The 51,601-nt window shown below is 73.0% G+C and carries 47 protein-coding genes and 2 tRNA genes; 40 read left to right on the forward strand and 9 right to left on the reverse strand.

The features are described 5' to 3' along the window. Positions 1-180: 180 nt before the first annotated feature. On the reverse strand, positions 181-594 hold the full coding sequence (locus AB0E83_RS21425) for an SsgA family sporulation/cell division regulator (RefSeq protein WP_030493555.1): 414 nt from the start codon (positions 592-594) through the stop codon (positions 181-183). A 189-nt stretch (positions 595-783) separates the two neighbouring features. On the opposite strand from AB0E83_RS21425, the gene AB0E83_RS21430 reads away from it, so the two are divergent. Together AB0E83_RS21430 and AB0E83_RS21435 are read left to right on the forward strand one after the other, a co-directional pair. Further along, the gene (locus AB0E83_RS21430; RefSeq protein ID WP_362113981.1) at positions 784-1,206 is read left to right on the forward strand and encodes a TIGR02611 family protein; all 423 of its coding nucleotides are present in this window, start codon (positions 784-786) and stop codon (positions 1,204-1,206) included. 54 nt (positions 1,207-1,260) lie between these two features. Then, a tRNA-Val gene (locus tag AB0E83_RS21435) sits at positions 1,261-1,335 on the forward strand. Between the two features lie 72 nt (positions 1,336-1,407). Here the strand turns inward: AB0E83_RS21435 and AB0E83_RS21440 are convergent. Then, entirely contained in the window at positions 1,408-3,849 is a 2,442-nt protein-coding gene (locus AB0E83_RS21440) for a hypothetical protein (protein ID WP_362113984.1), read from the reverse strand. Between the two features lie 80 nt (positions 3,850-3,929). Between AB0E83_RS21440 and AB0E83_RS21445 the strand changes: the two genes are divergently transcribed. Then, positions 3,930-4,376, forward strand: a complete 447-nt coding sequence (locus AB0E83_RS21445) for an SRPBCC family protein (RefSeq protein WP_362113987.1) — start codon at positions 3,930-3,932, stop codon at positions 4,374-4,376. A gap of 45 nt (positions 4,377-4,421) precedes the next feature. Continuing rightward, positions 4,422-4,493, forward strand: a tRNA-Val gene (locus AB0E83_RS21450). 57 nt (positions 4,494-4,550) lie between these two features. Here the strand turns inward: AB0E83_RS21450 and AB0E83_RS21455 are convergent. Further along, complete coding sequence (locus AB0E83_RS21455) at positions 4,551-5,279, reverse strand: 3'-5' exonuclease (protein ID WP_362113990.1); 729 nt, start codon at positions 5,277-5,279, stop codon at positions 4,551-4,553. Positions 5,280-5,401: 122 nt separating this feature from the next. Here AB0E83_RS21455 and AB0E83_RS21460 point away from each other — a divergent pair, with 122 nt between their 5' ends. The 3 genes from AB0E83_RS21460 to thrS all read left to right on the forward strand — a co-directional run bounded on the left by AB0E83_RS21460 (position 5,402) and on the right by thrS (position 9,361). Further along, entirely contained in the window at positions 5,402-5,968 is a 567-nt protein-coding gene (locus tag AB0E83_RS21460) for a DUF4365 domain-containing protein (protein WP_030493560.1), read from the forward strand. Continuing rightward, positions 5,968-7,272 carry a hypothetical protein gene (locus AB0E83_RS21465; protein WP_362113993.1) on the forward strand — a complete coding sequence of 435 codons (1,305 nt, stop codon included), beginning with the start codon at positions 5,968-5,970 and terminating at the stop codon, positions 7,270-7,272. The genes AB0E83_RS21460 and AB0E83_RS21465 overlap by 1 nt, the downstream gene beginning before the upstream one ends. A 112-nt stretch (positions 7,273-7,384) precedes the next feature. After that, the gene (thrS, locus tag AB0E83_RS21470) at positions 7,385-9,361 is read left to right on the forward strand and encodes a threonine--tRNA ligase (protein WP_362113996.1); all 1,977 of its coding nucleotides are present in this window, start codon (positions 7,385-7,387) and stop codon (positions 9,359-9,361) included. A gap of 56 nt (positions 9,362-9,417) precedes the next feature. Here thrS and AB0E83_RS21475 read toward each other — a convergent pair whose 3' ends face one another. After that, positions 9,418-10,095: a potassium channel family protein gene (locus AB0E83_RS21475; protein ID WP_362113999.1), complete on the reverse strand. Its 678-nt coding sequence runs from the start codon at positions 10,093-10,095 to the stop codon at positions 9,418-9,420. A 65-nt stretch (positions 10,096-10,160) separates the two neighbouring features. Here AB0E83_RS21475 and AB0E83_RS21480 point away from each other — a divergent pair, with 65 nt between their 5' ends. Continuing rightward, positions 10,161-10,724 carry an HIT domain-containing protein gene (locus tag AB0E83_RS21480; RefSeq protein WP_362114002.1) on the forward strand — a complete coding sequence of 188 codons (564 nt, stop codon included), beginning with the start codon at positions 10,161-10,163 and terminating at the stop codon, positions 10,722-10,724. A gap of 47 nt (positions 10,725-10,771) precedes the next feature. Here AB0E83_RS21480 and AB0E83_RS21485 read toward each other — a convergent pair whose 3' ends face one another. Both AB0E83_RS21485 and AB0E83_RS21490 read right to left on the reverse strand, forming a co-directional pair. Continuing rightward, positions 10,772-12,430 carry a hypothetical protein gene (locus AB0E83_RS21485; RefSeq protein ID WP_362114005.1) on the reverse strand — a complete coding sequence of 553 codons (1,659 nt, stop codon included), beginning with the start codon at positions 12,428-12,430 and terminating at the stop codon, positions 10,772-10,774. Positions 12,431-12,605: 175 nt separating this feature from the next. Continuing rightward, positions 12,606-14,813, reverse strand: a complete 2,208-nt coding sequence (locus tag AB0E83_RS21490; RefSeq protein ID WP_362114100.1) for an elongation factor G-like protein EF-G2 — start codon at positions 14,811-14,813, stop codon at positions 12,606-12,608. 263 nt (positions 14,814-15,076) lie between these two features. Between AB0E83_RS21490 and pgsA the strand changes: the two genes are divergently transcribed. The 16 genes from pgsA (at position 15,077) to AB0E83_RS21570 (ending at position 30,884) form a co-directional block, all read left to right on the forward strand. Continuing rightward, positions 15,077-15,742, forward strand: coding sequence for a phosphatidylinositol phosphate synthase (gene pgsA, locus AB0E83_RS21495; protein ID WP_362114008.1), 666 nt, complete (start codon positions 15,077-15,079; stop codon positions 15,740-15,742). Beyond that, a complete protein-coding gene (locus AB0E83_RS21500) occupies positions 15,739-16,644 on the forward strand; it encodes a phosphatidylinositol mannoside acyltransferase (RefSeq protein WP_362114011.1) in 906 nt (301 codons plus the stop codon). The genes pgsA and AB0E83_RS21500 overlap by 4 nt, the downstream gene beginning before the upstream one ends. Beyond that, on the forward strand, positions 16,641-17,795 hold the full coding sequence (locus AB0E83_RS21505; protein ID WP_362114014.1) for a glycosyltransferase family 4 protein: 1,155 nt from the start codon (positions 16,641-16,643) through the stop codon (positions 17,793-17,795). Before AB0E83_RS21500 ends, AB0E83_RS21505 begins: the two co-directional genes overlap by 4 nt. 148 nt (positions 17,796-17,943) lie before the next feature. Continuing rightward, positions 17,944-18,579, forward strand: a complete 636-nt coding sequence (locus tag AB0E83_RS21510; protein WP_362114017.1) for an MBL fold metallo-hydrolase — start codon at positions 17,944-17,946, stop codon at positions 18,577-18,579. An 11-nt stretch (positions 18,580-18,590) separates the two neighbouring features. Next, positions 18,591-19,133 carry a hypothetical protein gene (locus AB0E83_RS21515; protein WP_362114020.1) on the forward strand — a complete coding sequence of 181 codons (543 nt, stop codon included), beginning with the start codon at positions 18,591-18,593 and terminating at the stop codon, positions 19,131-19,133. A gap of 135 nt (positions 19,134-19,268) precedes the next feature. After that, complete coding sequence (gene pdxS / locus AB0E83_RS21520) at positions 19,269-20,177, forward strand: pyridoxal 5'-phosphate synthase lyase subunit PdxS (protein WP_282693586.1); 909 nt, start codon at positions 19,269-19,271, stop codon at positions 20,175-20,177. 6 nt (positions 20,178-20,183) lie between these two features. After that, entirely contained in the window at positions 20,184-20,780 is a 597-nt protein-coding gene (gene pdxT, locus AB0E83_RS21525; RefSeq protein WP_362114023.1) for a pyridoxal 5'-phosphate synthase glutaminase subunit PdxT, read from the forward strand. 63 nt (positions 20,781-20,843) lie between these two features. Then, entirely contained in the window at positions 20,844-21,596 is a 753-nt protein-coding gene (locus AB0E83_RS21530) for a YebC/PmpR family DNA-binding transcriptional regulator (protein WP_362114026.1), read from the forward strand. Positions 21,597-21,707: 111 nt separating this feature from the next. After that, positions 21,708-22,238 carry a crossover junction endodeoxyribonuclease RuvC gene (gene ruvC / locus AB0E83_RS21535; RefSeq protein ID WP_362114029.1) on the forward strand — a complete coding sequence of 177 codons (531 nt, stop codon included), beginning with the start codon at positions 21,708-21,710 and terminating at the stop codon, positions 22,236-22,238. Beyond that, entirely contained in the window at positions 22,235-22,867 is a 633-nt protein-coding gene (gene ruvA / locus AB0E83_RS21540) for a Holliday junction branch migration protein RuvA (protein WP_362114032.1), read from the forward strand. Before ruvC ends, ruvA begins: the two co-directional genes overlap by 4 nt. Before the next feature lie 37 nt (positions 22,868-22,904). Continuing rightward, on the forward strand, positions 22,905-23,996 hold the full coding sequence (gene ruvB, locus AB0E83_RS21545; RefSeq protein ID WP_362114035.1) for a Holliday junction branch migration DNA helicase RuvB: 1,092 nt from the start codon (positions 22,905-22,907) through the stop codon (positions 23,994-23,996). A 201-nt stretch (positions 23,997-24,197) separates the two neighbouring features. Beyond that, entirely contained in the window at positions 24,198-24,635 is a 438-nt protein-coding gene (yajC, locus tag AB0E83_RS21550) for a preprotein translocase subunit YajC (protein ID WP_362114102.1), read from the forward strand. 149 nt (positions 24,636-24,784) lie between these two features. Further along, positions 24,785-26,578 carry a protein translocase subunit SecD gene (gene secD, locus AB0E83_RS21555; protein WP_362114038.1) on the forward strand — a complete coding sequence of 598 codons (1,794 nt, stop codon included), beginning with the start codon at positions 24,785-24,787 and terminating at the stop codon, positions 26,576-26,578. 1 nt (position 26,579) lies between these two features. Further along, the gene (secF, locus tag AB0E83_RS21560) at positions 26,580-27,638 is read left to right on the forward strand and encodes a protein translocase subunit SecF (protein ID WP_362114041.1); all 1,059 of its coding nucleotides are present in this window, start codon (positions 26,580-26,582) and stop codon (positions 27,636-27,638) included. After that, positions 27,635-28,186: an adenine phosphoribosyltransferase gene (locus tag AB0E83_RS21565; RefSeq protein ID WP_362114044.1), complete on the forward strand. Its 552-nt coding sequence runs from the start codon at positions 27,635-27,637 to the stop codon at positions 28,184-28,186. The genes secF and AB0E83_RS21565 overlap by 4 nt, the downstream gene beginning before the upstream one ends. A gap of 247 nt (positions 28,187-28,433) precedes the next feature. Next, positions 28,434-30,884, forward strand: coding sequence for a bifunctional (p)ppGpp synthetase/guanosine-3',5'-bis(diphosphate) 3'-pyrophosphohydrolase (locus tag AB0E83_RS21570; RefSeq protein ID WP_362114047.1), 2,451 nt, complete (start codon positions 28,434-28,436; stop codon positions 30,882-30,884). Between the two features lie 66 nt (positions 30,885-30,950). Here the strand turns inward: AB0E83_RS21570 and AB0E83_RS21575 are convergent, their stop codons facing one another. After that, positions 30,951-32,180: a DUF349 domain-containing protein gene (locus AB0E83_RS21575; RefSeq protein WP_362114050.1), complete on the reverse strand. Its 1,230-nt coding sequence runs from the start codon at positions 32,178-32,180 to the stop codon at positions 30,951-30,953. Positions 32,181-32,406: 226 nt separating this feature from the next. Next, complete coding sequence (locus AB0E83_RS21580; protein WP_362114053.1) at positions 32,407-33,156, reverse strand: peptidylprolyl isomerase; 750 nt, start codon at positions 33,154-33,156, stop codon at positions 32,407-32,409. A gap of 154 nt (positions 33,157-33,310) precedes the next feature. Between AB0E83_RS21580 and AB0E83_RS21585 the strand changes: the two genes are divergently transcribed. The 5 genes from AB0E83_RS21585 to rpsD all read left to right on the forward strand — a co-directional run bounded on the left by AB0E83_RS21585 (position 33,311) and on the right by rpsD (position 38,459). After that, positions 33,311-34,018, forward strand: coding sequence for an MBL fold metallo-hydrolase (locus AB0E83_RS21585; protein ID WP_362114056.1), 708 nt, complete (start codon positions 33,311-33,313; stop codon positions 34,016-34,018). A 10-nt stretch (positions 34,019-34,028) separates the two neighbouring features. Continuing rightward, positions 34,029-35,291: a histidine--tRNA ligase gene (gene hisS, locus AB0E83_RS21590; protein ID WP_362114059.1), complete on the forward strand. Its 1,263-nt coding sequence runs from the start codon at positions 34,029-34,031 to the stop codon at positions 35,289-35,291. Positions 35,292-35,424: 133 nt separating this feature from the next. Further along, a complete protein-coding gene (locus AB0E83_RS21595; protein WP_362114062.1) occupies positions 35,425-36,075 on the forward strand; it encodes a vitamin K epoxide reductase family protein in 651 nt (216 codons plus the stop codon). A gap of 46 nt (positions 36,076-36,121) precedes the next feature. Then, positions 36,122-37,474 carry a replication-associated recombination protein A gene (locus tag AB0E83_RS21600; protein WP_362114105.1) on the forward strand — a complete coding sequence of 451 codons (1,353 nt, stop codon included), beginning with the start codon at positions 36,122-36,124 and terminating at the stop codon, positions 37,472-37,474. Positions 37,475-37,844: 370 nt separating this feature from the next. After that, positions 37,845-38,459, forward strand: a complete 615-nt coding sequence (gene rpsD, locus AB0E83_RS21605) for a 30S ribosomal protein S4 (RefSeq protein ID WP_362114065.1) — start codon at positions 37,845-37,847, stop codon at positions 38,457-38,459. 34 nt (positions 38,460-38,493) lie between these two features. On the opposite strand, the gene AB0E83_RS21610 is transcribed toward rpsD, so the two are convergent. Further along, the gene (locus AB0E83_RS21610) at positions 38,494-40,653 is read right to left on the reverse strand and encodes a regulator (protein ID WP_362114068.1); all 2,160 of its coding nucleotides are present in this window, start codon (positions 40,651-40,653) and stop codon (positions 38,494-38,496) included. A 168-nt stretch (positions 40,654-40,821) separates the two neighbouring features. On the opposite strand from AB0E83_RS21610, the gene AB0E83_RS21615 reads away from it, so the two are divergent. The 11 genes from AB0E83_RS21615 to aroQ all read left to right on the forward strand — a co-directional run bounded on the left by AB0E83_RS21615 (position 40,822) and on the right by aroQ (position 51,084). After that, the gene (locus AB0E83_RS21615) at positions 40,822-41,259 is read left to right on the forward strand and encodes a DUF948 domain-containing protein (RefSeq protein ID WP_362114071.1); all 438 of its coding nucleotides are present in this window, start codon (positions 40,822-40,824) and stop codon (positions 41,257-41,259) included. Between the two features lie 6 nt (positions 41,260-41,265). Next, positions 41,266-41,616 (forward strand): DUF6167 family protein, encoded by a 351-nt coding sequence (locus AB0E83_RS21620; RefSeq protein WP_362114074.1) that lies wholly within the window; start codon positions 41,266-41,268, stop codon positions 41,614-41,616. Then, positions 41,616-44,285 carry an alanine--tRNA ligase gene (gene alaS, locus AB0E83_RS21625; protein WP_362114077.1) on the forward strand — a complete coding sequence of 890 codons (2,670 nt, stop codon included), beginning with the start codon at positions 41,616-41,618 and terminating at the stop codon, positions 44,283-44,285. The genes AB0E83_RS21620 and alaS overlap by 1 nt, the downstream gene beginning before the upstream one ends. Positions 44,286-44,287: 2 nt before the next feature. After that, entirely contained in the window at positions 44,288-44,752 is a 465-nt protein-coding gene (gene ruvX, locus AB0E83_RS21630; RefSeq protein WP_362114108.1) for a Holliday junction resolvase RuvX, read from the forward strand. Between the two features lie 101 nt (positions 44,753-44,853). Next, positions 44,854-46,626: an endolytic transglycosylase MltG gene (gene mltG, locus AB0E83_RS21635; protein ID WP_362114080.1), complete on the forward strand. Its 1,773-nt coding sequence runs from the start codon at positions 44,854-44,856 to the stop codon at positions 46,624-46,626. Then, on the forward strand, positions 46,607-47,449 hold the full coding sequence (locus tag AB0E83_RS21640) for a shikimate dehydrogenase (protein ID WP_362114083.1): 843 nt from the start codon (positions 46,607-46,609) through the stop codon (positions 47,447-47,449). Before mltG ends, AB0E83_RS21640 begins: the two co-directional genes overlap by 20 nt. A 51-nt stretch (positions 47,450-47,500) precedes the next feature. Then, positions 47,501-47,728 (forward strand): hypothetical protein, encoded by a 228-nt coding sequence (locus AB0E83_RS21645; RefSeq protein WP_362114086.1) that lies wholly within the window; start codon positions 47,501-47,503, stop codon positions 47,726-47,728. Between the two features lie 113 nt (positions 47,729-47,841). Further along, entirely contained in the window at positions 47,842-49,026 is a 1,185-nt protein-coding gene (gene aroC / locus AB0E83_RS21650) for a chorismate synthase (protein ID WP_362114089.1), read from the forward strand. Next, a complete protein-coding gene (locus tag AB0E83_RS21655; protein WP_362114092.1) occupies positions 49,023-49,541 on the forward strand; it encodes a shikimate kinase in 519 nt (172 codons plus the stop codon). The genes aroC and AB0E83_RS21655 overlap by 4 nt, the downstream gene beginning before the upstream one ends. Then, positions 49,538-50,635 carry a 3-dehydroquinate synthase gene (gene aroB / locus AB0E83_RS21660; protein ID WP_362114095.1) on the forward strand — a complete coding sequence of 366 codons (1,098 nt, stop codon included), beginning with the start codon at positions 49,538-49,540 and terminating at the stop codon, positions 50,633-50,635. The genes AB0E83_RS21655 and aroB overlap by 4 nt, the downstream gene beginning before the upstream one ends. After that, entirely contained in the window at positions 50,632-51,084 is a 453-nt protein-coding gene (gene aroQ / locus AB0E83_RS21665) for a type II 3-dehydroquinate dehydratase (RefSeq protein WP_362114098.1), read from the forward strand. Before aroB ends, aroQ begins: the two co-directional genes overlap by 4 nt. Positions 51,085-51,601 lie beyond the last annotated feature (517 nt).

Consider the following 51,601-nt stretch of genomic DNA (forward strand, 5'->3'; position numbering starts at 1 on the left):
GACACGGCGCCGGTTCGGCGGGTAGTCCCGCGGTGGCACCGCCCCACCCCCCCACCCCCGCGCCGCCCCCCCCCCCCGCGCGGCCGGGGGGGTGGAGGGCGCCGGAGGTCGTGCCGTGCGACCGCCCGCGCGGCGCCGTCTCCCCGAGTCAAGACGGCGCCGTGCGGCCCATGGCCTGGCTCAGCTGTCGGCCAGGATGTGGGACAGCTCGGTATCGAGGTCGAAGTGCCGGTGCTCGGTGCCCGGCGGCACCGCGGCGTCGGTCCGCTTCAGGAACGACTCCAGGGCCCGCGCCGGGGCCTCGAGCAGGGCCTCGCCCTCGGGCGAGCTCAGCGCGATGCAGACGACGCCCTGGCCATGGCTGCGTGACGGCCAGACCCGGACGTCGCCGGTGCCGGTGGGCCGGTGCAGCCCCTCGGCGAGAAGGTCGCGGGCGAAGACCCACTCGACCGTCTCCTCGGCTCCGGTGTGGAAGGTGGCGTGCACGGCGTACGGATCCGCCGTGTCATACCGCAGGCCCGCGGGTACAGGCAGTGAGGACTCGCTCGACACAACGAGGCGCAGGTGCAGCTCGCAGCTCACCACGGTGTTCATAAGCGCCAGGGCCTTTCGCTCAGTGTGCGCTCGGGGATTCGCACGTCGGCGAAATCGACATGCCACCTCCGGTGCCGTTGTAAACCCCTCTGTCGGTTTTGTGAGCGTTCAGGTAGCTCGGACGGCGGTATGTAACTTTGGGTAATACCGCCATACCGGTGGGGCTGGTGTGTCGGGTAAATTGGCCCCATGAATGCGGAGAGTGACGAGCGCGCCCCCGAGCCCGCCGCCGGCGATCAGTCCGAACTGGGATCGCGCGCGCCGGAGTTCATCAAGTCCCGCCGAGGCCTGCACCTGAGCTGGCAGGTCGGCGTCTTCATCGTCGGACTCGCCGTGATCGTGGCGGGCGTCCTCATGCTCGTCTTCCCCGGTCCCGGCTGGCTCGTCATCTTCGCCGGCATGGCGATCTGGGCCACCGAGTTCGTCTGGGCGCAGATCGTGCTCCGCTGGACCAAGCGCAAGGTCACCGAGGCCGCCCAGCGCGCCCTCGACCCCAAGGTCCGGCGGCGCAACATCACCCTCACCGTCATCGGCCTGGTGATCGTCGCCGCCCTGCTCGGCTGGTACCTGTGGAAGTTCGGCCTCGTCATGCCCTGGAAGATCGACCAATGACCACGAGGTGGTTCGGCAACCCCGCTGACATGCGGTAATGTTTGCGGTGCGCCGGGGCGATTAGCTCAGCGGGAGAGCACTTCGTTCACACCGAAGGGGTCACTGGTTCGATCCCAGTATCGCCCACCACCCGGCCCGAGGGCCCGGAGACGATCACCGTCTCCGGGCCCTCGGCGTCTCCCGGCGCGCCCCGGGCCCGGCTCACCGCATCCGCGCCAGCCGCTCCCGCAGCCGCCGCGCCTCCCGCAGCCGCCGTTCGTACGTGGCCCCCACCGCGAGCAGCAGCAGACCCGCGGCCGCCGGCGGCAGCCACCGGGGCAGCGCCCCCACCAGCCGCACCAGGTACGGCGCCAGCTCGTGCGCCCCCACCAGGACCAGTGCCGCCCCGCCCAGGACCAGCGGCGCCTGGAGCCGGAACCGCGCCCCCAGCAGCGTCACCGCCAGCGCCCCCGCCCCCAGGAGCAGCGGCCGCGTCCCGTACGGGTCCGACCAGACCGCCACCAGGCCCGGCACCAGCGTCACCGCGAGCCCGGGGCCGTACGCGGACCAGGACGAGGCCGCCGGGTCCCGGCGCCGCCGCAGGAACCCCACCACCAGCGCCGGCACCGTCACCGGCAGCGTGTACGCCTCCGGGACCGTCACGCCCCACACCGCCAGCCGCACCCAGGCCGCGCCCAGGAACAGCGCCCCCGCGAGCCACGACGCCGCCCGCCGCTCCGGCCGCAGCGCCGTCGCCGCCGCGATCACCCCGCCCAGCGCCAGCGCCAGGGCGAGCACCGCCGGACGCGGCACCGTCAGCGCCAGGCCCACCGCGCCCACCACCGCCCCCGCCGACTCGGCCGCCGCCGACCGCACGCGGACCGCCAGGACCGCCGTGCCCGCCGGGACGAGCAGCAGGAGCAGCCCGGCCGCGGCCGGCGCGAGCCCCGCCGCCGCGGCCCCCGCGCCCATCAGACCGGCCGCCGCGAGCACCGCCGCCGCGGCCGACGCCTCGCGGACCGCGCCCGCGCCGAACCGGGCCGCCGCCGCGCACAGCCCGAGCAGCACCCCCAGCACCGCGAAGGTCGCCCCCCGCGCGTCCAGGCCCAGGAGCACCGCCGAACCCGCCGCCGCGAGCCCGGCCACCAGCCCCGTCCGGGAGAGCAGGGCCTCCGGAGTCACGGGTGCCACGGGCGCCGCGGCCGCCCCGGCCGTCCAGGACGCGCCCCAGGCGCCCTCCGGGCGCCCCGCCCCGGCCACCGGCGCCGGAACCGGCTCCGGCTCCGGCAGGCCGCGGGTCAGCGCCCCCGGCCGCACCGCGACCGCGAGCGCGCCGGCCGTCGCCACCAGCCGGACGGCGAGCCCCGCCCCGTACGGCAGCCCCAGACAGACCGGCAGCGCCATCAGCAGCGCCCACCCGAGCACCGTCGCGCCCCACCGGCCCCACAGCCGCCCGGCCGTCGCCGCCGCGCCCGCGCCCAGCAGCAGCACCAGGGCGGCCGTCGCCGGGTAGCCGCCGAGTACCGGCTCCGCGTGCGCCCCGGACCACACGCCCGCGCTCCGGACCGCCGGCCCCAGCAGGCCCGTCACGGCCGGCGGCAGCGCCCACACCACGCCGAGCGCCGCGACCCCGCCCCCGGCGAGCCCGAACCCGGCCCGGACCGCCGCCGGGATCCGTGCCGCGGGGACCGGACGCCACAGCGCCGCCAGGGCCAGCCCGCAGACCACGTACACCGGCACCGTCCACCCGGCCGGCAGGGCGTCCCGGGCCGGGCCGCCCACCGCCGCCACCGCCGCCAGGCCCGCCACCGCCGAGAGCGCGGTCGCCGCCGGCCGGACCGTCCGCGCCCCGTACAGGCCCAGCGCGGCGCAGCCCAGCAGCAGCGCGGCCCCGGTCCACGGGTCCGTCAGCGAGAGCAGGCCGCCCGTCAGCAGCGCGCCGGCCGCGAGCACGCCCGCCGACGCCGCCGCCGTGACCCGCACCGCGGCCCCCGCCGGACGCCCCAGCAGCAGCACGTCCGCCGCGGCCGTCAGCACCGCCGCCCACGCCACGACCGCCGGGGAACCCCCGGCCGCCACGGCGCCCAGGGGCAGCGGGAGCTGCGCCGCGGCCACCGCCGCCGGGAACGGCGGCCGCAGTCGCCGCAGCAGCCCCCCGTACCCCGTCCACAGCCCCGCGAGCACCGCCGAGGCGGCCGCCGCGTACCCGACCCCGTCCGTGCCCGGCAGCGCCACCCGGTGCAGGGCGTACGCGTCCAGGACCGTCAGGACCAGACCGAGCGCGCCCACCGCCTCCGCCGTCGACGCCAGCCCCCGGCGCAGCAGCGCCGCCGGCGCGGCCAGCGCCGCCGACGTCACCGCGAACAGCACCGCCGCGCGCCCCGCGATCCCCATGGACCCCCAGCTCACCAGCGTGAACGCGAGCGCCGCGATCGCCAGGAGCGTCCCGCCCAGCGTCAGCAGCGCGTTCTGCGCGCCCCGCGGCGACGTCTCCCGCGCCGGCCCGGCCACCGGGAACGGCGGCGCCTGCGTCCCGCCGGGGGAGCGCAGCACGCCCAGCAGCCACGCCCGCCGGGCCAGCAGTTCGGCGCGCCGTGCGTCGAGCCGGGACAGCTCGAGGTCGACGAGCCGCAGCTCCTCGGCGGGGGGCGGTTTCATGTCCATGACCGGAGTGTCGCGCCGGGGCCCCGCCCGGGGAATGCGCGCTGCTACTCAGATCCGGCCCGAGTACCCACACTGGACCCATGGACTGGTGCCGGTACCGCTTCCGCAGCGTCTGGCGGCTCGCCGCCCCGCCCGACCGGGTCTACGCCGTCCTCGCCCGCGCCGAGGAGTACCCCCTCTGGTGGCCCCAGGTCCGCGCCGTCGTCCCCCGCACCGACACCACCGGGACCGCCCGCTTCCGCTCCGTCCTCCCGTACGACATCGAGGTCACCGCCCGCGCCCTGCGCAGCGACCCCGGGGCGCGCGTCCTGGAGGTCCGGCTCGACGGCGACCTGGAGGGCTGGGCCCGCTGGACCCTCACCGCCGACGGCGCCGGCACCCGCGCCCTGTACGAGCAGGAGGTCGAGGTCCGGGCCCGGCCGCTGCGCCTCCTCGCCGTCCCCGGCCGCCCCTTCTTCCGCGCCAACCACGCCCTGATGATGCGGGGCGGACGCCGGGGGCTCGCCGCCCTCCTGCGCTCCGAATGAATTTTGAACCCGGCCCGGAAGCCCTGTATGGTTCAACCCGTTCCCGGGCGATTAGCTCAGCGGGAGAGCACTTCGTTCACACCGAAGGGGTCACTGGTTCGATCCCAGTATCGCCCACCGGGAGAGGCCGGTCCGTCACCACGACGGACCGGCCTCAGCCGTTTCCGGCCCCGCTCACGCCGCCTTCCGCAGCTCCGGACGGAGCGGCCACGCCGGATCCACCGTCTCCGGCGTCCCCTGCCGGGTGAACCACGCCTGGAGCCCCCGCGCCTGCGCCGCGTGCCACACCGCCTGGAGGGTGTGCAGCTCCGCCGGCGACAGCCGCTCCAGCCGGGACGCGAACCGCCGCCCCACCGCCCGCACCACCTGGAGCGCCGCCGTGGCGTCCGCCGCCGCGTCGTGCGCCTCCGCCAGCTCCACCTCGTAGTGCGCGCACAGGTCCGTCAGCGTCCGGCGGCCCTTGCGGTACCGGTCCAGGTGCTTGTCCAGGACCCGCGGATCGAGCACGCACAGCGAGGTGTGCTCCAGGTACCGGCTCAGCGACGACGCCCGATGGCGCCTCAACTCCCGGTCCAGGATGGTCAGGTCGAACGGCGCGTTCATCACCACCAGCGGCCGGCCGGCCGCGTTCTGCTCCGCCAGGGCGCGCCCCAGCTCCTCCATCACGGGCGACGGCCACCGGCCGTTCCGCTGGAGGTGGTCGTCCGTCAGGCCGTGCACCGCCGTGGCCCCCTCCGGCACCGGGACGCCCGGATTGACCAGCCAGCGGGTCACCCGGGGCCGCGCCCCGGCCGCGTCCTGGACGACGAGCGCGGCGGACACGATCCGATCCTGCTCGACGTCCACTCCGGTGGTCTCCGTGTCGAAAGCGGCCAGGGGCCCTTCGTACCAGTTCGTCGTCATCCCCGAACTCCTCGCACCCGCGCGGCAGATGGCCAACCCCCTGCCCCGATCCGGTGATACCCGCCCTGTTTGCGGCGTACGCGGACCGGTCACAACAGAGGGGACGGGGAAGGACGTTCACCATGGCGCTCGCCCAGCCCGAGTCGGGAGGGCTGCCGCCCCAGCGGGCGGCCCCGGCACGCGGCTCACTCGCCACCACCGCCTGCATGGAGACCCTCCAGGTGGGATACCTGCACGCCGTCGCCGCCGCGGCGGGCTGCTCGCTCGCGCAGCCCTTCCCGGACAACGGCGTCGACTGGCACGTGAGCCACGGCTCGCCCGGACACACCGTCGACGACGAGGTCACCATCAAGGTGCAGCTCAAGTGCACCTACCAGCTGCCGGCCCGCCCCACGGGGAGCACCTTCCCCTTCACCCTCGACAACGACCACCTGGTGAAACTGGCCCGGACGCCCGTGGCCGTCCACAAGATCCTGGTCGTGATGATCGTCCCGAGAGACCCGGAGGACTGGCTGCGCGCGAGCCACGACCGGCTCGACCTGCGGCACTGCTGCTACTGGATCAACCTGGCCGGGCACCCGGTCACCGGACGCCGCCGGACCACCGTGCGCGTCCCCACGGCGCGGATCTTCGACGACCGGGCGCTCTGCGAGATCATGACCCGGGTCGGCCGGGGAGGGAGACCCTGATGCACCGACCGATCGACGGACCCGGACACGGGGCGGGGGGCGGGGCCGGGCGCGGCCCCGCCCCCGTGCCGCCGCCCTACCGGTCCCACCCGCTGCCCGGCGCCGGACCCGCCGGTCCCGCCGGCGCCTGGACCGGCGGCGACGGCGTGCCCGACCCCGGCCGGGTGGACCCGCGCGTCCTCGCCGCCCTCCTCGCCCGGCACGGCTGGCGGCGGCGCGGCGGCGCCGCGGGACGCTACGGCCGCTGGACCCCGCCCGGCGCCGGACCCGGCGGCGGCACCAGCCTCCTCGTCCCCGACAGCCTCGCCTTCCCCGACAGCGAGGAGCTCATCGGCGAGGCCCTCACCGCCCTCGCCCGCAGCGCCACCCCCTCCGCCCGCGAGGTCCTCACCGGCCTCGCCGTCCCCAGCGACGAGGTCCGCTGGTGGCGCGACGGGCCCGTCGGTCCGGCCGGCACCGTCCCCTGGCCCGTGCACGAGCAGCTGCGGTCCGCCGCCCGCAAGGTCCTCCTGGCCGGCGCCCTCGCCGTGCGCGGCCGGGCCGGCTACCACGGCTCCCGGCACCGCGCAGCCGCCCGGGCCGCCCTCGAACCCGTCGTCGTCGCCGCCGACCCCGGCGGACGCGCCCTCACCGCCTTCCTGCCGGTCCCGCCCGGCCGCCCCGTCGCCGTCCGGCTCCACCACGCCCTGCACGCCGCCCGGGAGGCCGTCGACTACCAGCGGGCCACCGGCGGCATGGACGCCTTCGACTCCGCCGTCGAGGCCGGCGTCAGCCGCGAGCTCACCGACGCGCTCATCGCCCTCGTCCGCGGTACGGAAGGCGTCCGCGTCGCCCTCGCCTGGGCACCGGCCGCCGGCGTCCCGGACGGCTGCGCCGCCCGGCCCGAGCCCGTCGAGTTCTCGCCCGGCGACCTGCCCGCGCTGCGCGAGGCGAGCGCCCGCTACCTCACCGACGAGCCCTCCGTCCCGGTCCGGATCACCGGCGCCGTCGTCCGGCTCCGCCGCTCCGGGCCGCGCGGCGAGGGCACGGTCAAGCTCCGGGTCCTCGGCGGCGCCGACGTCGGCCACGTCCGGGCCACCCTCGACGAGGAGGCGTACCGCACCGCCGGCCACGCCCACCTCGTCGGCCTGCCGATCCGGGTCGTCGGACGCCTGGAGAGCCGCGGCGGCTTCCGGCGCCTCTCCGACGCCTCCGGGGTGGTCCCGGTGCAGGTGGACGAGGCGGAGCGGGACCGGCTGATGAAGTCGCTCCACGAGGACCTCGACTTCTTCGAGGAGGCGTGCGGGCCGGAGGAACAGGGGTGAGCGGTCCCCGGCCGGGCCCGTAAGATCGAGGGGACGCGGCACCTCGTCTCTGCCGCGCGCCACCGACGCCGGCACCTCGTGTCTGCCGGCGCCCCGATGCATGGAGTTACCCGTGTCCGAAGTCCGTGTGACCGTCCAGACCGCCTCAGGCCCCGAGGAGAGGACGGTGAGCGCGGGCACCACGGCCGGCGCCCTGTTCGCCGACGACCGCACCGTCATCGCCGCCCGCGTCGCCGGGGAGCTGAAGGACCTCTCGTACGAGCTCGCCGACGGCGACGTCGTCGAGGGCGTCGAGATCTCCTCCCCGGACGGCCTCGACATCCTGCGCCACTCGACCGCGCACGTCATGGCGCAGGCCGTGCAGGAGCTCTTCCCCGAGGCCAAGCTGGGCATCGGCCCGCCGGTCCGGGACGGCTTCTACTACGACTTCGACGTCGAGAAGCCGTTCACGCCCGAGGATCTCAAGGCCATCGAGAAGAAGATGCAGGAGATCCAGAAGCGCGGCCAGCGCTTCGCCCGCCGCGTCGTCACCGACGAGGCCGCCCGCGAGGAGCTCGCCGACGAGCCGTACAAGCTGGAGCTCATCGGCATCAAGGGCTCGGCCGGCTCCGAGGACGGCGCGAACGTCGAGGTGGGCGGCGGCGAGCTGACCATCTACGACAACCTGGACGCCAAGACCGGCGAGCTGTGCTGGAAGGACCTCTGCCGGGGCCCGCACCTGCCGACCACCCGGAACATCCCGGCGTTCAAGCTGATGCGGAACGCGGCCGCCTACTGGCGCGGCAGCGAGAAGAACCCGATGCTCCAGCGCATCTACGGCACCGCGTGGCCGTCGAAGGACGAGCTGAAGGCCCACCTGGACTTCCTCGCCGAGGCCGAGAAGCGCGACCACCGCAAGCTCGGCAACGAGCTCGACCTCTTCTCCATCCCGGACGAGATCGGCTCCGGCCTCGCCGTCTTCCACCCCAAGGGCGGCATCATCCGCCGGGTCATGGAGGACTACTCGCGCAAGCGGCACGAGGAGGAGGGCTACGAGTTCGTCTACTCGCCGCACGCCACCAAGGGCAAGCTCTTCGAGAAGTCCGGTCACCTCGACTGGTACGCCGAGGGCATGTACCCGCCCATGCAGCTCGACGAGGGCGTGGACTACTACCTCAAGCCCATGAACTGCCCGATGCACAACCTGATCTTCGACGCGCGCGGGCGCTCCTACCGTGAGCTGCCGCTGCGCCTGTTCGAGTTCGGCACCGTGTACCGGTACGAGAAGTCGGGCGTCGTGCACGGCCTGACCCGGGCCCGCGGCTTCACCCAGGACGACGCGCACATCTACTGCACCCGCGAGCAGATGGCGGACGAGCTCGACAAGACGCTCACCTTCGTCCTGAACCTGCTGCGCGACTACGGTCTGACCGACTTCTACCTGGAACTGTCGACCAAGGACCCGGAGAAGTACGTCGGCTCCGACGAGGTCTGGGAGGAGGCCACCGCGGTCCTCCAGCAGGTCGCCGAGAAGCAGGGCCTGCCGCTCACCCCCGACCCGGGCGGCGCCGCCTTCTACGGCCCGAAGATCTCGGTGCAGGCGCGGGACGCCATCGGCCGCACCTGGCAGATGTCGACCGTCCAGCTCGACTTCAACCTGCCCGAGCGCTTCGACCTGGAGTACACCGCCCCGGACGGCACCAAGCAGCGCCCCGTCATGATCCACCGCGCGCTCTTCGGTTCGATCGAACGGTTCTTCGCGGTGCTCCTGGAGCACTACGCGGGCGCCATGCCGCCGTGGCTCGCCCCGGTCCAGGCCACCGGCATCCCGATCGGCGACGCGCACGTCGAGTACCTCCAGGAGTTCGCCGCCAAGGCGAAGAAGCAGGGGCTGCGCGTGGAGGTCGACTCCTCCTCGGACCGGATGCAGAAGAAGATCCGCAACGCGCAGAAGCAGAAGGTCCCCTTCATGATCATCGCGGGTGACGAGGACATGGCCGCCGGCGCCGTCTCCTTCCGTTACCGCGACGGTTCGCAGGAGAACGGCATCCCCGTCGACGAGGCCATCGCCAAGCTCGCCAAGATCGTCGAGGACCGCGTCCAGGTCTGACGGCCGGCGCGTTCCGACCAGGCCCCCGGGGGACGCCCCCGGGGGCCTGGCCCGTCCTACGGCCCCTCGTTCCCCGGTCTCTCGTCCTCCCGCGTGAACGCCTGGATCAGCCAGGACGAGAACGAACCCGTCACCGCGCCGAGCAGCGCCAGCCCGCAGGCCATCAGCCCGACCGCCACCGTCCGCCCGATCGGGGTCACCGGGCTCACGTCGCCGTAGCCGACCGTCGCCAGGGTGGCGCAGGCCCACCACACCGCGTCGCCGAAGGTGCGGATGGAGGCGCCGGGGGCGTCGGCCTCGTGGTGGTAGACGGTGAGCGCGGCGGCGAAGCCGAGCAGGGAGACCGAGAGGCCGGCGTAGACCATGACCCGGGCGTAGAGGCTGAGCCGCGGCCTGTCCCGGCGGCGCTGGACCCGGTCGTAGAGGGTCACCATCCGGACCGGTCGCAGCAGCGGCAGCAGCAGGACCACCGTGTCGAGGAGGTGGGTGCGGACGAAGCGGAGCGGGCGCAGGCCGCTGAGCCGGAGCCGCACCGCGTAGTCGGCCGCGAAGACCGCCCAGGCCCCGAGGATCACCCCGAGGCACAGGTCGACGCCGAGCCGGGGCAGGTGGTCGCGGGCGAGGACCCGGACCGCGTACCCCGCCAGATAGGCGACGGAGGCCACGGCGAGCGGCACCTCCATGCGGTGGTCCCAGCGTTCCTGGCGGGTCGGTTCCGGGGGCCTGGCGCTCATCGGATCAGGATCACCCGGGGAGGGTTCCCTCGCCCCGCCGACACGTTCCGAACGGGCGACGCCATATGCTGCACAGCATGACGACTGAGCCGGAGCAGCAGATCGGAGTGGGGGCGCCGGACGCGTTCCAGCGCCTGTGGACGCCTCATCGGATGGCGTACATCCAGGGCGAGAACAAGCCGACCGGGCCGGGGGCCGACGACGGCTGTCCGTTCTGCTCGATCCCGTCGAAGTCGGACGAGGACGGGCTGGTGGTCGCCCGCGGCGAGAGCGTGTACGCGGTCCTCAACCTCTACCCGTACAACGGCGGGCACCTGATGGTCGTCCCGTACCGGCACGTCGCCGACTACACGGACCTGGACGCGGCGGAGACGGCCGAGCTGGCCGACCTCACCAAGCGGGCGATGCTCGCCCTGCGGGCCGCGTCCGGCGCGCACGGCTTCAACATCGGCATGAACCAGGGCGCCGTGGCGGGCGCCGGGATCGCCGCGCACCTGCACCAGCACGTGGTGCCGCGCTGGGGCGGCGACACCAACTTCATGCCGGTCGTCGGCCACACCAAGATCCTTCCGCAGCTGCTCGCCGACACCCGGAAGATGCTGGCCGACGCCTGGCCGGACGCGGTCTGACACCTCTTCCGTACGGCCCCGGGGCGCGCGCCCCGGGGCCGTACGCGTCACGCGTCGTAGACGTCGGCCTTCTTCGGGCCGGGATCCTGCACGCTCCCGCCGAGGACGAGCGACCGGTTCGTGAAGCGCTCGGTGTCCACGTTGTGCTCGTCCAGGAAGCGGATCGTGGCGGTGTGGACGGCGCGGAGCACGGGCGTGGCCATGCGGATGGCGTCGTCGGCCATGAAGCGGTTCTTCCAGAGCGGACCGGCCCACACGTGCCGCAGGCCGAAGGGCTCGGGCAGGGTCATCTTGCCGCCGAGGAAGTCGAGGACCGGCGGGTACCAGGTGAGCGGCGCGCGGACGGCGAGCCGGACGATGTCGTCGGTGCCGAGCAGCGGCTGCGGGATCTCCTTGGTCTCCCAGAAGCGGACGGTCTTGGAGACCTCCTTGGTCTTCGCCTTGGGCTTGGTGGTGAACAGGCCGTGGACGGGACCGAGGGCGTGGCCGGTGACCTCGATGCGCAGGGTGTGGTGGAGCGAGGTGACGGTGACCATCATGGTCAGCACCACGTTGCCGTCCCAGAGGATGAACTGGACGCCCAGGTAGTGGCGGTTGCCGGCGCCGAACTGCTGCTCGTTGCAGATCCGCTGTATCTCGTGCGGCTTGACCTGGTAGTGGACGATGGCGTCGCCCTCGGGGCGGGTGACCTCGTCGGCCCCCTCGCCGACGGGGGAGACGATCCAGTGCTTCACGGTCGGCTTGGGGAAGCCGGTCTTGAGGGCGCCGCGCTCCAGCAGGGTGAGCTGGTCGTGGATCTTGCGGACCAGGTCCCAGGCGCGGAAGTCGTGCATCTCCTTGCCGGGGAGGGGGACCAGCTCCTCGGCGAGGGTCCAGCTGCCCCAGCGGGTGCCCAGGCCGAGGATGCCCTTGGGGCCCGCGTAGAAGACCACGTTGGACTGCTGCTCGGCGGAGAGCTTCTCCAGGTTCAGCCGCAGCTCCTCCGCCGACTTCTCGCCCGGGTCGGTGGGGACGGACTTGGGGACGTGGGCGCCGACGCCGCCGCCGCTGAGCAGCCCGGTCCAGCGCTCGCGGAGGTCCACGGCGGCGTTGAGGCAGATCCGGCTCGCGAGGTACCAGCCGGCGACCGGGGCGACGATCATCGCCCGCAGGTAGGTGGGCAGCAGCCCGTCGAAGGGGAGCCGGAGGAGGGCGAGGACGGCGAGGAGGCCGGCCGCCCAGAGCAGGGCGGTGCCGAGGGCGCTGGTCCGCTTGTTCTCCGAGCCGGCGACGGTGCGGCGCAGGTGGATGACGCCGAGCCAGAGCAGCAGGCCGGGCAGGAAGAGCACGCCGCAGAAGAAGGTGACCAGGGTGAGCTTGACGTCGCGCCGCCGGCGGATGTGGGTGGCGGCGAGGCAGTGCTCGACGACCGGCTGGGGCTCGGCGCCGAAGGACTGGATGAGGGCCTTGCGGCCGCCGCCGAGCATGCGGACCTGCACGGCCCGGGAGAACGCCTCGCCGAGGTCGGGGCGGAAGAGCTTCTCCCACTTCCCCTTCTTCAGCGTGGTCTTGTAGTGCTCGTTGTCGGCCTCCTGGATGGTCTCCAGGGGGCTGTCCCGGTACGCGGCCGAGGCCAGCGCGTTCGTCGCCCCGGTCAGGCCGCTGCCGCCCTGGAGCGGGATCTGTGCCCCCGGTCCGAAACCGTCGATCGCCACTTCCGCCCCCATCACCGCGAGTACCTGTGCGGGCCGTTCCCGACTGCCGTGCCCGGCACGCCTTCCGAGCTGGGCACCACAGCGTAACCGGGCGGCGTGGTATGCGTCACCGGCTGTGGACGACCGCGACCGGAACCCGTCCGCCCGGTGTGGTCCGGACGGACGGGAACCGCTGCCGTTCCGTCAACTATGAACGCTTTCCGGCCTGTTCGCGGAGCCGGTCGGCGAGCTGAGGGGGCATCGGTTCGTGCCGGGCGTAGCTGCGGTCGAAGCGGCCGGTGCCGTGCGAGACCGACCGCAGGTCGATCGCGTACCGCCCGATCTCGATCTCCGGGACCTCGGCCCGGACGACCGTGCGGCCCGGCCCGGCCTGGTCGGTGCCGACGACCCGGCCGCGCCGCCCGGACAGGTCGCTCATCACCGCGCCGACGTACTCGTCGGGGACGAGCACCCGCACCTCGGCGACCGGCTCCAGGAGGTGGACCGGGACCCCGGCGGCCGCCTCGCGCAGGGCGAGCGCCCCGGCGGTCTGGAAGGCGGCGTCGGAGGAGTCCACCGAGTGGGCCTTGCCGTCCTTGAGGGTGACCCGGACGTCCACCAGCGGATGCCCGGCGGCGACGCCGCGCGCGGCCTGGGCCCGTACGCCCTTCTCGACGGAGCCGATGAACGGGCGGGGGACCGCGCCGCCCACCACCTTGTCGACGAACTCGATGCCGCTGCCCGGCGGGAGCGGTTCGACGTCGATCTCGCAGATCGCGAACTGGCCGTGCCCGCCGGACTGTTTGACGTGCCGTCCGCGGCCCGAGGCGGGGGCGCCGAAGGTCTCGCGCAGCGGCACCCGGTACGGGACGGAGTCGACGCGCACCCCGTAGCGGCCGCGCAGCCGCTCCAGGACGACCTCCTGGTGGGCCTCGCCGAGGCACCACAGGACGACCTGCCCGGTGTCCTGGTTCTGTTCGAGGCGGAGGGTCGGGTCCTCGGCGACCAGTTTGGCCAGGCCCTGGGAGAGCCGGTCCTCGTCGGCCTTGCTGTGCGCCTCGACGGCGAGCGGCAGCAGCGGCTCGGGCATGCTCCACGGCTCGATCAGCAGCGGGTCGTCCTTGGCGGAGAGGGTGTCGCCGGTCTCGGCGCGGCTCAGCCGGGCCACACAGGCGAGGTCCCCGGCGACGCAGTGCGACACCGGCCGCTGCTGCTTGCCGAAGGGGGAGGTGAGGGCGCCGACCCGTTCGTCGACGTCGTGGTCCTCGTGGCCCCGGTCGGCCAGGCCGTGCCCGGAGACGTGCACGGTCTCGTCGGGGCGCAGGGTGCCGGAGAAGACCCGGACGAGGGAGATCCGGCCCTGGTAGGGGTCGGCGGCCGTCTTCACGACCTCGGCGACCAGCGGCCCGTCGGGGTCGCAGGCCAGCGGCGGCCGGGGCTCGCCGGAGGGGGTGGTGACGGCCGGCGGCTCGTGCTCCAGCGGGGAGGGGAAGCCGCGGGTGATCAGCTCCAGGAGCTCGACGGTGCCGAGGCCCTGCTCGCCGCCGTCGACGGCCGGCGCGGCGGCGAGCACCGGGTGGAAACCGCCCCGGGCGACCGCCTTCTCCAGGTCGCCGACGAGGGTGGCGACGTCGACCTCCTCGCCGCCGAGGTAACGGTCCATCAGGGTCTCGTCCTCGCTCTCGGCGATGATCCCCTCGATGAGCCGGGCCCGGGCGGCGGCGATCCGCTCCCGCTCGCCGTCCCCCGGCGGCAGCTCGCGCCGCACGCCCGTGGAGTAGTCGAGGACCCGCTCCGGCAGGAGCCCGATCAGACCGGTCGCCGGGGCGTGGCCGTCGGGACCCTCCGGGCCGTGCACCGGCAGGTGGAGGGGGAGGACGGCGTCGGGGTCGTCACGGCCGAAGAGCCCGGCGCAGACCCCGGTCAGCTCCTCGAAGCCGGTCCGGGCCGTGTCGAGGTGGGTGACGACGATGGCCCGGGGCATGCCGACGGCCGCGCACTCCTCCCAGACCATCCGGGTGGAGGCGGCGACCGCGTCGGCCTCCTGGGCGGCCGAGACGACGAAGAGGGCCGCGTCCGCCGCGCGCAGACCGGCCCTCAGCTCTCCGACGAAGTCGGCGTACCCGGGGGTGTCGAGCAGATTGATCTTGAAGCCCTCCCAGCCGATCGGCACGAGGGAGAGCTGGACGGAGCGGTGCTGGCGGTGCTCGATCTCGTCGTGGTCGGAGACGGTCGCGCCGTCCTCGACCCGGCCGGCCCGGCCCAGGGCCCCGGCGGTCTGCGCGAGCGCCTCGACGAGCGTCGTCTTGCCCGATCCGCTGTGGCCGACCAGCACCACGTTCCGTACCTCCGAGGGCCGGTCGGCCGTCGGTGCCCTGCCGGCGGCTCCGGCGGGGGTGTGCGCCTTGTCGCCCATGATTCCTCCCGGCTGCGAGGCGGTGAGGGGTGCGCGGGCGCGGGGGAGTGGCATCGCGGTGCGGCTCCGGCGGTGCCCGCGGGGTGCTCCTTCGAGCTTCGCACCGGTGCCGGGACGCGTCCATCCGTCGTACACCGGCGGGCCCCCACGGGTGGGCCGACGCGGCGGGACGGGTGCGCTCCCGTGCGGCGACGGGCGCGTGGCTACGATGGGTGAGCCGGTGGTCATGGGACCGCGCGGCCCGCCGAAACCTCGGGAAGGCCATGCTGAACAAGTACGCGCGTGCGTTTTTTACGCGTGTCCTCACACCGTTCGCCGCGTTTCTGCTCCGCCGGGGGGTCAGCCCCGACGCCGTCACCCTGATCGGCACGGCGGGAGTGGTCGCCGGCGCTCTGGTCTTCTTCCCCAGGGGCGAGTTCTTCTGGGGCACGATCGTGATCACGCTCTTCGTCTTCTCCGACCTCGTCGACGGCAACATGGCCCGGCAGGCCGGGATCTCCAGCCGCTGGGGCGCCTTCCTGGACTCGACCCTCGACCGGGTCGCCGACGGGGCGATCTTCGGCGGCTTCGCCCTCTGGTACGCGGGCAAGGGCGCCGACGACGTGCTGTGCGCGGTGTCGATCTTCTGCCTGGCGAGCGGCCAGGTCGTCTCGTACACCAAGGCGCGTGGTGAATCGATCGGCCTGCCGGTCGCGGTCAACGGCCTGGTCGAGCGGGCCGAGCGGCTGGTGATCTCGCTGGTCGCCGCCGGTCTCGCCGGGCTGCACGCCTTCGGCGTGCCCGGCGTCGACGTGCTGCTGCCGATCGCGCTGTGGATCGTGGCCGCCGGCTCGGCCGTGACCCTGGGGCAGCGGGTCGTGACGGTACGCAGGGAAGCCGCGGAGGCGGACGCCGCCGCGACGGCGGAGGGGAGCGGAGCGGCATCGTGAGCGGAGCCAGGGAGAAACTGACGGACGGCCTGTACGGGCTCGGGTGGGCGGCGGTCAAGAAGCTCCCGGAGCCGGTGGCCAGGGCACTGGGCCGGAAGATCGCCGACACCGTGTGGAAGCGGCGCGGCAAGGGCGTGCTGCGCCTGGAGGCCAACCTCGCGCGCGTGGTGCCGGACGCCACGCCCGAGCGGCTCGCCGAGCTGTCGAAGGCCGGCATGCGCTCGTACATGCGCTACTGGATGGAGTCCTTCCGGCTGCCCGCCTGGAGCCGCGAGCGGGCCGCGAACGGCTTCGCCCCCAAGGACGTGCACCACCTGAAGGACGCGCTCGCCTCCGGCCGGGGCGTCATCCTCGCCCTGCCCCACATGGGCAACTGGGACCTGGCCGGCGTGTGGGTGACCCGCGCGCTCGGCGTGCCCTTCACCACCGTCGCCGAGCGGCTCAAGCCCGAGTCGCTGTACGACCGCTTCGTCGCCTACCGCGAGTCCCTCGGCATGGAGGTGCTGCCGCACACCGGCGGCGCCGCCTTCGGCACCCTCGCCCGCCGGCTGCGCGCCGGCGGCCTGGTCTGCCTGGTCGCCGACCGGGACCTGTCCGCCTCCGGCGTCGAGGTCTCCTTCTTCGGCGAGCCCGTCCGGATGCCCGCGGGCCCGGCCATGCTCGCGCTGCAGACCGACTCGCTGCTGCTGCCGGTGACCCTCTGGTACGACGACTCCGACGTCATGCGGGGGCAGGTCCACGCGCCTCTCGACGCCCCCGAGTCAGGTACCCGGGCCGAGAAGACGTCCCTCATGACACAGGCCCTCGCCGACGTCTTCGCCGGGGGCATCGCGGACCACCCGGAGGACTGGCACATGCTCCAGCGCCTCTGGCTGGCCGACCTGGAGGAGCGCACGCCGTGAGGATCGGCATCGTCTGCCCGTACTCCTGGGACGTACCGGGCGGCGTCCAGTTCCACATCCGCGACCTCGCGGAGCACCTGATCCGGCTCGGGCACGAGGTCTCCGTCCTCGCCCCCGCCGACGACGAGACCCCGCTGCCGCCGTACGTGGTCTCCGCCGGCCGGGCCGTGCCCGTCTCGTACAACGGCTCGGTGGCCCGGCTCAGCTTCGGCTTCCTGTCGGCCGCGCGGGTCCGCCGCTGGCTGCACGACGGCACCTTCGACGTCGTCCACATCCACGAGCCGACCTCGCCCTCGCTGGGACTGCTCACCTGCTGGGCGGCGCAGGGCCCGATCGTGGCCACCTTCCACACCTCGAACCCGCGCTCGCGGGCGATGATCGCCGCGTACCCGATCCTCCAGCCCGCGCTGGAGAAGATCAGCGCGCGGATCGCGGTCAGCGAGTACGCGCGCCGGACCCTGGTCGAGCACCTCGGCGGGGACGCGGTCGTCATCCCCAACGGCGTCGACGTCGGCTTCTTCGCCGGCGCCGAGCCGAAGGCGGAGTGGCAGGGCGAGACGCTGGGCTTCATCGGGCGGATCGACGAGCCCCGCAAGGGCCTGCCGGTGCTGATGAAGGCGCTGCCCCGGATCCTCACCGAGCGGCCCGGCGCCCGCCTCCTGGTCGCCGGCCGCGGCGACGAGGAGGAGGCGGTGGCCTCGCTGCCGCGCGAGATGCGCTCCCGGGTGGAGTTCCTCGGCATGGTCAGCGACGAGGACAAGGCGCGGCTGCTGCGCAGCGTGGACGTGTACGTGGCCCCCAACACCGGCGGCGAGTCCTTCGGGATCATCCTCGTCGAGGCGATGTCGGCCGGCGCGCCGGTCCTCGCCGCCGACCTGGACGCCTTCGCGCAGGTCCTCGACCAGGGCGCGGCGGGCGAACTCTTCGCCAACGAGGACGCGGACGCGCTCGCGGAGGCGGCGGTCCGGCTGCTCGGCGACCCCGTCCGCCGCGCCGAGCTCAGCGCCCGCGGCTCGGCCCACGTACGCCGCTTCGACTGGTCCACGGTCGGCGCGGACGTCCTGGCCGTCTACGAGACGGTCACGGACGGCGCGGCGGCGGTCGACACGGACGAGAAGACGAGCGGCCTGCGCGCCCGCCTGGGCCTGTAGCCGGGCCGCGTCCCGTGCGTGGCGCACGTGGGGTGCGGGTCCGGGCACCGGCGCGGAGGCACCCGCGGGGGGTGCCGTTCCGTTGTGCCCGTTCCGCTCCCAGCGGAACGACCGCCCGCGACGGGGGCCGGGCGAGGACCCTGCTCGCATGATCGACGTCACGCGACTCGACCTCGGGTCCTTCACCCGCCCCGCCGAGGAGTACGGCGGCACCCACGCGCGCGTGGAACCGGCCCTGGCGTACCTCGTCCGCCACCCCTCCGGCACCCTCCTCTTCGACACGGGCATGGGCGAGGGCTCGCCCGAGACCGACGCCCACTACCGGATCGTCCGCCGTCCCCTCACCGTCCCGCCCGCCGCCGTGGACCTCCTCGTCAACTGCCACCTGCACTTCGACCACATCGGCGGCAACCAGCGCTTCCCCGGCGTCCCCGCCCTCGTCCAGCGCGCCGAACTCGCCACCGCGCGGGCGGGCGGCTACACGATCGACTCCCTCCTCCCCGGGGTCGCCTGGAAGGAGATCGACGGCGAGCACGAGATCGCGCCCGGCGTGCGGATCGTGCCGACGCCCGGGCACGTCGACGGGCACCAGTCGCTCGTCCTCGACCACGGCGACCGCCTGACGGTCCTCGCGGGGCAGGCGTACGACACGGCGGGCGACTTCGGGACGCCGCGCCGGCCCTGGCTCGGCCGGCTCGCCGCGCTCGCGGACGGGCGGCCGGTCCGTGTCCTGTTCGCCCACGACCACCACCTTTGGGAAGGGGTGCTGCCGCCGCCCCGGTAGCCTGTGCGCCCGTGACCGAAACCCTGATCTGGACCGTCGTCGCGCTGGTTTTCATCGGCGTCTACCTCAGCTGGACCGCCGGACGGCTCGACCGGCTGCACACCCGCATCGACGCCGCGCGCGCCGCGCTCGACGCGCAGCTGCTGCGGAGGGCCTCGGTCACCCAGGAACTGGCCACCTCCGGCGTCCTCGACCCGGCCGCCTCGATCGTCCTGTACGAGGCCGCGCACGCGGCCCGGCAGGCCGAGGAGGACCACCGGGAGGTCGCGGAGAGCGAGCTGAGCCAGGCCCTGCGGGCGGTCTTCGGCGAGCCCGAGCAGGTCGAGCTGGTGCGGGCGGCGCCCGGCGGGGAGGAGGCAGCGGGGGAGCTGGCCGCCGCCGTCCGCCGCGTCCCGATGGCCCGCCGCTTCCACAACGACGCCGTACGGGCCGCCCGCGCCCTGCGCCGGCACCGCAAGGTCCGCTGGTTCCGGCTCGCGGGCCACGCGCCCTTCCCGATGGCCTTCGAAATGGATGACGAGCCCCCGGTGGCCCTGGCCGATCGTCCCTCCTGAGCCCCTCCGGCCTCGGATTCCCGCGAAAACGAGCCACCGCCTCTCCATTGGCCCTTGATGTGGACCGTTCGTGGCCTGTTTCCTCGCTCTAGTCGTCAACGTCCCGTTGAACCCGTTGTCACGAGTGAGGTTTCCGTGTCCAGCTCCACCACCCCCCAGACCCCCGAGACCGGCACCGCCCGCGTGAAGCGCGGCATGGCCGAGCAGCTCAAGGGCGGCGTGATCATGGACGTGGTCAACGCCGAGCAGGCGAAGATCGCCGAGGACGCCGGCGCCGTGGCCGTCATGGCCCTGGAGCGGGTCCCCGCGGACATCCGCAAGGACGGCGGCGTGGCCCGCATGTCCGACCCGAACATGATCGAGGAGATCATCGGCGCGGTCTCCATCCCGGTGATGGCCAAGTCCCGCATCGGCCACTTCGTCGAGGCCCAGGTCCTCCAGTCCCTCGGCGTCGACTACATCGACGAGTCCGAGGTCCTCACCCCGGCCGACGAGATCAACCACTCCGACAAGTGGGCCTTCACCACCCCCTTCGTCTGCGGCGCCACCAACCTGGGCGAGGCCCTGCGCCGCATCGCCGAGGGCGCGGCCATGATCCGCTCCAAGGGCGAGGCCGGCACCGGCAACGTCGTCGAGGCCGTCCGCCACCTGCGCCAGATCAAGAACGAGATCGCCAAGCTGCGCGGCTTCGACAACAACGAGCTGTACGCCGCCGCCAAGGAGCTGCGCGCCCCGTACGAGCTCGTCAAGGAGGTCGCCGAGCTCGGCAAGCTGCCCGTCGTCCTCTTCTCCGCCGGTGGCGTCGCCACCCCGGCCGACGCCGCGCTGATGCGCCAGCTCGGCGCCGAGGGCGTCTTCGTCGGCTCCGGCATCTTCAAGTCCGGCGACCCGGCCAAGCGCGCCGCCGCCATCGTGAAGGCCACCACCTTCTACGACGACCCGAAGGTCATCGCGGACGCCTCCCGCAACCTCGGCGAGGCCATGGTCGGCATCAACTGCGACACCCTCCCCGAGGCCGAGCGCTACGCCAACCGGGGCTGGTAAGCACCGATGAGCAGCACCACCCCCGTGATCGGTGTCCTGGCCCTCCAGGGCGACGTCCGGGAGCACCTGATCGCCCTGGCCGCGGCGGACGCCGTGGCCAGGCCGGTCCGGCGCCCCGAAGAGCTCGCCGAGGTCGACGGCCTGGTCCTCCCCGGCGGCGAGTCCACCACCATCTCCAAGCTGGCCGTCCTCTTCGGCCTCATGGAGCCGGTCCGCGAGCGGATCGCCGCGGGCATGCCGGTGTACGGCACCTGCGCCGGCCTGATCATGCTCGCCGACAAGATCCTCGACCCGCGCTCGGGCCAGGAGACCTTCGGCGGCATCGACATGATCGTGCGCCGCAACGCCTTCGGGCGGCAGAACGAGTCCTTCGAGGCGGCCGTCGCCGTCGACGGGATCGAGGACGGCCCGGTCGAGGGCGTCTTCATCCGGGCCCCCTGGGTGGAGTCCGTCGGCGCCCGGACCGAGGTGCTCGCCGAGCACGGCGGCCACATCGTCGCCGTGCGGCAGGGCAACGCCCTGGCCACCTCGTTCCACCCGGAGCTCACCGGTGACCACCGGATCCACCGGCTCTTCGTCGACATGGTGCGCGCCGAGGGGTGAACGAGTCCCGGTAGGATCACTGGGGTTCGTTCAAGAAAATGGTTACGCGAAGGAGACAGGCAGATGTCCGGCCACTCTAAATGGGCTACGACGAAGCACAAGAAGGCCGTGATCGACGCCAAGCGCGGCAAGCTCTTCGCGAAGCTGATCAAGAACATCGAGGTCGCGGCCCGCACCGGCGGCGCCGACCCCGATGGCAACCCCACCCTCTTCGACGCCATCCAGAAGGCCAAGAAGCAGTCGGTGCCGAACAAGAACATCGACTCCGCGGTCAAGCGCGGCGGCGGCCTGGAGGCCGGCGGCGTCGACTACCAGACGATCATGTACGAGGGCTACGGCCCGAACGGCGTCGCGGTGCTCATCGAGTGCCTCACCGACAACCGCAACCGCGCCGCCTCCGACGTGCGCGTGGCCATGACCCGCAACGGCGGCTCGATGGCCGACCCGGGCTCCGTCTCGTACCTGTTCAACCGCAAGGGCGTCGTCGTGCTCCCCAAGGGCGAGCGGTCCGAGGACGACATCCTGGAGATCGTCCTCGACGCGGGCGCCGAGGAGGTCAACGACCTCGGCGAGAGCTTCGAGGTCGTCAGCGAGGCCACCGACCTGGTCGCGGTCCGCACCGCGCTCCAGGAGGCCGGCGTCGAGTACGACTCGGCCGAGTCCAGCTTCGTCCCGACCATGCAGGTCGAGCTCGACGAGGAGGGCGCCCGGAAGATGTTCAAGCTGATCGACGCCCTGGAGGACAGCGACGACGTGCAGAACGTCTTCGCCAACTTCGACGTCAGTGACGAGGTCATGGCCAAGGTCGACGCCTGACCGAGAGCGTTTCCCCGCAGCGGGCCGACGGGACACACCCCGTCGGCCCGCTGCGTTGTCAGTGGCGGCGGATAGCCTGCACAAACAGACTTGCGAGCAGGGGAGAGCGGCGTGCGCGTACTCGGTGTGGACCCGGGACTCACCCGGTGCGGCGTCGGCGTCGTCGAAGGCGTCGCCGGCCGGCCGCTCACCATGCTTGGCGTGGGCGTGGTCCGGACCCCCGCCGACGCCGACATCGGCCTCCGGCTCGTCGGCATCGAGCGCGGCATCGAGGAGTGGCTCGACCGCTACCAGCCCGAACTGGTCGCCGTGGAGCGCGTGTTCAGCCAGCACAACGTACGGACGGTGATGGGCACCGCCCAGGCCAGCGCCGTCGCCATGCTCTGCGCCTCCCGGCGCGGCATCCCCGTCGCCCTGCACACCCCCAGCGAGGTCAAGGCCGCCGTCACCGGCTCCGGCCGCGCCGACAAGGCCCAGGTCGGCGCCATGGTCACCCGGCTGCTGAGGCTCTCCGCCCCGCCCAAGCCGGCCGACGCGGCCGACGCCCTCGCCCTCGCCATCTGCCACATCTGGCGCGCCCCCGCCCAGAACCGCCTCCAGCAGGCCGTCGCCCTGCACGCCTCGAAAGGCCGCCCGTCATGATCGCCTTCGTCAGCGGCCCGGTGGCCGCCCTCGCCCCCACGACCGCCGTCGTCGAGGTCGGCGGCGTCGGCATGGCCGTCCACTGCACGCCGAACACCATCGCCGGCCTGCGCGTCGGCGAGCACGCCCGGCTCGCCACCTCCCTCGTCGTCCGGGAGGACTCCCTCACCCTGTACGGCTTCGCGGACGACGACGAGCGCCAGGTCTTCGAGCTGCTCCAGACCGCCAGCGGCGTCGGACCCCGGCTCGCCCAGGCCATGCTCGGCGTGCACAGCCCCGACGCGCTGCGCCTCGCCGTCTCCACCGGCGACGAGAAGGCGCTCACCGCCGTCCCCGGCATCGGCAAGAAGGGCGCCCAGAAACTGCTCCTGGAGCTGAAGGACAAGCTCGGCAGCCCGCTGGGCAGCAGCGGACTCGTCGGCCAGCAGCGCGCCGTCGCCGCCGGCCCCGCCCCCTGGACCGAGCAGCTGACCGCCGCCCTCGTCGGCCTCGGCTACGCGAGCCGCGAGGCCGAGGAGGCCGTCGCCGCCGTCACCCCGCAGGCCGAGGCCGCGCTCGCGGAGACCGGCTCCGCGCCCGTGCCCCAGCTGCTGCGGGCCGCCCTCCAGACGCTCAACCGCGCCCGCTGACCGCCCGCAGACCCTCCCGTACGAAGGAAGACACCACGTGAACCGGTACGACGAGACGGCGCCCGCCCCCGAGGAGCGGATCGTCGGCGCCGCGGCCGAGGGCGACGACCAGGCCGTCGAGGCCGCCCTGCGTCCCAAGGACCTCGGCGAGTTCATCGGCCAGGAGAAGGTCCGCCAGCAGCTCGACCTCGTCCTCAAGGCCGCCCGCCAGCGCGGCGCCACCGCCGACCACGTGCTGCTCTCCGGCGCCCCCGGCCTCGGCAAGACCACCCTGTCGATGATCATCGCCGCGGAGATGAACGCGCCGATCAGGATCACCTCCGGCCCCGCCATCCAGCACGCCGGCGACCTCGCCGCGATCCTCTCCTCCCTCCAGGAGGGCGAGATCCTCTTCCTCGACGAGATCCACCGGATGTCCCGGCCCGCCGAGGAGATGCTCTACATGGCGATGGAGGACTTCCGCGTCGACGTCATCGTCGGCAAGGGCCCCGGCGCCACCGCCATCCCCCTCGACCTGCCGCCCTTCACCCTGGTCGGCGCCACCACCCGGGCCGGACTGCTGCCGCCGCCGCTCCGCGACCGCTTCGGCTTCACCGCCCACATGGAGTTCTACGAGCCGCACGAGCTGGAGCGGGTCGTGACCCGCTCGGCCGGACTCCTCGACGTGGAGATCGACCCCGCCGGCGCCGCCGAGATCGCCGGCCGCTCCCGCGGCACCCCCCGCATCGCCAACCGGCTGCTGCGCCGCGTCCGCGACTACGCCCAGGTGAAGGCCGACGGAGTGGTCACCCGCGAGATCGCCGCCGCCGCCCTCGGCGTGTACGAGGTGGACGGCCGCGGCCTCGACCGCCTCGACCGGGCCGTCCTCGAAGCCCTGCTGAAGCTCTTCGGCGGCGGCCCCGTCGGCCTGTCCACCCTCGCCGTCGCCGTGGGGGAGGAGCGCGAGACCGTCGAGGAGGTCGCCGAACCCTTCCTCGTACGGGAGGGCCTGCTGGCCCGCACCCCCCGCGGCCGGGTCGCCACGCCCGCCGCGTGGGCCCACCTCGGACTGGTTCCGCCGCAGGCGGCGGGCCCGGCCGGAGCGCCCGGAGCAGCGGGATCGGGACAACCGGGGCTGTTCGGTCCCTGAGACCGCTGTGACGGGTGGTGACGGCGCGGAGTCTCGCCCGACCAGGAACCACGGTGCCATGCTGGGCGTTGTTCCATCGATGCGGACTCGCCTAGACTCCGCCGATGCCGCCCTTTCTGGTCGGCGTACCCACCCCCGAAGATCAGGCCGCGGGTTCTCCGTGACCGTGCGAAGGATTTCCGTCCCGTGAATAACATCGGCATGCTCCTCCCCTTCATCGTGCTCATCGGGGCGATGTTCCTGATGACCCGCTCCGCCAAGAAGAAGCAGCAGCAGGCCGCGGAGATGCGCAACCAGATGCAGCCCGGCACCGGCGTACGCACGATCGGGGGAATGTACGCCACCGTCAAGGAGATCCAGGACGAGACCGTCCTCCTGGAGGTCGCGCCCGGCGTGCACGCCGTCTACGCGAAGAACGCGATCGGCGCGGTCCTCGACGACGCCGAGTACAACCGGATCGTCCACGGTGACGACGAGACCGAGGCCGACGCGGAGACCGTCGTCCCGGACGACGCCTCCTCTCTGACCGAGGCCGCCGGCACCGACGCCCCCAAGGCCGATCTGACGAAGAAGTCGGACGCGGCCGAGGCCGAGGTCGAGAAGGACGGCAAGGCCGACGGCGAGACCGAGGCGAAGTAAGTCGCACCCGGCACCGCGGCCCACGCCCGACCGGCGTGGCCGCGGTGCCGGGGACGGTCCGACGTCTGCGGGGGACGGTCCCCACACACACTTCGTGGCCTCCGTGCGCCCACCCGGCGCCCGGACGGTTTGACAGGGAGAAACGACAGGTGGCAGCACCGAAGAAGGGCCGAAGGCCGGTGGGGGGACAGAGCCGGCCGGGCCGCGCCCTGGCACTCATCCTCATCGCCATGGTCGCGCTCACCGGCGGCATGTTCTGGTCGGGGCACACCACCCCGCGCCTCGGCATCGACCTCGCCGGCGGCACGTCGATCACGCTCAAGGCCAAGGCCGAGCCCGGCCAGGAGTCCGCGGTCAACGAGACCAACATGAACACGGCGGTCGGCATCATCGAGCGCCGCGTCAACGGTCTCGGCGTCTCCGAGGCCGAGGTCCAGACGCAGGGCCGCGAGAACATCATCGTCAACATCCCCAAGGGGACGAACGAGAAGCAGGCCCGCGAGCAGGTCGGCACCACCGCCCAGCTCTACTTCCGGCCCGTGCTGACGGTCGCGGCCGCCGCGCCGGAGACCGCGCCGACGGCGACCCCCTCGGGTTCGGCCACGCCGAAGCCGTCCGCCTCCGCCTCGGTGGGCGAGAAGAAGCCGGCCACGCCGACCGCCACCGCCTCCACCCAGGGCCGCGCCCTCTCCGAGGCCCTCAAGGCCCCGAACGCCACCGGCACGCCCACCCCCACCGGCTCCGCCTCCGGCACGCCGAAGGCGAGCGCCACGCCGAAGCCGAGCGGCACCCCGCAGGCGACCCCGTCCGCGGACGCGTCCACCGCCGCGCTCCAGCAGAAGTTCGCCTCCCTGAACTGCCTGGACCCCAAGCAGCGCGCCGCCGCCGCGGCGGGCACCAAGCCGACCGACACCATCGTCGCCTGCGGCAAGAACGCGATCGACCAGTGGGAGAAGTACCTCCTCGGTCCCGCCGAGGTCGAGGGCCGTGACGTCGACGACGCCAAGGCCGCCATCGACCAGCAGACCGGCCAGTGGATCGTGGACATGGAGTTCACGGACGCCGGCTCGAAGAAGTTCCAGTCGATCACCAGCAAGCTCTCGCAGCAGGCCGAGCCGCAGAACCAGTTCGCGATCGTCCTCGACGGCGAGGTCGTCTCGGCGCCCCGCGTCCAGACCACGCTGAGCGCCAACGCGCAGATCTCCGGCAGCTTCAACCAGCAGTCCGCCCAGGACCTCGGCAACATCCTCGCCTACGGTGCCCTGCCGCTCTCCTTCGACACCCAGAGCGTCGACACCGTCACCGCCGCCCTCGGCGGCGAGCAGCTGGAGGCCGGTCTCATCGCCGGCGCCATCGGCCTCGCCCTGGTCGTCATCTACCTGGTGGTCTACTACCGCGGCCTGTCGTTCATCGCGATCCTCAGCCTCGGCGTCTCCGCCCTGCTCACCTACGTGATCATGGCCCTGCTCGGCCCCGCCATCGGCTTCGCGCTGAACCTGCCGGCCGTCTGCGGCGCCATCGTCGCCATCGGCATCACCGCGGACTCGTTCATCGTCTACTTCGAGCGCATCCGCGACGAGATCCGCGAGGGCCGCACCCTCCGCCCGGCCGTCGAGCGCGCCTGGCCGCGCGCCCGCCGCACCATCCTGGTCTCCGACTTCGTGTCGTTCCTGGCCGCGGCCGTGCTCTTCATCGTCACCGTCGGCAAGGTCCAGGGCTTCGCGTTCACGCTCGGCCTGACCACCCTGCTCGACGTCGTCGTGGTGTTCCTCTTCACCAAGCCGGTGATGACCCTGCTCGCCCGCACGAAGTTCTTCGGCAACGGCCACAAGCTGTCCGGCCTGGACCCGAAGAGCCTCGGCGCCAAGCCGCCGCTGCGCCGTACCCGCCGTACCGCCCCCGCCGCCGGCGCCGCCGGCGCCGTCGAACCGAAGGAGGCGTGAGATGTCGAAGCTCGGCGATCTCGGCGCCCGGCTCCACCGCGGTGAGGTCGGCTACGACTTCATCGGCAACCGCAAGATCTGGTACGGCCTCTCCGTCCTGATCACCATCACGGCCATCGTCGCCCTGGCCGTCCGCGGCCTCAACATGGGCATCGAGTTCCAGGGCGGCGCCGTCTTCACCACCCCGAAGACGGACGTCACCGTCAGCCAGGCCACGGAGTACGCGGAGGAGGCCTCCGGCCACGACGCGATCGTCCAGCAGCTCGGCAACGGCTCGCTGCGCATCCAGGTCGGCGGCCTCGACACCGAGCAGTCCGACAAGGTCCGCACCCAGCTGGCCGAGGACCTGAACCTCCCCGAGGACAAGATCGCCGCCGAGCTGGTCGGCCCCAGCTGGGGCGAGCAGATCGCCAACAAGGCGTGGACCGGCCTCGGCGTCTTCATGATCCTCGTGGTGATCTACCTGGCCATCGCCTTCGAGTGGAGAATGGCCGTGGCGGCGCTGATCGCGCTGATTCACGACCTCACCATCACCGTCGGCATCTACTCGCTGGTGGGCTTCGAGGTCACGGTCGGCACGGTGATCGGTCTGCTGACCATCCTCGGTTACTCGCTGTACGACACGGTCGTCGTCTTCGACTCCCTCAAGGAACAGACGAAGGACCTCACGAAGCAGACCCGCTTCACCTACAGCGAGATGGCCAACCGCTCGATCAACGGCACCCTGGTCCGCTCCATCAACACCACCGTCGTGGCGCTGCTGCCCGTCGCGGGCCTGCTCTTCATCGGCGGCGGCGTCCTCGGCGCCGGCATGCTGAACGACATCTCGCTGTCGCTCTTCGTCGGTCTGGCCGCCGGTGCCTACTCCTCGATCTTCATCGCCACCCCGCTCGTCGCCGACCTCAAGGAGCGCGAGCCGGCGGTGAAGGCGCTGAGGAAGCGCGTCCTGGCCAAGCGCGCCGCCGCCGCCCGCGGCGAGGACGGCCCGGACGCGGCCGAGGCCGCCGTGGTCGGCCCGCGCGCCGCCCGCCGGGGCCGCGCCGAGGAGCGCCGCGGATGACGGCCGGGACCCAGGACGTGACCGGCCTGCTGCTCAGCCGGATCCGTGACGTCCCCGACTACCCGAAGCCGGGCGTGCTGTTCAAGGACATCACCCCGCTGCTCGCGGACCCGGAGGCGTTCACCGCCCTCACCGACGCCCTCGCCGCCCTCTGCTCCGCGCAGGGCGCGACGAAGATCGTCGGCCTGGAGGCCCGCGGCTTCATCCTCGCCGCGCCGGTCGCCGTCCGCGCGGGCCTGGGCTTCGTCCCGGTCCGCAAGGCCGGCAAGCTGCCCGGGGCCACGCTCCGGCAGGCGTACGAGCTGGAGTACGGCACCGCCGAGATCGAGGTGCACGCCGAGGACCTGGCCGCGGGCGACCGCGTCATGGTCATCGACGACGTCCTCGCCACCGGCGGCACCGCCGAGGCATCCCTCGAACTGATCCGCCGCGCGGGCGCCGAGGTCGCGGGCGTCGCGGTCCTCATGGAGCTGGGCTTCCTCCCGGGCCGGGCCCGCCTGGAGCCCGCCCTCCGGGGCGCTCCGCTCACCGCGCTCCTCACCGTCTGAGGCACCCGTCCGGAAGGGATCCATCGGATTCCGGCCAAGGGCGCCCCGGGAATTCCCGGGGCGCCCTTCGCGTTTGCCCCGGTACGTCCCCGGAAGGGGCCGGGGAGGCGTCCCCTCGGGCCCCGTCCGTCCCCCGGGCACGTGAGCACGGGGCGTCATGGCTCGATACGATGGCCTTTCCGGGCCTGACCGGGGGACCCGGAACCTCCCCCAGACCCCGTCCGGGGGGACCCCAGAGGAGCGCTCTTTGCCAGACGAGGCCCAGTCACTCTCCGCCGCGCAGCCCGACCCCCAGGCCGACCGGGCCGCGCAGGGGACCGGCACGCCCCAGGACAAGCCCGCGGAGACCAGGCCCAAGCCTGCTGCGCCCGCTCCCGCACCGGCCCCCGCGCCCGCCCGCTCCGGCGGCTCCTCCAACCGGGTGCGCGCCCGCCTCGCCCGGCTCGGCGTGCAGCGCTCGTCGCCGTACAACCCGGTCCTCGAACCCCTGCTGCGGATCGTCCGCTCCAACGACCCCAAGATCGAAACGGCGACTTTGCGCCAGATCGAGCGGGCCTACCAGGTCGCGGAGCGCTGGCACCGCGGCCAGAAGCGCAAGAGCGGCGACCCGTACATCACCCACCCGCTCGCCGTCACCACCATCCTCGCCGAGCTCGGCATGGACCCGGCGACGCTGATGGCCGGCCTCCTCCACGACACCGTCGAGGACACCGAGTACGGCCTGGAGGACCTCCGCCGCGACTTCGGCGACCAGGTCACGCTCCTCGTCGACGGCGTCACCAAGCTCGACAAGGTCCGGTTCGGCGAGGCCGCGCAGGCCGAGACCGTCCGCAAGATGGTCGTCGCCATGGCCAAGGACCCGCGCGTCCTGGTCATCAAGCTCGCCGACCGCCTGCACAACATGCGCACCATGCGCTACCTCAAGCGGGAGAAGCAGGAGAAGAAGGCCCGCGAGACCCTGGAGATCTACGCCCCGCTGGCCCACCGGCTGGGCATGAACACCATCAAGTGGGAGCTGGAGGACCTCGCCTTCGCGATCCTCTACCCCAAGATGTACGACGAGATCGTCCGGCTCGTCGCCGAGCGCGCCCCCAAGCGGGACGAGTACCTCGCCATAGTGACCGACGAGGTCCAGGCCGACCTGCGCGCCGCCCGCATCAAGGCGACCGTCACCGGCCGCCCCAAGCACTACTACAGCGTCTACCAGAAGATGATCGTCCGCGGCCGGGACTTCGCGGAGATCTACGACCTGGTCGGCATCCGCGTCCTCGTGGACACCGTCCGCGACTGCTACGCGGCCCTCGGCACCGTCCACGCGCGATGGAACCCGGTCCCCGGCCGGTTCAAGGACTACATCGCGATGCCGAAGTTCAACATGTACCAGTCGCTGCACACGACGGTCATCGGCCCCAACGGCAAGCCCGTCGAGCTGCAGATCCGCACCTTCGACATGCACCGGCGCGCCGAGTACGGCATCGCCGCCCACTGGAAGTACAAGCAGGAGGCCGTCGCCGGCGCCTCCAAGGTGCGCACCGACGTGCCGAAGAAGACCGGCAAGGACGACCACCTCAACGACATGGCGTGGCTGCGCCAGCTGCTCGACTGGCAGAAGGAGACCGAGGACCCGGGCGAGTTCCTGGAGTCCCTCCGCTTCGACCTCTCGCGCAACGAGGTCTTCGTCTTCACGCCCAAGGGCGACGTCATCGCGCTGCCCGCCGGCGCCACCCCCGTCGACTTCTCCTACGCCGTCCACACCGAGGTCGGCCACCGCACGATAGGCGCGCGGGTGAACGGGCGGCTCGTACCGCTCGAATCCACCCTCGACAACGGCGACCTGGTCGAGGTCTTCACCTCCAAGGCCCCCGGCGCCGGCCCCTCCCGCGACTGGCTGGGCTTCGTCAAGTCCCCGCGCGCCCGCAACAAGATCCGCGCCTGGTTCTCCAAGGAGCGCCGGGACGAGGCCATCGAGCAGGGCAAGGACGCCATCGCGCGGGCCATGCGCAAGCAGAACCTGCCGATCCAGCGGATCCTCACCGGCGACTCCCTCGTCACCCTCGCCCACGAGCTGCGCTACAACGACATCTCCTCGCTGTACGCGGCGATCGGCGAGGGCCACGTCACCGCCCAGTCCATCGTGCAGAAACTGGTGCAGGCGCTCGGCGGGGAGGAGGCCGCCACCGAGGACATCGAGGAGGCCGCCCCGCCCACCCGCGGCCGCTCCAAGCGGCGCTCCAACGCCGACCCGGGCGTCGTCGTCAAGGGCGTCGAGGACGTGTGGGTCAAGCTGGCCCGCTGCTGCACCCCCGTGCCCGGCGACCCGATCATCGGCTTCGTCACCCGCGGCAGCGGCGTCTCCGTCCACCGCAGCGACTGCGTCAACGTCGAGTCGCTCTCCCGGGAGCCGGAGCGGATCCTGGAGGTCGAGTGGGCCCCGACCCAGTCCTCGGTCTTCCTGGTCGCCATCCAGGTCGAGGCGCTGGACCGCTCCCGGCTCCTTTCCGACGTCACCCGGGTCCTCTCGGACCAGCACGTCAACATCCTCTCGGCGGCCGTCCAGACCTCCCGCGACCGGGTGGCCACCTCCCGCTTCACCTTCGAGATGGGCGACCCCAAGCACCTGGGCCACGTCCTCAAGGCGGTCCGGGGCGTGGAGGGCGTGTACGACGTCTACCGCGTGACGAGCGCGCGGCGCCCGTAGCCGGACGCGCGAGAAGGGCCCCCGGCGGGTGCCGGGGGCCCTTCTCGCGCTCGTGCGGGCGGGGTCTCAGCCGCCGAACTCCTGGAGGCCCTTCAGGGCCTGGTCCAGGAGGGCCTGGCGGCCTTCGAGCTCCTTGGTGAGCTTGTCGGCCTTGGCGTCGTTGCCGGCCGCGCGGGCGGCGTCGATCTGCCGGCGCAGCTTGTCGACGGCGTCCTGGAGCTGACCGGTCAGACCCGCGGCACGCGCGCGTGCCTCCGGGTTGGTCCGGCGCCACTCGGCCTCCTCGGCCTCCTGGATCGCCCGCTCCACCGCGTGCATCCGGCCCTCGACCTTCGGACGGGCGTCGCGCGGCACGTGGCCGATGGCCTCCCAGCGCTCGTTGACGGCGCGGAAGGCGGCGCGGGCGGCCTTCAGGTCCGTCACCGGGAGCAGCTTCTCCGCCTCGGCGGCGAGCTCCTCCTTCAGCTTGAGGTTCTCGGTCTGCTCCGCGTCGCGCTCGGCGAAGACCTCGGACCGGGCCGCGAAGAAGACGTCCTGGGCGCCGCGGAAGCGGTTCCACAGGTCGTCCTCGTGCTCGCGCTGCGCCCGGCCGGCGGCCTTCCAGTCGGCCATCAGCTCGCGGTAGCGGGCCGCGGTCGCACCCCAGTCGGTGGAGTTCTGCAGCGCCTCGGCCTCGGCGACCAGGCGCTCCTTGACCTTCCGGGCGTCCTCGCGCTGCGCGTCGAGCTGGGCGAAGTGGGCCTTGCGGCGCTTGGAGAAGGCCGAGCGGGCGTGCGAGAAGCGGTGCCACAGCTCGTCGTCGGACTTGCGGTCGAGCCGGGGAAGGCCCTTCCAGGTGTCCACGAGCGACCGCAGCCGCTCGCCGGCGGCCCGCCACTGCTCGCTCTGCGCCAGCTCCTCCGCCTCGGCGACCAGCGCCTCCTTGGCGGAACGCGCCTCGTCGGCCTGCTTGGCCTTCTGCGCCTTGCGCTCCTCGCGGCGCGACTCCACCGACTCCGCGAGCTTGTCCAGACGGGCGGCGAGCGCGGCCAGGTCGCCGACGGCGTGGTGCTCGTCGACCTGCTGCCGGATGTGCTCGATCGCCGTCTGGGCGTCCTTCGCCGAGAGGTCGGTGGTCTTCACCCGCTTCTCGAGGAGGCCGATCTCGACAACCAGGCCCTCGTACTTGCGCTCGAAGTAGGCCAGCGCCTCCTCGGGGGTGCCCGCCTGCCAGGATCCGACGACCTTCTCACCCTCGGCCGTCCGCACGTACACGGTGCCCGTCTCGTCGACACGGCCCCACGGGTCGCTGCTCACAGCGCCTCCTCACCATGATGCCCTCGTCGGGTGGTGACCCCCGGGCATCGTCCACAGTTTCTGGGCGGGCCTCGCCCGCCTTCCGCCGCGCGGCCGACGGATCGGACCACGCTGCACAACGCCAATCTAGGCGAACGGCGGCCCGGCTGTCCGCACTCAGCGCGACCGAAATTCCACGGTCACGCGGGTGCGGACCTCCGGACCGCCGTCCACGGAGCGCCCCGCCTCACTTCGCGGTGACGGTCGCCTTCTCGATGGTGACCGGCTTCTTGGGAGCGCCGTCGCCCTGGCCGCCCTCGGCCCCGGCCGCGCCGACCTTCTGCACCGCCGCCAGGCCGGCCGCGTCGATCGTGCCGAAGGGGGTGTACTGCGGCGGCAGCTTCGAGTCCTTGTAGACGAGGAAGAACTGCGAGCCGCCGGTGCCCGGCTGCCCGGTGTTGGCCATGGCGACCGTGCCCGCCTTGTACGTGACCTTGCCGTCGGCGCCGGGCTTGCCCAGGGCGCCGAGGTTCTCGTCCGGGATGGTGTAGCCGGGGCCGCCCATGCCGGTGCCCTCGGGGTCGCCGCACTGGAGCACGAAGATCCCGGCGGTGGTGAGCCGGTGGCACTTCGTGCCGTCGAAGTACTTCTTGTCGGCGAGGTGCTTGAAGGAGTTCACCGTGCGCGGGGTCTTCGCCGCGTCCATGGAGACGGTGATGTCGCCCTCGTTGGTCTTGAGGGCCATGGCGTACGTGCCCTTGGCCTCGATGCTCATCGCCGGCTCGCCGGAGGCCGTCTCCTCGGTGTTCTTGGAGTCGTTCCCGAGCAGCTGCACGGAGCCGTACACCGCGCCGCCGGCGGCCAGCACCACCGCCAGCGAGGCCGCGATCACGATGTTGCGGCGTTTGGCCTTGCGCTGGGCCTCGGCCCGCCGCTGCTGCTGCCGCGCGTACTTGTCCCTGGCGAGCTGCCGCCGCCGCTGATCGCTGGTGACCACCGGGTCCGCTCCTTGTCGGTCGTGTGTTCCTGTCCTGGCCGGATGTGCCCGTACCGTATACGGGTTGGCTGTGGAATACGCACCGCCGGTAGGCTCTGATCTGCTGCATTCCGCAAAGCCGCAGCCATCTGCCGGACGACACAGAAGGACGATCGTGCTGATTGCCGGGTTCCCCGCCGGGGCCTGGGGCACCAACTGCTACGTGGTCGCCCCCGCCGCAGGCGAGGAGTGCGTCATCGTCGACCCGGGCCACCAGGCCGCCCAGGGAGTCGAGGAGACGCTGAGGAAGCATCGGCTCAAGCCCGTCGCGGTGGTCCTCACCCATGGCCACATCGACCACGTGGCCTCCGTCGTCCCGGTCTGCGGCGCCCATGACGTACCCGCGTGGATCCACCCCGCCGACCGGTACATGATGAGCGACCCGGAGAAGGCCCTCGGCCGCTCCATCGGGATGCCCCTCATGGGCGAGCTGACCGTGGGCGAGCCGGACGACGTGCACGAGCTCACCGACGGCGCCGCGCTGAACCTCGCCGGCCTGGAGTTCTCCGTCGCGCACGCCCCCGGCCATACCAAGGGGTCGGTGACCTTCCGGACGCCGGAGACCCCGGAGGTCCCCTCCGTGCTCTTCTCCGGCGACCTGCTGTTCGCCGGCTCCATCGGCCGCACCGACCTGCCCGGCGGCGACATGGCCGAGATGCTCGAATCGCTGACCCGCGTGGTCCTGCCGCTCGACAACTCGACCGTCGTCCTGTCCGGCCACGGTCCCCAGACGACCATCGGCCAGGAGCGCGCCACCAACCCGTATCTGCGGCAGGTGGCCTCCGGCCTCGGGAGCGAGGACGCTCCCCGACGAGGAATGTGACGAGACCTTCGTGAGCACCTTTCAGGCCCCCAAGGGCACGTACGACCTGATCCCCCCGCGCTCCGCCGTCTTCCTGGCGGTCCGCGACACGATCGCCACCCAGGTGAGGAACGCCGGCTACGGCTACGTCGAGACCCCCGGCTTCGAAGACGTGAACCTCTTCGCCCGCGGCGTCGGCGAGTCCACCGACATCGTCACCAAGGAGATGTACACCCTCACCACGAAGGGCGGCGACCAGCTCGCCCTCCGCCCCGAGGGCACCGCCTCCGTGCTGCGCGCGGCCCTCCAGGCCAACCTGCACAAGCAGGGCAACCTGCCGGTCAAGCTCTGGTACTCGGGCTCGTACTACCGCTACGAGCGGGCGCAGGCCGGCCGCTACCGCCACTTCTCGCAGGTCGGCGCCGAGGCGATCGGCGCCGAGGACCCGGCGCTCGACGCCGAGCTGATCATCCTGGCCGACCAGGCGTACCGGTCCCTCGGCCTGCGCCAGTACCGCATCCTGCTGAACTCGCTCGGCGACAAGGAGTGCCGCCCCGTCTACCGCGAGGCCCTGCAGACCTTCCTGCGCGGCCTCGACCTCGACGAGGAGACCCTGCGCCGCGCCGAGATCAACCCGCTGCGGGTCCTCGACGACAAGCGCGCCGACGTGCAGAAGCAGCTCGTCGACGCGCCGCTGCTCCGCGACTACCTGTGCGACGCCTGCAAGGCGTACCACGAGCAGGTCCGCGAGCTGATCACCGCCGCCGGCGTGGTCTTCGAGGACGACCCCAAGCTGGTCCGCGGCCTCGACTACTACACCCGGACCACCTTCGAGTTCGTCCACGACGGCCTCGGCTCCCAGTCCGCGGTCGGCGGCGGCGGCCGCTACGACGGCCTCTCCGAGATGATCGGCGGCCCCGCCCTGCCGTCCGTCGGCTGGGCCCTCGGCGTCGACCGGACCGTCCTCGCCCTGGAGGCGGAGGGCGTCGAGCTCGACCTGCCCGCCCCCACCAGCGTCTTCGCGGTGGCCCTCGGCGAGGAGGCGCGCCGCGTCCTCTTCGGCAAGGTCACCGAGCTGCGCCGGGCCGGCGTCGCCGCCGACTTCTCCTTCGGCGGCAAGGGCCTCAAGGGCTCGATGAAGGACGCCAACCGCTCCGGCGCCCGCCTCGCCCTCGTCGCGGGCGAGCGCGACCTCGCCGAGGGAGTGGTCCAGCTCAAGGACATGGAGTCCGGCGAGCAGCGGGCGGTCGCCCTGGACGGCGTCCTGGACGCGGTCCGCGAGCTGCTCGGCTGACGGCACGCGCCCGGAAGGGCCCGGTCCGCCCCGTGCGGCCGGGCCCTTCCTTATCTCCCGCGAACGGTGCGGACACGGCCCCGTGTTGCAGAATGGCCCTGCCCAGACGGACGCGAACGAGGGAAAAGGCGACATGGCGAAGGCAGCGGTGGACGGCGTCGCGTCCGACCGGGACGGGGCCGGGGACGACCGGATCGGCACCGCCGGCACGATCGGCGCGAGCAGGGGCCTCGCCTGGCTCCTGGTGATCACCGGGGCGGCCGGACTGCTCGCCGCCTGGGTGATCACCCTCGACAAGTTCAAGCTCCTGGAGGACCCGAACTTCGTCCCCGGGTGCAGCCTCAACCCCATCGTGTCCTGCGGGAACATCATGAAGAGCGAGCAGGCCTCGGTCTTCGGCTTCCCCAACCCCATGCTCGGCCTGGTCACCTACGGCATGGTGATCGCCATCGGCGTCGCCCTCCTCGCCGGCGCCCGCTACCGCCGCTGGTACTGGCTCGGCCTCAACGCCGGCACCCTCTTCGGCGTCGGCTTCTGCACCTGGCTCATGCAGCAGTCCCTGTACGAGATCAACTCGCTCTGCCTGTGGTGCTGCCTCGCCTGGGTCGCCACCATCGTCATGTTCTGGTACGTGACCTCGCACAACGTCCGCCGCGGGGTGATCCCGGCCCCGGCCGGCCTGCGGACCTTCTTCGCCGAGTTCACCTGGGTCCTGCCCGTCCTGCACATCGGGATCATCGGCATGCTGGTCCTGACCCGCTGGTGGGACTTCTGGACGAGCTGACCGGCGGCCCCCGGCCTGTCGGTGGCGTGACCTAGGCTTCATGGACGTGGAGCCCGACCTCTTTACCGCAGCCGCCGAAGAACGCCAGGAGAAGGACCCGTCCAGCAGCCCGCTGGCGGTCCGGATGCGCCCCCGCACCCTCGACGAGGTGGTGGGCCAGCGCCACCTGCTCAAGCCCGGCTCGCCGCTGCGGCGGCTCGTCGGGGAGGGCACCGGCCCCGCCGGCGCCTCCTCGGTGATCCTCTGGGGCCCGCCCGGCATCGGCAAGACCACCCTCGCGTACGTGGTCTCCAAGGCCACCGACAAGCGCTTCGTCGAGCTCTCCGCGATCACCGCAGGCGTCAAGGAGGTCCGGGCCGTCATCGACGGCGCTCGCCGCGCCTCCGGCGGCTACGGCAAGGAGACCGTCCTCTTCCTCGACGAGATCCACCGCTTCTCCAAGGCCCAGCAGGACTCGCTGCTGCCCGCCGTCGAGAACCGCTGGGTCACCCTCATCGCCGCCACCACCGAGAACCCGTACTTCTCGGTGATCTCCCCGCTCCTCTCCCGCTCCCTGCTCCTCACCCTGGAGCCGCTCACCGACGAGGACCTCAGCGGCCTCATGGACCGGGCCGTCACCGAGGAGCGCGGCCTCGGCGGCGCCGTCGACCTCCACGACGACGCCCGCGCCCACCTGCTGCGGATCGCCGGCGGCGACGCCCGGCGCGCCCTCACCGCCCTGGAGGCCGCCGCCGGCGGCGCCCTCGCCAAGGGCGAGCGGGAGATCACCCTCCAGACCGTCGAGGAGGCCGTCGACCGCGCGGCCGTGACGTACGACCGGGACGGCGACCAGCACTACGACGTCGCCAGCGCCCTCATCAAGTCCATCCGCGGCTCCGACGTCGACGCGGCCCTGCACTACCTGGCCCGCATGATCGAGGCGGGGGAGGACCCCCGCTTCATCGCCCGCCGCCTGATGATCTCCGCGAGCGAGGACATCGGCCTCGCCGACCCGCAGGCGCTGCCGCTCGCCGTCGCCGCCGCCCAGGCCGTCGCCATGATCGGCTTCCCCGAGGCGGCCCTCACCCTCAGCCACGCCACCATCGCCCTCGCCCTGGCCCCGAAGTCGAACGCGGCGACCAACGCGATCTTCGCCGCCCGCGAGGACGTCCGGAACGGCCTCGCCGGCCCCGTCCCGGCCCACCTGCGCGACGGCCACTACAAGGGCGCCGCCAAGCTCGGCCACGCCCAGGGGTACGTCTACCCGCACGACGTGCCCGGCGCGATCGCCGCCCAGCAGTACGCCCCCGACGCCCTCCGCGGCAAGCGGTACTACGAGCCCACCCGCTACGGCGCCGAGGCCCGCTACGCGGAGGTGGTGGAGAAGGTCCGCGAGCGCCTGAAGGGCGACGGCGGCTGACCCGCCCCCCCCCGGCGGACACGCCCCCGGTCGGTGGCGCTCCGCGGAGCCGGTACACTGGTCCGGATAGCTGCGTCCCGTGTCCGGCCCCGGCCGGCGCCACCAGAGCGGGACAGTCAGCCGGAGACCCGGCCTCCGGGCCAGGTTTCCAGGAGCGTCGCGCACCTTCGAATGGTGTCGCGTGCCACCCACCACCCCCCGGGTTCCCGGGACCGGCGGTGGGTCGTTCGCGTGCTGCACGTACGTGCCCAGACCGGGAAGCGGCTGCCCGACAGGTCCCTCACGGGGCCCGGCGGGTTTTCCCGGCTGCGGATTGCGACCTCCGTAACCACTGGTGAAGCCGTATTCGTTCAGATAGAGAGGTTGGTTCATGGCGAACCAGGCCCGCCCCAAGGTCAAGAAGTCGCGTGCCCTCGGCATCGCGCTGACGCCGAAGGCCGTCAAGTACTTCGAGGCCCGTCCCTACCCGCCGGGCGAGCACGGCCGCGGCCGCAAGCAGAACTCGGACTACAAGGTCCGTCTGCTCGAGAAGCAGCGTCTGCGTGCCCAGTACGACATCAGCGAGCGCCAGATGGCGCGCGCCTACGACCGCGCCAAGAAGGCCGAGGGCAAGACGGGCGAGGCGCTGGTCGTCGAGCTCGAGCGCCGTCTCGACGCCCTGGTCCTGCGTTCGGGCATCGCCCGCACCATCTACCAGGCCCGCCAGATGGTCGTCCACGGCCACATCCAGGTCAACGGCCAGAAGGTCGACAAGCCGTCCTTCCGCGTCCGTCCCGACGACGTCGTGATGGTCCGCGAGAAGTCCCGCGCCAAGACCCTCTTCCAGGTCGCCCGCGAGGGTGGCTTCGCCCCCGACGGCGAGACCCCGCGCTACCTCCAGGTCAACCTGAAGGCCCTGGCCTTCCGCCTGGACCGCGAGCCGAACCGCAAGGAGATCCCGGTCATCTGCGACGAGCAGCTGGTCGTCGAGTACTACGCCCGCTGATCCAGCGGCCGGGGGAACCCCACCCCCGCGGTGCTCAGCCCGCCGCTTCCCCGCCCTTTCCGGTGGGGGAGCCGGCGGGCTTCCGCGTTCCCGGCACCACCGGCGGACGCGCGGTGCGGAACGGCCGAGGCGCCGCCGCCCCCGGCCGCCCGTCCGTGACCGCGCCCGGCCGGCCGGCCACCGCCCGCTCCACCGTCTCGTCCAGCGCGAGCCCCTGCCCCAGTCGGAACGCCTCCTCGTACCGCTCGCCGCCCAGCTCCTCCACCGCCCGCCCGGCGCACAGCACCCGCGGCCCGTCGAAGGAGGCCGACCCGAAGCGGTGGATCCCCACCGCGTCCCACATCGGCAGCGCCGCGCCCTGGAGCACCGCCGCCTCCACCGGATCGCCCTCGCTCATCGTCACCAGCGCGAGCAGCTCCACCGCCAGCACGACCCCCACCAGGTCGCGGAAGAGGTGGTTGATCGTCAGGCACTCCACCAGCAGCTCCCGCGCCTCCGGCAGCGCGTCCCGCGTCCACGCCGAGTACGCCAGCACGTAGAGCGCGTACGCCCGGGTCCAGCGCTCGCCGCGCTCCTCGCAGACCTCCCGCACCTCCCGGCAGATCGCCGTCGCGCCCTCCAGATCGCCCTGGAACGCCCGCGCCATCGCCAGCTCCACCTGGCCCATCAGCACGTTGCTGTTCAGCTCGCCGAGCTCCCCGTACGCGTCCAGGGCCGTGCCGAGCAGCTCCTCGGCGCGCGGGAAGTCGTCCGAGAGCAGCGCCAGACAGCCCATCCGGTGCGTCGCGTACGCCTCCGCCAGCCGGTTCCGCGAGGACCGCGCCCGCTCCCGGCAGGTGTGCAGCGCCGCCACGGCCGCCGTCGTGTCGCCCTGGAGGATCGCCACGTAACCGAGCACCCAGAGCGCCTTCAGCCGCGCCTCCTCGTGCCCCGACTCCAGCGCCACCGCCCGCTCCAGCCAGTGCCGCCCCTCCGAGAGGCGCCCGCACCCCACCCACGCGAACCACAGCGTGCCCGCCAGGTGCTGGGCCAGGTGCGCGTCCTCCGGCAGCTCCAGGCAGACGTCGAGCGCCGCCCGCAGGTTCGGCAGCGCCGCGTCCGTCCGCACCGCCACCTCCGCCTGCCGGGGGCTGAACCACTCCAGCTCGCACCAGGTCGCCAGGCCCATGTACCAGTCCCGGTGCCGCCGCCGCATCCGCTCGGTGTCGCCGAGCGCCGCCAGCCACTCCGCCCCGTACGCCGCCACCGTGTCCAGCATCCGGTAGCCCGGCCCCGCGGGCGTGTCCTCGCGGATCACCAGCGACTGCGCGAGCAGACCGCCCAGCAGGTCGAGGACCGCCTCCTGCGGCAGGTCCGGCCCGCAGCACACGTACTCCACGGCCTCCAGGTCGAACGGCCCGGCGAAGACCGACAGGCGCGCCCACAGCAGCCGCTCGCCGGGGGTGCACAGCTCGTGGCTCCAGCCGATCGCGGTGCGCAGCGTCTGGTGGCGGGGGAGGACCCCCCGCCCGCCGTCGCCGAGGAGCCGGAAGCGGTCGTCCAGCCGGGCCAGCAGCTGCTCCACCGACAGCAGCGGCAGCCGTCCGGCGGCCAGTTCGAGCGCGAGCGGGATCCCGTCGAGCCGCCGGCACAGCTCCCGTACGGCCCGGTCGTCCGCGAGCGCGGGCGCGCCCGCTCCGGCCGCCCGCTCGGCGAGCAGCGCGAGCGCGTCCGGCTCGTCCATCGGCGCCAGCGTCAGCACCGCCTCGCCGGGGATCCGCAGCGGCCGCCGGCCGGCGGCCAGCACGGTCAGCCCCGGGGCCGCCGCGAGCAGGTCCCGGACGAGCGGGGCGCAGACCTCCACCAGGTGCTCGAAGCCGTCGAGCACGAGCAGCAGCCGGCGCTCGGCCAGGTGCTCCAGCAGCACCTGGCGCGGCGCGCGGAGCGTGTGGTCGGTCAGGCCGAGCGCCTCCACCAGGGCGTGCTCGACCAGGCCGGGGTCGCGCAGCGGCGCCAGCTCCGCGAGCCGCACCTCCTCGCCGGAGCGTTTCTGCACCGCGCCCGCGACCTTCAGGGCGAGCCGGGTCTTGCCGACCCCGCCCACGCCCAGGACCGTGACGAGGCGTGACGAGGCCAGGAGCGCGGCCAGTTCGGCCCGCTCGCCGGCCCGTCCCACGAACCGGTTGAGCTCCGCGGGAAGATTGCTGCGTCGCATGGGACACGGAGCGTACTCACCCGCGCGCGCTCCGTACAATCCGATCGCGCAACTCCCGGCCCGCGGGCGGTAATGCGGTACGGCGTCCCAGCCCCGGCGCGATAGGCTCGGGGAACGACTTTTCGCAGGACCCCAACGACCGATGACGACAGCAGAGAGCGGTGCGCAGTGACCGGTGGAGAGGTTGCCGGGATCCTGGTGGCCGTGTTCTGGGCGATCCTCGTCTCCTTCCTCGCCGTGGTGCTGGCGAGGCTGGCGCAGACGCTCAGGGCGACCACCAAGCTGGTGGCGGACGTGACCGAACAGGCCGTCCCCCTGCTCGCCGACGCGTCGGCGACGGTCCGCTCGGCACAGACCCAGCTCGACCGGGTCGACGCCATCGCCTCCGACGTCCAGGAGGTCACCGCCAACGCCTCCGCGCTCTCGACGACCGTCGCCTCCACCTTCGGCGGCCCGCTCGTCAAGGTCGCCGCGTTCGGCTACGGGGTCCGACGGGCGCTCGGCCGCGAGCGGTCCCGCGAGGAGGCGCCGCCCGCCGGCGGGCGGCGTACCGTGATCGTCGGCCGTACCGTGCCCACCGCACGGCGCCGGAAGCAGAAGGGCTGAGCCGCGATGTTCCGCCGCACGTTCTGGTTCACGGCCGGCGCAGCCGCCGGCGTCTGGGCCACCACCAAGGTCAACCGCAAGATCCAGCAGCTGACCCCCGAGAGCCTCGCGGCGCAGGCCGCGAACAAGGCGATCGACGCCGGCCACCGGCTCAAGGACTTCGCCCTCGACGTGAGGGCGGGCATGGTCCAGCGGGAGGCCGAGCTGGGCGAGGCGCTCGGCCTCGACGCACCGCCCCCCGCGGACCGGGAGCTCCCGCCGTCCCGTCGCCGGGCCGCCCTCGGCCCCACCCCGCACAAGACCACGACCACGTTTTCGTCCCGCACGATCTCGTACAACCGGAATGAGGACCACTGATGGAGTCGGCTGAAATCCGCCGCCGCTGGCTGAGCTTCTTCGAGGAGCGCGGGCACACCGTCGTCCCTTCGGCGTCGCTCATCGCGGACGACCCGACTCTGCTGCTCGTCCCCGCCGGCATGGTGCCCTTCAAGCCCTACTTCCTGGGTGAGGTCAAGCCGCCCTTCACGCGCGCCTCCAGCGTGCAGAAGTGCGTGCGCACGCCCGACATCGAAGAGGTCGGCAAGACCACCCGGCACGGCACCTTCTTCCAGATGTGCGGCAACTTCTCCTTCGGCGACTACTTCAAGGAAGGCGCCATCAAGCTCGCCTGGGAGCTGCTGACCACCCCGGTGGAGCACGGCGGCTACGGGCTTGAGCCGGAGAAGCTCTGGATCACCGTCTACCTGGAGGACGACGAGGCCGAGCGCATCTGGCGCGACGTCGTCGGCGTCCCCGCCGAGCGCATCCAGCGCCTCGGCAAGAAGGACAACTACTGGTCCATGGGCGTCCCCGGCCCGTGCGGCCCGTGCTCCGAGATCAACTACGACCGCGGCCCCGAGTTCGGCGTCGAGGGCGGCCCGGCCGTCAACGACGAGCGGTACGTGGAGATCTGGAACCTGGTCTTCATGCAGTACGAGCGCGGCGAGGGCTCCGGCAAGGAGGACTTCCCGATCCTCGGCGAGCTGCCGTCGAAGAACATCGACACGGGCCTCGGCCTGGAGCGCCTGGCGATGATCCTCCAGGGCGTCCAGAACATGTACGAGACGGACACCCTCAAGGTCGTCATCGACAAGGCCACCGAGCTCACCGGCGTCGCCTACGGCAAGGCCCACGACAGCGACGTCTCGCTGCGCGTGGTCGCCGACCACATGCGCACCTCGGTCATGCTCATCGGCGACGGCGTCACCCCGGGCAACGAGGGCCGCGGCTACGTGCTCCGCCGCATCATGCGCCGCGCCGTCCGCAACATGCGCCTGCTCGGCGCCACCGGCCCGGTCGTCGGCGAGCTCGTCGACACGGTCATCAAGACCATGGGCGAGCAGTACCCGGAGCTGGAGACCGACCGCAAGCGGATCGAGACGGTCGCCCTCGCCGAGGAGGCCGCGTTCCTCAAGGCCCTCAAGGGCGGCACCAACATCCTCGACACCGCCGTCACCGAGACCAAGGCCGCCGGCGGCACCGTCCTCGCCGGCGAGAAGGCCTTCCTGCTCCACGACACCTGGGGCTTCCCGATCGACCTCACCCTGGAGATGGCCGCCGAGCAGGGCCTCTCCGTGGACGAGGCCGGCTTCCGCCGCCTGATGCAGGAGCAGCGGGAGCGCGCCAAGGCCGACGCCAAGGCCAAGAAGACCGGCCACGCCGACGTCTCCGCCTACCGCGAGATCGCCGACACCTCCGGCGCCACCCAGTTCACCGGCTACACCAACACCGAGGGCGAGTCCACGGTCGTCGGCCTCCTGGTGAACGGCGTCCCGTCGCCGGCCGCCTCCGAGGGCGACGAGGTCGAGGTCGTCCTCGACCGCACCCCCTTCTACGCCGAGGGCGGCGGCCAGCTCGCCGACCAGGGCCGCATCAAGCTGCACTCCGGTGCCGTGATCGAGGTCCGCGACGTGCAGCAGCCGGTCCCCGGCGTCTCGGTGCACAAGGGCTCCGTGCAGGTCGGCGAGGTGACCGTGGGCTCCACCGCCTACACCACCATCGACGTGCGCCGCCGCCGGGCCATCGCCCGCGCCCACTCGGCCACCCACCTCACCCACCAGGCGCTGCGCGACGCCCTCGGCCCGACGGCCGCCCAGGCCGGTTCCGAGAACTCGCCCGGCCGCTTCCGCTTCGACTTCGGCTCGCCGAACGCCGTCCCCGGCACGGTCCTCACCGACGTCGAGCAGAAGATCAACGAGGTGCTCGCCCGCGAGCTCGACGTGCACGCCGAGGTCATGCCGATCGACGAGGCCAAGCGCCAGGGCGCCATCGCCGAGTTCGGCGAGAAGTACGGCGAGCAGGTCCGCGTCGTCACCATCGGCGACTTCTCCAAGGAGCTGTGCGGCGGCACGCACGTCCACAACACCGCCCAGCTGGGTCTGGTGAAGCTGCTCGGCGAGTCCTCCATCGGCTCGGGCGTGCGCCGCATCGAGGCCCTCGTCGGTGTCGACGCGTACAACTTCCTCGCCCGCGAGCACACGGTCGTCGCCCAGCTCCAGGAGCTGGTCAAGGGCCGCTCGGAGGAGCTGCCGGAGAAGATCGCCGCCATGCTCGGCAAGCTGAAGGACGCCGAGAAGGAGATCGAGAAGTTCCGCGCGGAGAAGGTCCTCCAGGCCGCCGCCGGACTGGTCGACTCCGCCAAGGACGTGCGGGGCGTCGCCCTGGTCACCGGCCAGGTCCCGGACGGCACCGGCGCCGACGACCTGCGCAAGCTGGTCCTCGACGTGCGCGGCCGCATCCCGTCCGACCGCCCGGCCGTCGTGGCCCTGTTCACCACGGCCAACGGCAAGCCGCTCACGGTCATCGCCACCAACGAGGCCGCCCGCGAGCGCGGCCTCAAGGCCGGCGAGCTGGTCCGCACCGCCGCCAAGACCCTCGGCGGCGGCGGTGGCGGCAAGCCGGACGTCGCCCAGGGCGGCGGCCAGAACCCGGAGGCCGTCGGCGAGGCCATCGCCGCCGTCGAGCGCCTGGTCGTGGAAACCGCGTGACCATGCGCCGAGGACGACGGATCGCCGTCGACGTCGGGGACGCCCGGATCGGGGTCGCCTCGTGCGACCCCGACGGGGTCCTCGCCACGCCGGTGGAGACCGTGCCGGGACGCGACGTCCCGGCCGCCCACCGGCGGCTCCGCCAGATCGTCGAGGAGTACGAGCCGATCGAGGTCGTCGTGGGCCTGCCCCGCTCGCTCAGCGGGCGGGAGGGCCCGGCCGCGGCCAAGGTGCGCGCCTTCGCGAAGGAGATGGCGAAGGGGATCGCCCCGGTGCCGGTCCGGCTGGTCGACGAGCGGATGACCACGGTGACCGCGACGCAGGGGCTGCGGGCCTCCGGGGTGAAGTCCAAGAAGGGCCGGTCCGTCATCGACCAGGCCGCCGCTGTGATCATCCTTCAGAACGCTCTTGAGTCCGAACGGGTGTCAGGTAATCCGCCCGGCGAGGGCGTCGAAGCGATCATCTGATCGCGATACGGTAACGTTCCGCGCATTGCGGCGGTGTTCGAACAACTGCCGCACTACGTAGAGGCGGATCGTCCGGAAGCCTCGCGGCTGTTTGGGGATCGATGACTGAGTATGGCCGGGGCCCCGGCTCCGAACCGTGGCACCCCACGGACCCGCTCTACGGGGACCAGGGGTGGGAGGGCCGGCAGCAGTACCAGCAGCCGCACCAGGCGCCGCCCTACGACGCGCAGCAGGGCGGCCAGGCCTACCCGGACCCGTACGCCCAGCAGGGCTACGGGGCCGACCCGTACCAGCAGCAGGCCGCGTACCAGCACCAGCAGCAGGGGTACGCCGACCCGCACGCGCAGGGCTACGGCGACCCGGCGCAGGCGCAGGCGTACGGGCAGACCGGCTGGGAACAGGGGTACGACACGCCCGGCCAGGCCGGACAGACGTACGGCGGCCAGCAGGCGTACGACGGCAACTGGGAGACCGGCCAGGCCGCCATGGCCTACAACGCGCCGCCCGCCGACCCGTACGGCGGCCAGCAGCCCGACCTCTACGGCACCCCCGAGGCGTACCCGCCGCCCCAGCCGCCCGGCCGCCGGCAGCAGCCGCCGGAGCCGGTCGTCGACTGGGAGCCGGAGCCGGAGCCCGAACCCGAGCCCGCCCGGCGGGAGCCGGAGGAGTCGCACCCCTTCTTCACCGGTGACGGCGACGAGGACGGCTACGAGGACGACGAGCCGTCCCCGCGCCGGGGCCGGGGCGGCCGCGGCGACGACCGCGACCGCGAGCGCCGCGGCAAGGAGAGGAAACGCAAGGGCAAGAACGGCATGGCCTGCCTCGTCGTCGCCGCGGTCCTCGTCGGCGGCGTCGGCGGCATCGGCTACTTCGGCTACCAGTTCTGGCAGGGCCAGTTCGGCGAGGCGCCCGACTACGCGGGCACCGGCACCGGCGAGGTCCAGGTCGAGATCCCCAAGGGCGCGTTCGGCAACGAGATCGGCAACATCCTGAAGCAGGCCGGCGTCGTGAAGAGCGTCGACGCCTTCGTCGCGGCGCAGCAGAAGAACGCCAAGGGCAACTCGATCCAGGCCGGCGCCTACACGCTGAAGAAGGAGATGTCGGCGGAGAGCGCGGTCGCGCTGATGCTCGACCCGGCGAGCCAGGCCAACCTGATCATCCCCGAGGGCAAGCGCAACGCCTGGGTGTACGAGCAGATCGACACCCGCCTCGGCCTCAAGCCCGGCACCACGAAGGAGATCGCCTTCGAGAAGGCCGACTCGCTCGGCCTGCCCGACTGGGCCAAGAACCACGACGACGTGAAGGACCCGCTGGAAGGATTCCTCTTCCCGGCGAGCTACCCCGTCGCCAAGGGCGGCAAGCCCGAGGACGCCCTCAAGAAGATGGTCACCCGCGCGAACGCGGAGTACGCGAAGCTGGACCTGGAGGGCCAGGCGAAGAAGCACGGCGTCGAGAACGCCTGGGAACTCGTGACGGTCGCGAGCCTGGTGCAGGCGGAGGGCAAGACGCACGACGACTTCCGCAAGATGGCGGAGGTCATCTACAACCGCCTCCAGCCGGACAACACGGAGACGAACCGTTTCCTGCAGTTCGACTCCTCGCTGAACTACCTCAAGGGTCAGTCCGAGATCAAGATCTCGGAGAAGGAGGCCCACACCAACAAGGACCCGTACAACACGTACACGAACCGGGGCCTGCCGCCGGGACCGATCGGCAACCCGGGCATCGAGGCCCTCGGCGCGATGCTCGACCCGACGAACGACGGCTGGATCTACTTCGTCGCCACGGACGGCATGAACAAGACCGAGTTCGCCCGGACCCACGCCGACTTCCTGAAACTGAAGGACAAGTTCAATGCCAACACGGGCCAGTGACCCGGGCCGCCGCGCCGCCGTCCTCGGTTCGCCGATCGCGCACTCGCTCTCCCCGGTCCTCCACCGGGCCGCGTACGCGGAACTCGGGCTGGACGACTGGTCCTACGACCGCTTCGAGATCGACGAGGCGGCCCTGCCGGGCTTCGTCGAGGGGCTCGACCCCTCGTGGGCCGGCCTGTCGCTGACCATGCCGCTCAAGCGGGCGATCATCCCGCTGCTCGACGAGATCAGCGGCACGGCGGCCGCGGTGGAGGCGGTCAACACGGTGGTCTTCCGCGAGGACGGCCGCCGGGTCGGCGACAACACCGACATCCCCGGCATGATCGCCGCCCTGCGCGAGCGGGGCGTCGAGAAGGTGGAGGCCGCGGCGATCCTCGGCGCGGGCGCCACCGCCTCCTCCGCGCTCGCCGCGCTGGGCCGCGTCTGCGCCGGCCCGGTCACGGCGTACGTCCGCAGCGAGGCGCGGGCGGAGGAGATGCGCGGCTGGGGCGACCGGCTCGGCGTCGATGTCCGTACGGCCGCCTGGGACGACGCGGCGGAGGCCCTCGCCGCCCCGCTGGTGATCGCCACGACCCCGGCCGGCACGACCGACGCCCTGGCGGCGGCCGTCCCCGACCGCCCCGGCACCCTCTTCGACGTCCTCTACGACCCCTGGCCCACCGCGCTCGCCGCCGCCTGGTCCGACCGCGGCGGTAAGATCGTCGGCGGCCTGGACCTCCTGGTCCACCAGGCGGTGCTCCAGGTCGAGCAGATGACGGGCACCCCGAAGGCCCCGCTGGCCGCCATGCGCGCCGCCGGCGAGGCCGCGCTCGCCGCGCGCTGACCCCGCCCGGCCGCGCGGGGCGCGCAGGACCGACCGCGGGGGAGACCGGGGATGGACGGGGACGTGACGCTCGCGTCGAAGGCGGACTTCGCCTTCGACGTGGTGCGCTTTCTGTACGTGGGATTCTTCAGCTCGCTGCCCGCCTGGGTGCGCTGGACCGTGCTCGGGCTCTTCGCGCTGACCGTGGTGTACGGCTTCGTCAGCTGGTCGCGGAAGCGGTCCGCCGACGCGCCGGAGGCGTCCGCCGCCGTCCACGAGGACGCGGCGCGCGTCCGATAGCTGGACCGGGACCGAGGCCAGGGCCCGGGCGTGGGAGGATCAGGGGTGGCGGGTCAGGGCCGCGCGCCCGGTCCTGCCGTCGCAGTGCCCAGGCGCGAGCATGAGGAGCATCGTTGAGCAGGTTGCGTTGGCTGACCGCTGGGGAATCCCACGGACCCGCGCTGGTCGCGACGCTGGAGGGTCTTCCCGCCGGCGTCCCGGTCACCACGGAGCTGGTGGCGGACCACCTCGCGCGGCGGCGCCTCGGCTATGGACGCGGCGCCCGGATGAAGTTCGAGCAGGACGAGGTCACCTTCCTCGGCGGCGTCCGGCACGGGCTCTCCCTCGGGTCGCCGATCGCCGTGATGGTCGGCAACACCGAGTGGCCCAAGTGGGAGAAGGTCATGTCGGCCGACCCGGTCGACCCCTCCGAACTCAAGGAGACCGGCCGCAACGCGCCGCTGACCCGGCCCCGCCCCGGCCACGCCGACCTCGCCGGCATGCAGAAGTACGGCTTCGACGAGGCCCGGCCGGTCCTGGAGCGCGCCAGCGCCCGTGAGACCGCCGCCCGCGTCGCCCTCGGCGCCGTCGCCCGGTCCTTCCTCAAGGAGGCCGCCGGCATCGAGATCGTCAGCCACGTGGTCGAACTGGCCGCCGCCAAGGCGCCGTACGGCGTCTACCCGACCCCCGCCGACGTCGAGCGGCTCGACGCCGACCCGGTCCGCTGCCTCGACGCCGACGCGTCGAAGGCGATGGTCGCCGAGATCGACCAGGCCCACAAGGACGGCGACACCCTCGGCGGCGTCGTCGAGGTCCTCGCGTACGGCGTGCCCGTCGGCCTCGGCTCCCACGTGCACTGGGACCGGCGCCTCGACGCCCGGCTCGCCGCCGCGCTCATGGGCATCCAGGCCATCAAGGGCGTCGAGGTCGGCGACGGCTTCGACCTCGCCCGGGTGCCCGGCTCCCAGGCCCACGACGAGATCGTGCGGACCGACGAGGGCATCCGCCGCACCTCCGGCCGCTCCGGCGGCACCGAGGGCGGTCTCAGCACCGGCGAGCTGCTGCGCGTCCGCGCCGCGATGAAGCCGATCGCGACCGTCCCGCGCGCGCTCGCCACCGTCGACGTCGCCACCGGCGAGGCCGCCGCGGCCCACCACCAGCGCTCCGACGTCTGCGCGGTCCCGGCCGCCGGCATCGTCGCCGAGGCCATGGTCGCCCTCGTCCTCGCCGACGCCGTCGTCGAGAAGTTCGGCGGCGACTCGGTCCCCGAGACCCGCCGCAACGTGCAGTCGTACCTCGACCACCTGCGCATCCGGTGACCGGCGGCCCCCTGGTCGTCCTCGTCGGCCCGATGGGGTCCGGCAAGTCCACGGTGGGCGCGCTCCTGGCCGAACGGCTCGGCGCGCCCTACCGGGACACCGACGCCGACATCGTCGCCGCCGAGGGCCGCGAGATCTCCGACATCTTCGTCGAGGACGGCGAGGAGCACTTCCGCGCCCTGGAGAAGGCCGCCGTCGCCAGGGCCCTCGCCGAGCACGAGGGCGTCCTCGCCCTCGGCGGCGGCGCGATCCTCGACGCCGACACCCGCGCCCTGCTGGCCGGCCGACCCGTCGCGTACCTCTCCATGGACGTCGAGGAGGCCGTGCGACGGGTCGGGCTCGGCGCGGCCCGCCCGCTGCTCGCCGTCAACCCGCGCCGCCAGTGGCGCGAGCTGATGGAGGCCCGGCGCCACCTGTACGAAGAAGTCGCGCGCGTCGTGGTCGCCACCGACGCCCGCACCCCCGAAGAGATCGCCGAGGCGGTCCTCGACGCACTGGAGCTGAAGGACGCATGAGCACGGACCAGGAAGTGACCCGCATCCGCGTCGGCGGGAGCGCGGGCACGGATCCGTACGAGGTGCTGGTCGGCCGGCAGCTGCTCGGCGAACTGCCCGCCCTCATCGGCGAGAAGGCGAAGCGGGTCGCCGTCATCCACCCCGAGGCGCTCGCCGAGACCGGTGAGGCGCTGCGCGAGGACCTCGCCGAGCAGGGGTACGAGGCCGTCGCCATCCAGGTGCCGAACGCCGAGGAGGCGAAGACCGCCGAGGTCGCCGCGTACTGCTGGAAGGCGCTCGGCCAGACCGGCTTCACCCGCACCGACGTCATCGTCGGCGTCGGCGGCGGCGCCACCACCGACCTGGCCGGCTTCGTCGCCGCGACCTGGCTGCGGGGCGTCCGCTGGATCGCCGTCCCGACCACCGTCCTCGGCATGGTCGACGCCGCCGTCGGCGGCAAGACCGGGATCAACACCGCCGAGGGCAAGAACCTCGTCGGCGCCTTCCACCCGCCGGCCGGGGTCCTCTGCGACCTCGCCGCGCTGGAGTCGCTGCCGGTGCACGACTTCGTCAGCGGGCTCGCCGAGATCATCAAGGCCGGTTTCATCGCCGACCCGGTGATCCTCGACCTCATCGAGGAGGACCCGCAGGCCGCCCGGACGCCCGCCGGCCCGCACACCGCCGAGCTGATCGTCCGCTCCATCCAGGTCAAGGCCGACGTCGTCTCCGGCGACCTCAAGGAGTCCGGCCGCCGCGAGATCCTCAACTACGGGCACACCCTCGCGCACGCCATCGAGAAGAACGAGCGGTACAAGTGGCGCCACGGCGCCGCCGTCTCCGTCGGCATGGTCTTCGCCGCCGAGCTGGGCCGCCTCGCCGGCCGACTCGACGACGCCACCGCCGACCGGCACCGCGCGGTCCTGGAGTCCGTCGGCCTGCCGCTCACCTACCGCGGCGACCAGTGGCCCAAGCTCCTGGAGACGATGAAGGTGGACAAGAAGTCCCGCGGCGACCTGCTGCGCTTCATCGTCCTCGACGGGCTCGCCAAGCCCTCCGTCCTGGAGGGCCCCGACCCGGCCGTCCTCGTCGCCGCGTACGGGGAGGTCTCCGGATGAGCGAACCGCGTCGCGTCCTGGTGCTGAACGGGCCGAACCTCGGCCGGCTGGGCTCGCGCGAGCCCGACATCTACGGCGCCACCTCCTACCAGGGGCTCGTCGAGTCCTGTCGGACCCTCGGCGCCGAACTCGGCTTCGCCGTCGAGGTCCGCGAGACCAACGACGAGGGCGAGATGATCCGCTGGCTGCACGAGGCGGCCGACGGGCGCGTCCCCGTCGTGCTCAACCCGGGCGCCTTCACGCACTACTCGTACGGGATGCGGGACGCCGCCGCGCAGCGCACCGCCCCGCTGATCGAGGTGCACATCTCGAACCCGTACACCCGTGAGGAGTTCCGGCACACCTCCGTGGTGGCCGCCGTGGCGACCGGCACCGTCGCCGGCTTCGGCATCGGCTCCTACCGGCTCGCCCTGCGCGCCCTCGCCGAGGAACTCGACACGAAGGGCTGAGCGGCCCCCGGGCCCGGAGTTCCGGGTCTCGGGGCCGTGTGCCCGGGGTCATGCGTCCGGGGCCGTGCGCACGGGCCTCGGGCGGGGTCGGTACGACGGACCCGCCCGGGCCGGTACGCCGGGCCGGTCCGCGGGTCGGGCCGGTCCGCGGGTCAGGGGCGGCCGCCGGTGCGGTGCCGCCCCTCCCCGGCGCGGGGCACGTTCGGCGGGGCCCACCCGTTCCCCGAGCGGGGGGACGGGGAGGTAACGTTTTGGCATCCCCGGGCGACCGGAGCGGGGCCGACGACGGCACCGAACCGGGCGCCCTCACCGACGCACCAGGCCGACGAGACGGAGTGGCACCGGATGCAGCACGCAGTGGGGGGACCGCTGCCACCGCCCGAGCGGCCGGGGCCGATGCCCGGCCCGCACCAGGCCGGCGGACACGGCCCCGTACCCCCGCCCCCGCAGGCCGCGCCCTACCCGGGGCCGCCGTCCGGCGCGCCCGGCGGACGGCTCGGGGTGCACCCCGCCGTAC

It is taken from the genome of Streptomyces sp. NPDC035033 (assembly GCF_040636735.1).
Taxonomy (GTDB): Bacteria; Actinomycetota; Actinomycetes; order Streptomycetales; family Streptomycetaceae; genus Streptomyces.

Coding starts and splice junctions, on each gene's coding strand:
- AB0E83_RS21485 (WP_362114005.1), bottom strand. CDS start 12,430: ATGGGGGCGGAAGTGGCGATCGACGGTTTCGGACCGGGGGCACAGATC.
- AB0E83_RS21620 (WP_362114074.1), top strand. CDS start 41,266: ATGTTCCGCCGCACGTTCTGGTTCACGGCCGGCGCAGCCGCCGGCGTC.
- AB0E83_RS21565 (WP_362114044.1), top strand. CDS start 27,635: ATGACGGCCGGGACCCAGGACGTGACCGGCCTGCTGCTCAGCCGGATC.
- AB0E83_RS21490 (WP_362114100.1), bottom strand. CDS start 14,813: ATGGGCGACAAGGCGCACACCCCCGCCGGAGCCGCCGGCAGGGCACCG.
- pgsA (WP_362114008.1), top strand. CDS start 15,077: ATGCTGAACAAGTACGCGCGTGCGTTTTTTACGCGTGTCCTCACACCG.
- secF (WP_362114041.1), top strand. CDS start 26,580: ATGTCGAAGCTCGGCGATCTCGGCGCCCGGCTCCACCGCGGTGAGGTC.
- ruvA (WP_362114032.1), top strand. CDS start 22,235: ATGATCGCCTTCGTCAGCGGCCCGGTGGCCGCCCTCGCCCCCACGACC.
- AB0E83_RS21455 (WP_362113990.1), bottom strand. CDS start 5,279: ATGACGACGAACTGGTACGAAGGGCCCCTGGCCGCTTTCGACACGGAG.
- AB0E83_RS21640 (WP_362114083.1), top strand. CDS start 46,607: ATGCCAACACGGGCCAGTGACCCGGGCCGCCGCGCCGCCGTCCTCGGT.
- AB0E83_RS21510 (WP_362114017.1), top strand. CDS start 17,944: ATGATCGACGTCACGCGACTCGACCTCGGGTCCTTCACCCGCCCCGCC.
- AB0E83_RS21445 (WP_362113987.1), top strand. CDS start 3,930: ATGGACTGGTGCCGGTACCGCTTCCGCAGCGTCTGGCGGCTCGCCGCC.
- AB0E83_RS21530 (WP_362114026.1), top strand. CDS start 20,844: ATGTCCGGCCACTCTAAATGGGCTACGACGAAGCACAAGAAGGCCGTG.
- aroB (WP_362114095.1), top strand. CDS start 49,538: ATGAGCACGGACCAGGAAGTGACCCGCATCCGCGTCGGCGGGAGCGCG.
- alaS (WP_362114077.1), top strand. CDS start 41,616: ATGGAGTCGGCTGAAATCCGCCGCCGCTGGCTGAGCTTCTTCGAGGAG.
- AB0E83_RS21595 (WP_362114062.1), top strand. CDS start 35,425: ATGGCGAAGGCAGCGGTGGACGGCGTCGCGTCCGACCGGGACGGGGCC.
- AB0E83_RS21465 (WP_362113993.1), top strand. CDS start 5,968: ATGCACCGACCGATCGACGGACCCGGACACGGGGCGGGGGGCGGGGCC.
- mltG (WP_362114080.1), top strand. CDS start 44,854: ATGACTGAGTATGGCCGGGGCCCCGGCTCCGAACCGTGGCACCCCACG.
- AB0E83_RS21430 (WP_362113981.1), top strand. CDS start 784: ATGAATGCGGAGAGTGACGAGCGCGCCCCCGAGCCCGCCGCCGGCGAT.
- AB0E83_RS21645 (WP_362114086.1), top strand. CDS start 47,501: ATGGACGGGGACGTGACGCTCGCGTCGAAGGCGGACTTCGCCTTCGAC.
- AB0E83_RS21480 (WP_362114002.1), top strand. CDS start 10,161: ATGCTGCACAGCATGACGACTGAGCCGGAGCAGCAGATCGGAGTGGGG.
- pdxT (WP_362114023.1), top strand. CDS start 20,184: ATGAGCAGCACCACCCCCGTGATCGGTGTCCTGGCCCTCCAGGGCGAC.
- ruvX (WP_362114108.1), top strand. CDS start 44,288: ATGCGCCGAGGACGACGGATCGCCGTCGACGTCGGGGACGCCCGGATC.
- AB0E83_RS21475 (WP_362113999.1), bottom strand. CDS start 10,095: ATGAGCGCCAGGCCCCCGGAACCGACCCGCCAGGAACGCTGGGACCAC.
- AB0E83_RS21425 (WP_030493555.1), bottom strand. CDS start 594: ATGAACACCGTGGTGAGCTGCGAGCTGCACCTGCGCCTCGTTGTGTCG.
- AB0E83_RS21610 (WP_362114068.1), bottom strand. CDS start 40,653: ATGCGACGCAGCAATCTTCCCGCGGAGCTCAACCGGTTCGTGGGACGG.
- aroQ (WP_362114098.1), top strand. CDS start 50,632: ATGAGCGAACCGCGTCGCGTCCTGGTGCTGAACGGGCCGAACCTCGGC.
- rpsD (WP_362114065.1), top strand. CDS start 37,845: ATGGCGAACCAGGCCCGCCCCAAGGTCAAGAAGTCGCGTGCCCTCGGC.
- AB0E83_RS21440 (WP_362113984.1), bottom strand. CDS start 3,849: ATGGACATGAAACCGCCCCCCGCCGAGGAGCTGCGGCTCGTCGACCTC.
- yajC (WP_362114102.1), top strand. CDS start 24,198: ATGCTCCTCCCCTTCATCGTGCTCATCGGGGCGATGTTCCTGATGACC.
- AB0E83_RS21460 (WP_030493560.1), top strand. CDS start 5,402: ATGGCGCTCGCCCAGCCCGAGTCGGGAGGGCTGCCGCCCCAGCGGGCG.